Source organism: Pseudomonas sp. GW821-FHT10C09 (genome assembly GCF_059415465.1).
Genome location: NZ_JBWKNG010000036.1, coordinates 1 through 52,552, shown reverse-complemented (window position 1 = coordinate 52,552; position 52,552 = coordinate 1). Strand labels below are relative to the sequence as shown.

Sequence of the window (52,552 nt, the reverse complement as noted above, 5' to 3'; positions counted from 1 at the left end):
ACGGTTACCGGGATAGCGAATTCTTTTTCATGAAGATCAAGAGCGTCTTTCCCGGTAATCCGTGAAGAACCTTTTTTTTGCTCGGCATTTGATAACGCGTTTTTTAGAGTGTAATTGAGCATCTCGCTTATGCCGTAACCGATGTTCTGCGACCTTTCGTGTACTTTCGAATGGTGCTGTTAAGGGGTTTCTCTACATATAAGTGAAGGCCGACACCTGCAGCATGGCAAATGATTAGGAGTAATAGCAGGTAGCCAATTGGCCCAAGCATTAAGTGAAATCCGAATTTGACCATAAAAAAAACGTACAGTGGTGCCAATATGGTGTGCACTAAATATAGGCTATACGATGAGTCGCCCAGCAAGCTTAAGAGTTTATATTCGCGGGTTGAACTCTCGAGGCTGATCGCCGCCCACGCCAGAATAAATGCAGGGAATCCCCACTCTATTGAGCGCTGAAGCTCCAGGCTGGGGGTAGCGACCTTAATGATATCGCTCATTTCGATCAATAAAAACAGGGGGGGGAGGCATACGATAATAGAAAGTGCTATTGATTTCCTAATTAGCAATCCACTGGAGATTATTCTGTACAGAAACATCCCAAACAGGAACTCGATGATTAGGGGGGTGGCGAGGCTTTTAGCGATCGGATTGTCGAATATAGAAACTGACCCAAGGAGGGCTGCGGTAAAGAAGAATGCAAGTATTGAAAATTCTACGGATTCCAGTTTTTTGGAACCTATCAACAATCCGGCAGCGATAGCTGTATAAAAAAAGAACTCGATCTGCAGGGTCCAACCTATGCTTAATAATGGAGGTCTGTTCCAGTGCGTGAACGTTATGGATTCAATCAGCCATTTGAGTTCGAAGCGTGACGAATTAAATGAGTACATAAGTTCTGCATCGGGGTTTTTGAATGCGCCGACGGTCACCAGGTACGAAAGAAGTACTGTCAATAATGTCGCAAGAAAGTACATAGGCCATATACGTACAACACGACGCCAGATAAACCCGGCTGCTCCACTCGTGGTTGCAGCGCCTGGCTTATAAAGTCCCCCGAATAAAATATACGGCATGATGAATCCACTTATCACGAAGAATAAATCGACGCCAAATCCTCCGAGACCGGTAATTTTGCTTGATACACCAAAAATTTGTAGATGAGAATGGGCGAATACGACGAGTAGGGCTGCTACAAATCGCAGGTATTGAATGTTTTTTATCATGCGTCTGAAGCTCGAAGTGAGATGCCAAGAAAGGGGGCGCAGCTTACAGGCTCGTCGTTTTACAGCATGCCAATGCAGGGCACCTCAAAAAATACATTGCCTGTTTTTTGGTTCAAGGCTTATGTATTACCAGCTTAATAAGGTTGGCACTTTTTATTTGGGAAACTAAAGGGCCCGTTAGGGCCCTTTTCGGGAACGCGCGGAAATCAGCGTTCGAGGTCTTTGAGCTTGGGGCCTACAGACTTGTTGATGACACGATCAAACGCTTCAGCGTCAGGCATCGAGTCTTTCTTCTCGGTGATGTTCGGCCAGATTTCGGCCAGATCAACGTTCAGCTGAATGAATTCCTGCATTTCTGCCGGAACTTCATCTTCGGAGAAGATGGCCACAGCAGGGCATTCTGGTTCGCACAGTGCGCAGTCGATGCACTCATCCGGGTGAATCACCAGGAAGTTCGGGCCTTCGTAAAAGCAGTCCACCGGACACACTTCTACGCAGTCGGTGTACTTGCACTTGATGCAGTTGTCGGTGACGACGAAGGTCATTTCTAATTTTCTCCTCAGGCGGCGGCAGCGGAGCCCCTTCACGTTGGGGTCGCCAGGTTCGGGAGCGATAGTCTGCTGGCCAGGCTATTAGCCAGCAGCATCCCAAACCGCGCGAGATTCTAACAGCTTGCAGGCAAGTGCGTTAGATCCGGTTCTTTAGTGTATAGAGCATTTCGAGCGCACGGCGCGGCGTCATGTCATCCAGATTGAGCTTGGTCAATTCATCCAGCACCGGATGCGGCAGGCTGGCGAACATGTCGCTTTGCTGTGGCGCGGCCGGTTTGCCCTTGGCAGGCGCAGGAATTTCATGGGGCAGGGCGGTGGCTTCCAGGCGACCCAAGTGCTCGCGAGCACGCACAATCACTTCGCTCGGCACACCGGCCAGTTGCGCCACGGCCAAGCCGTAACTCTGGCTGGCAGGCCCAGGCAGCACGTGGTGCAGGAACACGATGCGTTCGTTGTGCTCGGTGGCATTGAGGTGAACGTTGGCCACCAGCGGTTGCGCCTCCGGTAGCACCGTCAGCTCAAAGTAGTGGGTGGCAAACAGCGTGTAAGCGCGCAGATACGCCAGTCGCTCAGCCGCCGCCCAGGCCAGGGACAGGCCGTCGAAGGTGCTGGTGCCGCGACCGACTTCGTCCATCAGCACCAGGCTGCGTTCGGTGGCGTTGTGCAAAATGTTTGCGGTTTCGCTCATTTCAACCATGAAGGTCGAACGGCCACCCGCCAGGTCATCGCTGGAACCGATCCGGGTGAAAATCCGGTCCACCAGGGACAGTTCGCAACTGGCTGCCGGCACGAAGCTGCCGATGTGCGCAAGCAACACGATCAACGCCGTCTGACGCATGTAGGTGGATTTACCGCCCATGTTCGGACCGGTGATCACCAGCATGCGCGTGTTGTCGTCCAGGCTCAGGTCGTTGGCCACGAATGGCGTGCTCAGCACTTGCTCGACCACCGGGTGACGACCCTGGGTGATGCGCATGCAGGGCTCGTCGACGAAACGCGGGCAGTTCAGGTCGAGGTTCAGCGCGCGTTCGGCGAGGTTGCTCAGTACGTCCAGTTCGGCCAGCGCAGCGGCGGTGTCCTGCAACGGTGGCAGTTGGGCGATCAGGTCTTCGAGCAGCGCTTCGTAAAGCATCTTCTCGCGGGCCAGGGCACGGCTCTTGGCCGACAGTGCCTTGTCCTCGAACGCCTTGAGTTCCGGGGTAATGAAACGCTCGGCACCTTTCAACGTCTGGCGACGGATGTAGTCGGCAGGTGCCGACTCGGCCTGTTTGCTTGGCAACTCAATGAAGTAGCCGTGAATGCGGTTGTAACCGACCTTCAAGTGCGACAGTCCGGTGCGGGCTTTCTCCCGCGCTTCCAGATCAATCAGGAACTGCCCGGCGTTTTCGCTGAGCGATTGCAGGTCGTCGAGTTCGCTGTCGTAACCGGACTTCAACACGCCGCCATCACGGATCACCGCAGGCGGGTTGTCGATGATGGCTTTTTCCAGCAGTGCCGCCAGTTCCGGGTAGGTGCTGGTGGTCTTGGCCAGTTGAATGATGTGCGGCGCTTCCAGCTCGGTCATCGCCACTTGCAACTCAGGCAGCGCGCCCAGCGCATCGCGCAGACGAGCGAGGTCGCGAGGGCGGGCGTTGCGCAGGCCGATCCGCGCCAGGATCCGCTCGATGTCGCCGATTTCCTTGAGCTGCGGTTGCAGCTTTTCAAAGCGGTAGCCGTCGAGCAGGCACGTGATCGAAGTCTGGCGCGCCAGCAACACGGTCAGGTCCCGCAGCGGACGATTCAACCAACGGGTCAGCAAGCGGCTGCCCATGGCGGTCTGGCAACGATCGACCACCGATTGCAGGGTGTTGTCGCGACCACCGGCCAGGTTGGTGTCCAGTTCCAGGTTGCGACGGCTCGCGCCGTCCAGCACCACGGTGTCATCCAGACGCTCATGACGCAGGCTGCGCAAATGCGGCAGGGCGGTGCGCTGGGTTTCCTTGGCATAGCTGAGCAGGCAACCGGCAGCGCCGATGGCCAGGGTCAGGTTCTCGCAGCCAAAGCCTTTAAGGTCCTGGGTCGAAAACTGCTGGCACAGACTTTTCAGCGCCGAGTCGCGCTCGAAATCCCACGGCGCGCGACGACGAACGCCACGACGTTTTTCCGCCGGCAGGTCTTTTGGCCAATCGTCCGGGATCATCAACTCGACCGGATTGACCCGCTCCAGCTCCGCCAGCAGGTTTTCCCAGCCCTTGATTTCCAGCACGGTGAAATTGCCGCTGGTGATGTCCAGCACGGCCAGGCCGAACAGGCGTTCGTCACCCAGTACCGCAGCGATCAGGTTGTCCCGACGCTCATCCAGCAGCGCTTCATCACTGACCGTGCCCGGCGTGATGATCCGCACCACCTGACGATCCACCGGCCCTTTACTGGTCGCCGGATCACCGACCTGCTCACAAATCACCACCGACTCGCCGAGCTTGACCAGTTTCGCCAGGTAACCTTCCGCCGCGTGGTAAGGAATCCCACACATCGGAATCGCTTGCCCTGCCGACTGCCCACGGGCGGTCAGGGTGATGTCCAGCAATTTGGCGGCCTTCTTCGCGTCTTCGTAGAAGATCTCGTAGAAGTCACCCATGCGGTAGAACATCAACTGGTCAGGGTGCTGGTTCTTCAGGCGCCAGTACTGCTGCATCATTGGCGTGTGGCTGGATAAATCTGAAATTGCTTTATTCATCAGTGGCTTGGCGAGGTTCGATAAAAAGTGTGGGGCAAATTTGGGGCATTCACAGCTGCTGAATTGGCTCAAAGAAAGCCGCTACGCTGCGACGCTGTTCTGTACGGGCGAGGGTAACATGGGAGATGATCCGGTGGCTCCGTGAGAGCGAGGGTTGACCACACATTGGAAGGTTAAAAATGAAGAAAATGTTTCCCGGGTATTTTTCGAATGATCCCGAGACCCTAAAAAGTATTTGGGGGCGTTGCCTTTTTGTTTTAGACGCCAATGTGCTGTTGAGCCTGTATCGTTACTCAAACGAAACTCGTGCCGAACTGTTTGAAATATTTCAGCTGCTCAATGATAGGTTGTGGGTACCGCATCAGGTTGCCAGTGAATACCTCGTAAATAGGGTTGGTGTGATTGGGCAGCAAGTTAAAGTTTATGATGAGGCTATCAAAAGTGTAGAGGATCTGCGGCGATCATTTGAAAATCCCAAGCAGCATCCTTTCGTTGAGGGGGATACTTTAAAGGAGGCGATAGTTTCTTTTGAGAAAATAGTTGGGGATTTGGGGGTAAATAAAAAGACATATCTGCGGAAAATAGAATCCGATGATGTAAAAACGAAACTAGAAAAGTTGTTGGATGGTCGTGTAGGAGAGGGTTTGACAGAGGAAGACGTTGCTAACGTCCTTTTGGTTGGGGCGCAGAGGTATTTGCAGAAGGTCCCTCCTGGTTATAAAGACGTTAAGAAGGGAGGCGATTCAGAAGTCGTTGCAGATAAGCTAAAACCATTCGGAGACTACATCGTTTGGAGACAAACTCTAGCAAAAGCAAAAGCCGACAGTCTGCCGGTTGTCTTTGTGACTGGTGACAGTAAGGAGGATTGGTGGACTATTTATAGCGGCAAGCCGTTGGAGCCTCATCCTCAGCTTGTAGATGAGTTTGTTAAGGAGGTTGGGCAAGATTTCTTTATGTATCTGCCTGAGAAATTTATGGAGCGCGCCAACGAGTATCTTGATAGGGCAACATCTCAAAGTGCCATTGATGAGATTGTCGATGTGCGTGCGGAGGAGTTGGCGGATGCGGTGCCTGATAAGTATTCACTCAAGAAGAATTTTTTAATGAGTACGGCTTTTCCTGTGGGAGATAAGCAGGCTCTTATGGTAAAGATCGAAGCTTTGGAAAGGCAAGTTCAAACCCAGCAAATACAGATGCAGGTGTTGGAGTTAACGGCAGATCGTATAACCCATGAGCGGCAAGAAGTGTTAACAAGGTATACTAATTCATTGTCCAATACAGACGGTGTGGAATCACCGCACTCCATTAGACTATCCAGCACAATAAACGAACTGGGGTCTGAGATAGAGCACGTGTTGTCAGAGCGTGATTTAATGAAGCGGGATTTGCAGGAGCTTACCCTTCATATTGCAACGGCTAGGTATCAGTTAAAGGCGATCGATTTTTATTCTGAGGGTGGTGAGTTTAAGTCTAAGTAGTCTTTGATTTGTTAATTCCTTCCCATATGTTTTGGAGTTCTCGGGGGGATTCGTCATCCATCCAGCGAGCATAGACCTCCACTAGCATGGTGAAGTCTTTATGACCCATTTGTTTTGCAATGAAAGCAAGGTTTCCACGTGCTGTCAGACACCAGCAGGCATAGGTATGTCGGGTCTGGTATGGCCTGCGCGGACGAATCCCCGAGCGCTTCTGAATGGCCGCCCACTTGGTGTTCCAGGACGTAGGGACAAACCAATGGTTGATGATTTTTTTCCGGGCTTGCGTTGTTGGGGACAGCAGCGGGGTGACCGTTTCGCCCCGGCTTTCGTGACGATTCATGTATACCTCGATCTCACGCGGGGCATGATCGGCCACCAACCCCATCAGAATTTTGCAGGCCTCGATCGCCGGCGGCATTAGCAGGACTGCTCGTGGCTTCCCAGTCTTCGGGACTTTGAAGGTGCCGTCCGCTGTGATGGCTCGCGTGACGTTGATCTGTCCCGCGATCAGGTCTACGTCTTCGACGGCTAACGCGCACATCTCACCTGGTCGAAGTCCGGTGTAAACCGCGAGCGTGATCGCGGCCGAGTCCTGTGGGTGGAGGCAACCTTTGCTGAGCAGTTGTTCGAATTCGCCCTTGGTCAGAGGGTCCGGTTCGCGCCCGATCATTGCGAATCGAATGCAGGCAGCGGATAACCCTTTGCGGCAGTAGCTGTTGTTTTCGCACCAAGCTAGGAATCCGGCGAACGTGGCCAGGTAATGGTTCGCTGTGGAGGGCGCCCGGGTTGAGATCAGTTGTGTCCTGAGCATTTGTATATCTTCAGGCAAAAGGATGCCGGCTAATCGGTCCGGCCCCAATAGTTCGGTGCAGATATCCAAAGCGTAGCCATACTTTTCTTCAGTCATCGGGGTGATGTCGACGGCCTTCAGTGGTTTGTAGCGGGCCATCAGCGCTGCCAGCCGCTGGTCCTTTACGTTGCTGTAGTTGGTCGCGTTTTTCGAATTTGGAAAGTGTCGGGTGTAATCGAAGTGTCCTGTTTTAATCTCATGAATAATCGCCGCCCTGAGAAGGGCGGCATGTTTGATGTTGGCTTTGGTTACCGGAAGGCCGAGGGACTCGCGGCATCGGACTCGCCGCCACATGAATACGACACGGATGTTACCGCCGTGTAATTCAATCCCTTTGTGTTTGGCCAGCTCGGCTTCTAGGCCGCTTCCTGCGGTGCGCTCTCGGCCCACTTGTCGTACTCCGTCATGTTGATTGCGATGCGGCCGTCTGGCGTTTTGCGCCAGATCCGACCCTGTGCCCAAGTGCCGTTCTTCACTTTGTGTCGTATGGCGTCTTCGCTGTAGCCAGTGAGTTCGGATGCGCGGTTGATCATTACCCAGCGTGGAAGGCTCATTGCTCTTGCTCCCGTGCACGGCGCGCGATGCCTTCGGCCTGGCGCAGCTTGCTGCATTGTTCGTGATTACCGTGTGCCCGCGACTTGTCGCATTTGTCGCAGATGGTTTGTAGATCAAGGGGCGGCATCTGCCCGTGGCGTATGCGAACGGTTCGGCGAAGGGCTGTCATGCGGCCTCCCTTAGCACTTCCGCTTGCCGCCATGGATCATTCGCCCGGGCAAGCGCTGCCATCGGTGGTGGGCTTACGCTGTTACCACACATGTGGACTTGTTGGGTTTTCGTGAATGGCTTGCCGTCGGCACCGTGGCTGATGATGTAGTCGGCGGGGAAGCCCTGAGCCTTATATAGCTCTGCCGGTTGCAGCATTCTCAGGCAGATGTCGACGATCACGTACGGCGTGCCTTTTATAGTCACTGTTACCAGTGCCAGCCGGTCCTTGGTGGTGATGGTTGGTGCGGGTTCGTCGGCGGCGCTTACGTTCTCGGTGCCGTAGTAGCTGATGAGGAATGCCGCAACGCGCAGCGCACCGGCTTCAATCTCCGGAGAAAGCTGAAACTCAACCAGCGAGGTTTTGCCACCGCCACCTGCCGTGATTGTTGGTGCGGGCTCATCAACGGCTTGGCCAACGCTGGCGCCAAACTGCCGCTCCATGAAGGCGGTGACCAGCCCGTGGTGTGTTCCGCCGGCGCTGATGGTATGCAGCGGATCGGCAGCATCCCGCGCATCGCAGTTGCCGCGCAGGTGCACCAGGTTGGCGGTCACCAGCTGCTGTTGGCTGCCAGTGTTGGTCACCGTGGTCATCGGGTCCCCGATGCTCTTGGCGTCGGTGGTGTTGAAACCTCCGTTCATCTGGGCCATAAACACAGTCGAGGTGCCCATCGCGTGGGCCGCGCCTGCCGGGCGCTGGTAGTTGCCACCGCTGGTGATGGTAGGCAGCGGCTCGTTTCCAGGCTTGTCGCCGTTGCCCAGTTGCACGAGCGTGGCCGCTGACAGTGTCAGTTCGCCGCGGTTGGCGCATGTCACCGTAGGCAAAGGCGAGTGCGGGTCGTTGATCCGATCGCTGCCCTGGTGCGTGGCTGGCGCAATGATCGGGCTGGCCATGGCGAACGATCCGCCGCGCGGCCAAGAGGTGACGGTGCGCAGCGGGTCGTGCGCTGACTGCACGCTATCGCCGGACCAGTTCGCGATCGGCACAATGAAAGGGTCGGCGGCATCGATGACGAATTTCTTCATGCCCTTGGCAATTCGGCGCAGGGTGGCCGGTGCCAGTGGCTTCGCTCGGTCGAAGATGCTTTTGCTCGGGATGGTCCAATCGATGCACTCGGCGGCGGTTCGCCACTTCTGCTGGCCCTTCACTGGGTGCTTGGCGTGTGTCGGTTCTGGCCATACGACCGGCTCGCCGTCGCAGCGGGCGATCATGAACAGTCGTTCGCGGCTCGTCGGTGCACCGAAGTCGCAGGCTTTGAGCACGCGCCATTCGACGACGTATCCCAGGTGCTGAAGCTCGGCGACAAAGGTTGCCCAAGTCTGACCGCGCCGCTTGGGGTCAGGCACGAGGAACTGTTGGTGGACAGGTACGACTTCACCTGGCTCTGCAATGGCGCCATCCAGCTTCATTACTCGGCCAGTCGACTTGCAACGCTTGGCGATCAGCGGCCCCCACTGAAGAATCTGTTTCACGTTCTCCAGGCTAATGACGCGAGGCTTCTTCTTTCCGGCCCACTTCAGGCCGATCCACGACAAGTTCCGAATCTCACGCTTACGCGGCTGACCGCCGGCGGCCTGGCTATGGTGCGTGCAGTCCGGCGACATGTGGAACCAACCAACTGCCTTGCCGCCGCACTCGGTGTCCGGATCACCATCGAACACGTCGGTGGTGTAGTGCACGGCGCCCGGGTGGTTGATGGTGTGCATGCTGATTGCCTGAGGGCTGTGGTTCTTCGCGACATTCACCGCACGGCCAAGGCCCATCTCCAGCCCGGTACCGGCGCCGCCACCACCGCAGAAGAAGTCGACAACAATTTCTTCATCCTGAGCGTTGAAGCCCAACCCGTATTGGGTTTTAAAGTCGAAGGGATGCTTTTTGAATGCGGTCATGCACTCATCCTCCGGCGGTGATCACCTTGCATCAGGTCCATCAGACGACTGAAGAACTGCATGCTTGCTTCTGGGGCTGGTAGCGGGGTGATGCGCTCGGGCATTGGTGGAATGCCGCGCAGGCATTCCCATTCGCCAGAATGGTGGGGCATTAGGTCGCGGCGCTCTGTGGCCAGAGCCACCATGTCGGCGCGCACCACACACTCGGGCAGGATCGGGTCGAGATTAAATCGAGCGCAGATAGCCTGCCATATGGTTTCTTCGGCCTCGCGATATTGCGGCAGCAAGGCTTTCAGCGGGCGGGTCATGTCGCCGATGTACGCTTCGGTTGCGTCGTGTAGCAGCGCCACCAGATGGTGCTGCGCAGGGACCAGGCTCGATACCAGAAGGCTGTGCTGTGCCACGCTGTAATGCGTCCGGGTGTGGCCGTTGAATCGGCACAGATGGGCCAGTGCGTGGGCGATATCGTTAGGGCTTATCATCGCGGCGGTGGGTTTCACCAGGTCGAACTGACGGCCGCTGTGCGTGATGATCCAGTTCATGCAGCACCTCCTGTTACGGATTGGTGCGGCGCTGCGTAATTTTTCTTAAGGTCGCTAGCCTGCTCGAAGGCGGTTAGCGCTCGGTCCACTAACTTTATGATCTGGCTCTGTTGAGCGCTCGCTTTTATCCGAACCGGCTCAGTGCCTGGGAATACTCTCCACGTATCCTGTGCCAGTTGCAGGCTACTTGCTGCGCCGAGGAGTAACTGGGCGTCTTCGGGCTTGAGTAAGGTGCCGAACGTCAGTGTCTGCTCGTACAGCTCAAGGTAACGGCGCTTGGCTTCGCGAAGGGATGCGTCGTGGCGGGTCTGTTCTGTCTCGCGAAGACGATTCAGGTGGACGACGTCGCGATCGAGAGCGGCCAGTCGCTGGTTGTGTAGGTCATTGCGTTCAACCAGTCCAACAGAAACACCGCGGTTGTAGGCGCGTTTCATTGCTTGAAAGAAATAGAAGGTTGTCGCTACCCAGCCAGCCAGGAGGCCGAAGAGAATGATGTAGGTTTCAGTTTGCATGTGCTGTGATCCTCGGTAGAGCCCGCCGCCGGGATTCTTGGTGAGAGGCCGGCGGCGGGGTGTTGCCACGGGTTAAAGGCTTATGCGCTGAACGTACCCAAGATCAGAGTGGCCGCGCCGCCTACTTCTTTGGCGAGGGTTGTCTTGAACTCTTGGGCGATTTCCTCAACCTGTTGCTCTTCACCCGCCCAGCGCAGCTTCAGGGCTGGCTTGTCGTTGCCGGTAAAGATGCTGAGCTTCAGCGTGAATACGCGGATGGCCAGACCGTCATACGGGATCAGTGAGAATTGCAGAGCTTCCACGCGGGAATCAGCATTCGCTGCCTCGATGCTGTCCATCGCGCTACGGGCGGCGCCGAAGTTGTGTTCGCTGGTCGTTGCCGTGCTCTTCGCCTCGATGGTGATGTTGCGAACGCTGGCAACTGCGGCGCTGATTGGCATCGTTCCGCCGCCTTCTTTCACTGCGACGAGGTTGGTGTTCCAGTCTTCGATCCATTCGGCCAGATCCCGCTGAGTGAGTAGCCGGCCGACGATCTTCTGAAGTGCCAGATAAGCAGCGGTCGGTTTGAGTGTCAGCCTGGCGGTGTCATCTGCATGGCCGGGGGCTTCGTCAGTACCGAGATTGAAAAACACCTGGCAGCTCATGTTGTCCTGATCAATGAAGCCTTTCGCAGCTGGGCCGTTGCGGGAGATCGTGTATTCGGCGAAGTCGCGCAGGCTGGTGGTATTCAGGGCGCCACGAAAACGAGAGCGGAGCGCCTGATACTGTTCCAGGTTGTGGATTTTCACGCCGACGGGCAGGGCGGTAACGGGCAAAAGCGTGGTCGGCAATTTGGCCGCTGCGGAGGCTTGGTCAATGATCAGTTCAAGCGTGTCTTTATTAAGCGACATTGGTGTTTCCCTTTTGGTGAGAGGATTTGGTGCTGCGTGTTGGTGCTGGATTTATCGAGCTTTCACCGGCGCGTCTTCGGGCTTGAAGAGCTGCGCCGTCGGGTCGTTCTGAAAGAGCGTCAGACCTTGCGGGGTCAGGTACAGCGGCGTGTCGAGGGTTGAGTCCTCGCGCAACTTTCCGCGCTTGGTAGGTTGCGCGAAGTCGAGGGTGTGGCTGATCGCAACCTGGTTGCTTTGGCCGATCTGCTTCATCTTCAGTTTGATGGTCACTTCGCCGGCCTTGCCAAAGTCGATAACGCCGGCAGCAACGTTGGATAGGGCTTGGCCGATCTGCTGTGAGAAGACGCCGGCATTGAGTGAGCTGAAGAAGTCATTCGTGTCTGTGGCTTTCATGTGCTGTGCCTCGTTGAGTGCATGTTGATTGCCCCTGGACGGCAGGGGCTACCGTTCAATCAGGCCGCTGCCTTCGTCGCTTGAGCATCGAGGTAGTCAGCCAGGTTGTGCAGGTACACCACCGGTTTTGCTCGCACCGAGCAGTGCAGGCGCGTCACGACCAAAGCAATGCGGCCGGCTTTGATCTCGCTCAGTAGGTGTCGGTCGGTTCGGATATGCGCAAAGTAATGCTCACGCACGGCGGTTAGGGACGGGCAGGGCGTGGCGAACTGTTTACGGAGCTGGTCGAGGGTGTTGCTCATGCGGCAACCTCCCCAAACCCCTCCGATGGGGGCACCAGTTTGAGCCGGATCATTTCGGCGAGGCCTTCTTTGCTTTTGCCCATGGCTGCGGCGCAGATTTGGCCGTTCGCATCAGCCACTACGGCACCGAATGGATACTCCGGAGAGTTGGTCGGGGTGACGTAGGCCACCTGGCCTTCTTTAATCACCCCGTTTACGCAGCGAAAAACTTCGGCCAGTTCCAGCGTGCGGCAGGGAATATTGCCCAGTAGGTCGATAGCTTCGCTCGCTGCGCCGATGAGGGTGGCGCGGCTGACGACTCCCGGACTGTCCAGATAAATCGGGATCAGCCGCAGGGCGCCGAGGGCTTGCGTGTACGCATTGAAGTAGTTGGTTTTCATGCTGCGGCGTCCTTGTTCTGGGCGTTGATGCCGATGCCAAGCTGCTTCGCCAGCCACTCGATGCCGCGTTCAGTGACCAGAACGACGGCATAGTGGCTGTAGCCTCTGATGTTGTCGTTCCAGCGGCTGCGCGGGTCGCTGAACAGGTAGCCACGATCGCGGTGCTGACTGGCGAGTTCGCCGCTTTGGGTCAAAACACGGAGTTCGCGTAGCTGGCTGCGAAATTTGCGGGGTTTGAGGCCGAGTACGGCGGCGGTTTCGTCCAGGGTGCGGTTCATGGCGCTGTCCTCAGGCTGCAATCAATTTGCGGACGTGAACCAGCAAGGCTTCCGAGTCGGCCAGCGCTTGATCAATTTGCGCCAAACGGCCGGTCTGTTCTGGAGGAGCTGGTCGTGCCGACTCAATCCGGCCGTTCGCAATGTCCTGAATGAAGTCCCGTAGGTGCAGATGGTTGGCCCGGTCCGAGCGCTTGAGGGTGAGTTCACCCGTGTGACCAGCCATGTCGACGTTGATGACTGCGCTGGTGTCGGTGAGCTCGACTTCAAAGCTTGCATGGATCGTTTGTTCTGGACGTTGAAGCGGGCACACGGCTGAGCCGCCGACCTGTAGCATGTGGTGCAGCAACTCTTGTTTTGCGAGGGGGATCAGGTAGCTATTCATGCTGCGTCGCCCCCGAAAGGCCACGAGCTATCGCTGGCGGTGCTGGTGGGTTCGACAGCCGCGGTGCGGCCTTTGGGGGTGGTGATCACCAGCAGGCCGGTTTGGCGCTGGATGGCTTCGACGGCGGCGCGGCTACTGCATGCTGAAGGATGCAGGTAGACCGGGCAGCGGCTGTTGCTGTGCTGTGTGGTTTGCATGGCTCGTACTCTTGGTGAGAGGTAGATACGAGTGCAAAATTAGCAACAGCTAAATAAACATGCAATAGCAGATGCTAATTTAGTTTGCCGAGGACACAAAAAAACCCGCTCATGGCGGGTTCTATTGTCGGAGTGGGGCTACAGCAGTACGGAATACCAGAAGACTTTGCCGATCACTATGATCTCTTTTTCGATCAGTTCGGTTGGGCTGTATTCTTCATCTGGATGCTCGTCGCGATTGTAGCTGCGCATCCTGAGGCCTCCACCTGGTAGGCGATACAGTGTTTTCACGCGCAGTTGACCGCCGTGATTGATTGCGTACATCTTCCCCTCGGTGATGGTTGTACAGCCCTGGTCAACTCCTACGGTGCTCCCGTGAGGTAACACTGGCTCCATGCTGTTGCCATTCACAGTGACGCAGACGGCTTCATTCGCCTGAACGTTTTGGCGCCTCAGCGTCATCTTGCCAAATCGAAGTTTTTGCTTGTGTGATTGGTGAACTGCGGTCCGGCCGCTTCCCGCGGACAATTCAACTTCCTTTAGGAATGGCACGTAAACCTCATCATCATCAAGGGGGGTATCGTCATCCCATACATCAATGGGGCCGAGGTACTCGGCGTTGCTATCGACGATCCGATTTTCCGAGGGTAGCGACGTTTCGGTTATCGCGTTGCGCTGCGAGGCAAGCGGCACGGTGAGTGTGCCTTCAGCAAGGCCGATTTTTGCCTCAAGATTCGCGGCCGCTTTCTCGCCGAGGGATCTATGCCCATTGAGCAGCTGCGAAAGATATGAGGCATCTAGATTGTGTAGTTCGGCGAACTCTTTCTGAGATTTTTCACCCATCAAGTCACGCAGAACTTGAACTCGCATTTTCTTTATATCCATTCCCCAATCATCGCTTTCCGTTAGCAAACAGTAAATTACGTTTTGCTATTGCTCTTGGCATTAGCAATTGCTAATCTCGACATTCAGAAGGAGGTGCTTATGACCTTGCACGAGTATTTGAAAAGTCTTGATAAGGCGGCGCTGGATAAATTCGCGGGCCGGTGCGGCACGTCCGTAGGACAGCTGAAGCAGGTCGCTTACGGAAACCGACGTGCCGGCGCTGCCTTAGCAGTTGGTATCGAGCGAGAGTCGGCAGGTTCAGTCACTTGCGAGCAGCTTCGTGCAGACATTGACTGGGCTTATCTCCGCGGTTCCAAAGCAGCTTAAAAGGTGCCGAGCTGGGGCCTCTCACCAAAGATCCCCCAGCTCAGCTACGACGACACACAGCACATGCACATCGGTCGTGGTCGTAGGATAGGGTTTACCCTGGACTATGGCTACACCGTAAACAGGGGATTTACGGTTATGAGTCGAACAGATCTTTTGCCGGACGCTGGTCCGGTCCTTCCTTTGCGTCAGGCGATCTATCGCGCTGGTCGTGACTACAAGGGCGGAATCACCGCCCTTGCCTTTGACATGGTGTTGGAGAACGACACCCTCCAGAAGAAACTCAAGCTTGATGAGGAACGCCGTTGGCTGAATCCTGATGAGCTGGAAGAGCTGATCAGGCTTACTGGAGATGCCCGCCTGCTCGATGCGCTGATGCGTCCGGCGGGTGCGGTCTGGTATCGCCCTGTGCCGGTACCGGCAACACGTGATGCCTTGAAAGCGGTTGGAAAGTTGCTCGGCGAGACCGGTGAGTTCGTTGCCGCGATGCACGATGGCGCTGCCGACAACGTTTGGGAACTTCACGAAGTCCTCGACCTGGAAAAGCAGGGCATGGATGTGATCCGCGAAATCCTCGGCATCATGGCGGGTGCGCGTCAGGCGATGGAGGATCGCGACAATGGCTGACGATATCGACCGCGCTAATGATCAGGCGCAATACCTGCTCGACGTCGCCCTCCATCGCAATCGCCGTGTGCCTACAAGCCGTGTCAGCTCGCAGTTCTGCGAAGACTGCGATGATCCCATCCCGTTGCTTCGACAGCAGACGATTGAAGGTTGCGAGACCTGCGTCCACTGTCAGGGGTTTCGGGAGGCTCGGCGATGAGTGACGACAAAATCCCTTTGCAGCTCGCCAACCTGCCTTACCTTCTGCAATACATATCGCCTGACTCACGAGATACGTGGGTCGAGGTCGGTATGGGCCTTAAGGCTGAATTCGGCCAGGACGGTTACGGCCCTTGGAATATCTGGAGCCAGAGCAGCAAAAGCTACGACGGCAAAGCGGCCTTGTCTGTATGGAAGTCATTCAAAAAGGGCGGTACCGGCATGGGTACCGTGATCAAGCTGGCGCACGATGCTGGCTGGCGTCCTGAAAAAACGGAAATGACTGCTGAAGAAAAGAAGCGGTTCGCGGCGGAAGCCGAAGCCCGACGTAAACAGCGTCAGGCAGAGGTCGAGGCGGATGAGGCGTTACTCGAGGAGATGCGTTCACTGGTCGCGGATAGCTGCCAGCGAATCTGGAACGAACATTGTCAATCAGATGGCCAGAGCGCCTACCTCGATCGAAAACAAGTCGGTGCTTTCGGGATCGGCTTTTTCAACACGACAGTGATTCTCTCCATCGATGACCACAACAAGCGGTGCCAGGTGTGGTCGGGCAGCAACGCCATGCAGTTTTTCAACAACTTGCCTAAGCCGCGCCCAGCATCGCTGAGCTTCCTGATGTTCAAGCCCGGCAGCATTGCAATCCCGCTGCGGGATCTGTCGGGCAAGCTCTGGAGTCTGCAATCGATCAACGGGCAGGGCACCAAGCTGTTTCCAAAGTACGGCCGCAAATCGGGCTGCTTTCATGTGTTGGGTATCGTCGATTCCCCGGTTGTTGTTGCGGCGGCCGAGGGTTACGCAACGGCTGCAAGCGTGCACATGGCAAGTGGTTGGCCGGTCGCGATGGCTGTTGACTCGGGCAACCTGGTCAACGTCGTTCGGTCAATACGTTCGCTGCACCCAGAGGCGGCAATTGTCGTCGCGGGTGACGATGATCCGGATGCACCAGGCAATCCCGGTCGAACTAAAGCAGAAGCTGCTGCCCTTGAGGTTGGTGGCTTTGCTGCATTTCCTTTTTTTGGGGAGGCTGCCTGATGGCCAAGGATTGGAACGATTTGCACATCGAGCAGGGTCTCGATGTTGTCCGTGCCCAGCTCGATGCCGCGGCGGTATCGGCAGCGTCTGTTCAGCTGGATGATCTTCCCCGTGCCCCAACTGTGGAAGCGCCCGCCGAAAACGGCGCTGCTACTCCAGAGGGGGGCGGGGGGAATCGGTGGACGGCTGAACGGATCTTCACGCGGTTTGCACTGGTTGAGGGTAAGACAGCGATTTTCGACACATTCAAGCGAGTGATCATCAAGAAGTCCGCTTTTGAAATGCTGGTGACCAAGCCGCTTGCGAAAGACTGGCTGGAGTTGCCGGTGAAGAAGGTTATTGCCGACGACATGGCTGAACGCCTGGCCAACAAGGCGAAGGCCGAGGCCAAGTTCAAACAGGTCAGTGGCAATGGAATGGCGCCGGTCGAACGTTACGTTTACATCGACGGCACCAAGGACGCGTGGGATATCCAAAAGCGTCGTCGCATCCCCGAAGGGTCGCTGAAAATGTCTTTGGGCGATGCGTACGGGATGTGGTTGAACAGCCCGGATCGCCGCACGGTGGACATGGAGCACATTGTGTTTGATCCGTGCATGACGAAAGACCCTGAGGTGTACATCAATACCTTCGAGGGGTTGCCTTTGGTGCCAGACAATGACCTGGAGAAATGTCGGACCCTGAAGTCGCTGATTCCATTTTTGTGCAACGGCGACAAGGCGGCTACTGACTGGCTGACGAAATGGTTGGCTTACCCGCTGCAAAAGGTCGGGGCCAAGATGGATACCGCCGTGCTGTTGCATTCCACAATGGAAGGCAGCGGCAAAAGCCTGCTGTTCAGCGACATCATGGGTCAGATCTACGGTGACTGTGGTGCCACAGTTGGTCAGGCGCAGCTTGAGTCGAATTGGACCGTCTGGCAGTCGAACAAGCTATACGGCGTATTTGAAGAGGTTGTCAGCCGGGACCAGCGTTACAACCAGGTCGGCAAGATCAAACACATGGTCACTGGCAAAACAGTTCGCATGGAGTCGAAGTTCGTGAACGGTTGGGAGGAAGCCAACCATATGAACGCAGTGTTTCTTTCGAACGAGATCATGCCTTGGCCGATTGGCGAGAATGATCGCCGTATGTTGGTGGTGTGGCCCAAGGGCACGCTGCCTGCCAATGCTCAGAAGAAGGTCGCGTACGAACTGGCCAATGGCGGGGTCGAGGCGCTTTACGATTACCTGCTCAGTTACCCGCTGGGCGACTTCGATGAGCGTACGCGTCCGCCCAACACTGATGCCCGTCAACGGCTGGTGGAGTTGAGCATGGCCAGCTGGCAAACGTTCCTCCGTGAATGGCGGCATGGCTTGCTGGGTGCGCCGTTCGATATCTGCGTGAGTAGCGATCTTTACGCGCTCTTTCTGGAGTGGTGTCACCGGAACAAAGAGCACTCGTTAAGTCACACGAAGTTCAGCGGGTTCATTTCGACTGAAGTGGACAAGGTACCGCGCGTGCCTTGGATGGAAGGGGCGCGGCGTGCATTCGGGACCTTCTTCTTTCCCTGGTCTGGCATCGACCCGGCGCCTTCCCCGGCCCCATCCATGACCGCTGGCGCGCTCGGAACGGCCGTGGCCAAGTGGAGAGATCAGGCTCGGGCTGGCGGATGGAGTGTGGATAGCTGGGATCATGTGAAGTTTGCTGACAAGGGGAGTGCGGCAGCATGACGACCATTTGTGTGTCAGGTGTGTTTCCTCTGTTTCAGGCTGATACCGGCAACCTGACACAGCCACAGCCCACGTTGTTACGGGCTTTGCGTCGGTCCGTGTCAGGTGTGTCAGGTTTAATGCGTGCGCAGGCGTACGCACCTCAACAACAGCTGATATCAAAACATGAATCTTTTTGTTTTTTTATGCGTGAAGAACTACCCAACACACCTAACACACCTGACACAGATAATTTAAAGCATTGTTTTATAAGGTTTTTAGGTGTGTCAGGTTTGTGTCGGGTTATCGGTTTTTTGTGTCAGGTTCGGTTTGTTCGGGGGAGCTGGTGATGATCGACGAAATTGAAGTGCTGTTAATCCACTGGGGAGAGCAGTGCCGTATGAACGGCGAGGCTGGCGGCATGGGCAGCCCAATGGCGACGATCATGGAATGGGGTGGCTGCGCGCCTCGCGGTACGCCGGGCTCGCGGATCATTCTCGGTGCTGGTGCAGGGCCAGATGGTGTTTCCCAAGAGATCACAGCGGCCCTGGCAGAGATTGCACGGCAGGATGATCGAGGGCTGATGTTGCAGCGGCTGGCAGCGGTGCGCTACGGCGATGACCCTGCGCCGACCTGGCTAATGCAGATGCACCTGGCGGGGATGTCATCCAGCGCGAAGCAGACTTACTATGACCAGGTACATGTCCTGCATCAGCGGCTGTTGCAGGTACTGACTGATCGTGCCGATGCTCGCAAGTGGCTTGCCACTGGTCGGGGCGGTTTGCCTCAAAGTCTCCTCAAAGCTGCGTCAAAGTTGCGTCAAGCTGGATAACCGAAAATGCCCTCTTTTCGGTTCCGTACTGAGGGGGTAAAAAGTCCCCACGATATGGAATTTGCGCCTCGGCGCTGACCTCGCACGTGCTGTGCAGCTTCACCCGGCTTCCCTGAGCCGGTCACCTAACCCCGCTTCGGCGGGGTTTTTATTTTCGGCCCGATGGGTTTCTGCGATCGCAGATCATTTTATTCATGGAGCAGCGATGGACCCTACTGACCTCGGCCCGGGCACGGCCACATGGCTGGGCGGTAGTGCCACTGTGATTTTTGGTGGGTTGCTTTGGCTTCGCCGCTTCCTGTCGAAGGACGCTGCGGATCGGGCGATGGACAACGCTGACATCGGTACTGTCCGTCGCTTGAATGAACTGCTCGACTCCGAACGTACCGCCCGCAAAGAGGCAGAGGCTCGTGCAGATCAGTTCGCTAAAGAGCGCAACGATCTCGCTGCTTCAGTTGGCCGGATGGAAGGACGCATTGATGCGCTGACCAGCCAAGTCTCCCAGCTCACGGAAAAGGTCATGTCGCAAAGCCAAGAGATTGCCCGTCTGCGGCAGCAACTTGGAGGTGCCAACTGATGGACAGATGCGCAATGGAATTTATCGCTCGCCGCTGGTGGCGCCGGACTGAAGTCTGGGCCATTGCGGTCTTGCTGGTCGGCGGTGGTGCGGTGCTGGGGTATCAGGCCAGCTACTGGTCACTTGCTGAGAAACAGGCCAACCAGGTCGAAGAGATCCGCCGCGCCTATGACACCGCGATGGCTGAACGGGATATGCGACTGGATGAGCTGACCCGAAAGACCGGCTCTGCTGCTGACAAGGCATCGAAAGCCGCGACTACGGCAACTCAAGCTGCTGACAAAGCGATTGAGGCAGTGGATCGGGTTAGCCAGTGATCAGGTCAGGCGATCGACTGGTGGCAAATGAGCCTCGGGTTTATGACAGTCGCTGGGAGAAGGCGCGTGCCGCGTACCTGCTGAAGCATCCGTTGTGTGTGATGTGTCAGCAGCAGGGGTTGATCGCTGCCTCTCGGGTGGTAGACCACAAGATCCGGCATGGGCTGAAGGACGCAATTAAATCAGGCAACAAGGCTGCCATTGCGCGGGCTCAAAAGTTGTTCTGGGATCAGGGCAACTGGCAGGCGCTCTGCAAGGTGCATCACGACTCAACCAAACAACGTGTCGAGAAGCGTGGGCACGAGATCGGATGCAGCGAGCAAGGGATACCGCTAGACCCTGGCCACCACTGGGCTCAGGGCTGACGGCCATGCGGCTGGCTGTGCCCTCTGATCTCGATGCACCGAGACGGTGCGGCACGTCAACGCCCCTAGGGGGGTGGGCAAAAAAGTCTGCACCTTTTTGCTCGCTGACCCCTCGCCATGGTCTTTACACAAAAGCGGGAAAAATGGGGGGATACCCCTTCGGTAAGTTAGGTGTTCGTGTGTGAAATTCGAGGTTTGAAATGGCCGGAAACGAGAACTCCGGGCGACCAGCCCTGCCGGCCGTCGTCCATTTGATCAATGGAAATCGCAGCAAGAAGAACCGCGGCGACCTGCTGCGTGAGCAAAGCCAGCCGGTGATGCCGGTTGAAGCGCCACCGATGCCCGACTGGCTCGACGAAGATGCGCGGCGCGAGTGGGAGCGGGTGGTACCTGACCTGGTGACGCTCGGGCTGATTTCCAAGATGGACATGCAGGTCATGGCTCAGTACTGCGAAGCCGTGTCGGACTACCGACGCTGGACCCTGAAAATTCAGGAGCTCAACGAAAGCCTGTCCAGCTCAACCAAGGGAGACGTGCAGACTTATCGCACCGGCGCCCAAGACCTTTCGATCTGGCGAAAGCTGCGCAACGACGCTGAGCGCCGCGCCAATGACGCCGGCGGTAAGTTCGGATTTTCGCCCATGGCCCGCCGATCACTGAAGCCCGCGGCGCCTCAGGGAGAGCTGTTCCCCAATGAACAAAAACGAATCGTCGACACTTACTTCTGATCGCGTCGCCGCCTTCGCGAATGATGTGCTGGCCGGTCGCGTCATCGCCGGTCCCGATGTACGCAACGCCTGCCAGCGGCACCTCAACGACCTGAAACTCGGTCCATCTCGTGGGTTGCGTTGGGATTTGGCCGCTGCGCAGCGTGCCATCGGTTATTACGAAAACGTGCTGTGCCTTAACGGTGGTGAATATGAGGGGCTGCCGTTCATCTTGAACCCCTGGCAGGCCTTCGTTATCGGCTCGTTGTACGGCTGGAAAGCGGCTGATGGATATCGCCGGTTCCGGACTGCCTACGTCGAAACCGGCAAGGGGTCGGGGAAATCGCCGCTGGCGGCCGGTATCGGCTTGTTGGGCATGACCTCCGATGGCGAAGCCCGGGCCGAGGTCTATGCCGCTGCGACGAAGAAAGACCAGGCCATGATCCTGTTCCGCGATGCGGTGGCGATGGTCGATCAGTCGCAGTTGTTGGCTGACCGGATCGAGCAGTCTGGGCGCGGTGAGAAAGTCTGGAACCTGGCGCACCCGGCATCAGGCAGCTTCTTTCGCCCCATCAGTGCTGACGACGGCCAATCGGGGCCGCGGCCTCACATCGCTTTACTCGACGAGATCCACGAACACAAAACGCGGACCGTCGTGGACATGATGCGGGCCGGCACCAAAAGCCGGCGCCAAGCCATGATCGTGATGATCACCAACAGCGGTCACGACCGTACGACCATCTGCTACGAGTACCACGAATACGGCATCGCGCTGTGTAAGGGTGACAAGCAGGACGACAGTTTCTTCGCCTTCATCTGCTCACTCGATCCGGGTGATGACCCGATCAAGGACGAAGGCTGCTGGTACAAGTCGAACCCTAGCCTGGCCTTCGGCAAGCCCGGTGATGCAAACGGCGGGGTGCCGGGGCTCAAGTACTTGCGCGAGCAGGTCACTGAAGCCCGCGGCATGCCCTCGAAAGAGTCGAGCGTGCGTCGCCTCAACTTCTGTGAATGGGTGGATGCCGCTAACCCTTGGTTGGCCGCAAACATCTGGATGGCCTGTGAAGACGATTACGATCTCGAGCAGATTCCCGAGGGTGAACCTTGTTATGGCGGCCTCGACCTATCCGGTTCGCGAGATCTCACGGCCCTGGTGCTGTATTTCCCCCGGTTGAAACTGGCAGTCGCTGAACTGTGGACGCCCAAAGACAGCATGCTCGACAGGGCTCGCGTTGACCGTGTGCCCTACGACGCTTGGGTGCGCGGCGGTTTCCTGCATGCGCCACCAGGTATGGCCGTCGACTATGCGGCAGTCGCTGCGCGCGTGGGCGAGCTGGCGGTGCGATACAGCATCCAAGGCATCGCCTTCGACCCATACCGCATCAAGTACTTCACGCCTGAACTGGAAGCTCAAGGCATCGACGTACCGTTGCTGCCGCATGGTCAGGGCTACACCGTCTCGAAAGAAACCGGGCTGTGGATGCCTCGCTCTATTGAGCTGACAGAAACACTGCTCACCGAAAAGAGCATCAAGATAAAAACCAACCCTGTGCTGCGTTGGAACGCAGCCAGCGCGGTGCTGGATGCGGACCAGAAAGACAATCGAATATTTGCCAAGCGTAGGAGCACCGGTCGAATCGATGGCGTTGTTGCGCTGGCGATGAGTATTGGTGCGGCAGATTCTCAGCCTGTTGTTTCTGGCGACCGCGACGGCTTCTACAACAATCCGATCATGGTGGGAATCTAATGGCGCGGGAACAGAAAACCGGGCGAGTTCGTGCCGCCCTCCAGCAATGGCTGGGCGTGCCGATCGGCTTGAACAACACCGCGTTCTGGCAGGAATGGATCGGTACATCCAGCAGCGGAAAGGCGGTAACCGTCGACAGCTCGCTGCGTCTATCTACCGTCTGGGCCTGTGTTCGCCTGCTGTCTGAATCGGTATCGACCTTACCGTTGAAGCTGTACCGACGGATGCCGGACGGGTCACGAGAAGTCGCCACAGACCATCCGTTGTACCGGGTTCTCTGTCGCTCACCCAACATCGAGATGACCCCGCAACGCTTCATGCTGATGGTCGTGGCTAGCATCTGTTTGCGTGGTAATGCCTTCATTGAAAAGAAAATGATCGGCACCCGCATTACCGCGTTGATTCCGCTGTTGCCTCAGTGCATGAAGGTCGAGCGCCTGGCCAATGGGCGACTGGAATACAGCTACACCGAAAACGGTAACAGGCGGGTGATTCCCGAAAAGATGTTGGTGCACATCCGTGGCTTCGGCCTTGATGGCGTGTGCGGCATGCTGCCGATCACCACGGGGCGCGACATCATCGGCGCGGCCATGTCGGCGGAAGAAGCCGCGGCGAAGGTCTTTGCCAACGGCTTGCAAGCCTCCGGCTTTCTGACGGTCGAGGGTGGCAGCGCTCAAGGCGCTGGCACGCTCACTGACAAGCAGCGTGAGCTGTTACGGGCCAGCTTGGCCGCGTTCAGCAGCTCGACCAACGCTGGCAAAACCATGGTGCTGGAAGCGGGCCTGAAGTATCAGGGCATCACCATGAATCCCGAAGCGGCTCAGATGTTGGAGACGCGTTCCTTCAACGTCGAAGAAATCTGCCGTTGGTTCCAGGTGCCCCCGTTCATGGTCGGTCACATGGACAAGCAGAGCAGCTGGGCGGCGAGCACCGAATCGCAAAACCTGCATTTCCTCACCAACTGCCTGCGGCCGTTGCTGGTCAACATCGAGCAGGAAATCACTCGTTGCCTGATCGGTGATCAGGACTCCGATGAGTTCTTTGCGGAGTTCTCGGTTGAGGGCCTTCTGCGTGCAGACAGCGCGGGCCGTTCTGCGTACTACAACGGCGCGCTGACAAATGGCTGGATGAACCGCAATGAAGTCCGGCGCAAAGAAAACCTGCCGCCGATCCCGGGTGGCGAGGTCTATACCGTGCAAGGCGCCATGGTTTCGCTGGAATGGTTGGGTCAAAACGGCGGGCTATCGGCGAAGGCCGCGAAGTTCATGCAGGACCTGATGGTGGCCAACGACGCGGGCGACAAGGCTTCGATTCAACTGGCTTACAGCGAAGCGGCCAAGGCCCTTCAGGCTGGTGACCCTGACGGTACCGTCATGGCCCATGCGCTGATCTCTATCGACCGGCTAAAAAAGGCCGCCTGACACTCTCGGAGTTTTCATGACAATCAAAACGCTTCCGGCGGCACCGGCGGCCCGGCCGCGCGCGGATGTTTCCTGCGACATGTTGCCCTTGGCGCTTGAGCGCTGGAACCCCGAGATCCGGGCGGCGGCAGACGAAGAGAACACCATCTCGATTTATGACCCGATCGGTTATGACTTTTGGACCGGAGAGGGGGTGACGGCCAAACGTATCAGCGCCGCACTACGGTCGATGAATGGCGCTGACGTGACCGTCAATATCAATTCACCAGGTGGGGACGTGTTCGAGGGGTTGGCGATTTACAACCTGCTGCGCGAGCACAAAGGCAAGGTGACCGTGAAGGTACTGGGCCTCGCTGCTTCCGCGGCGTCCTTTATCGCGATGGCTGGCGATGATGTCCAGATCGCCCGCGCTGGCTTCCTGATGATTCATAACGCGTGGACGATTGTCGGTGGCAACCGCAACGACATCCGTGAAGTCGCGGACTTCCTGGAACAGATCGATATCGCCCTGGCCGACATCTATGCCGCACGTACCGGTGATCCCACCGAGGCCATGCAGAAGCTGATGGATGCTGAAACTTGGATGGCCGGATCCGTCGCGATCGAGGAAGGGTTTGCCGACCAGCTGCTGCCCTCCGATGCAACCAAACATGACGCCAAGGCCGGTAGCCCGCAACAGATCGCGGCTCGCCGACTGGACGTCATCCTCGCAAAACAGGGAATGCCGCGCAGCGAGCGCCGTTCCCTGATTCAAGACATCAAGACCGGCACGCCCAGCGCTACCGGTCCGGGTACGCCGAGCGCTACCGAACCCCCGGCCATTCCGGCCGAAGCCATTGCTGACTTAGAACGAGCCCTTGCTCAGTTCAAATCCGCAGCCTCTCTCGTACCAGGAGCTTGAAGAATGTCCGATAAAACCGCTGAGCTGCTCGCAAGCGTTTCCGCTGAGCTGAAAAAAGCTACCGAAGATTTCACCCGCCAAGCTGATAACGCGCTAACTGAGGCAAAGAAAGCTGGCAGCCTGTCTAACGAAACGAAAGCCGCCGTCGACGAATTGGCAACCAAATTCAACTCGTTGTCCGAGGCTGAGAAGCAGCTCAAAGCGCAACTGGGTGAGATCGAACAGGAGTTCGCCCGACTTCCGGCCCAAGCCTCTGGTCAGTCCCGGGAAACGTTGGGCGGCACCATCATTAAAAGCGAAGCGTTGAAGGCCTTTGCGGCGAGTGTCGAGGGTAATAAGCGGCTGAGCATTCCTGTCAGCGCGGCCCTGTTGTCGGGCGATGTCCCGGCGGGTGTTGTCGAACCACAGCGTATCCCGGGCATTGATGTCTCGCCGAAACAACGTTTGTTCATCCGTGACCTGATCGCACCTGGTAAGACGGGCTCGCCGGCCATCTTCTGGGTGCAACAAACTGGTTTTACCAATGCGGCTAAGGCTGTGGCGGAAGGAACGGCCAAGCCGTACTCCAGCATCACGTTCACCCCAAAGATCACCGGTGTGTCCACCATCGCTCACCTGTTCAAAGCGTCGAAACAGATTCTGGACGACTTCGCACAACTCGGTTCGACCATCGATATCGAAATGCGTTATGGGCTGAAGTACGTCGAAGAGCAGGAAATTCTGTTCGCCGACGGTACCGGGGTTCACTTGCACGGCATCGTGCCGCAAGCCTCCGTCTACGATCCTGCGTTCGAGGTCGATCACCAGTCGGGCATCGATGACCTCCGCCTGGCGATGCTGCAATGCCAGCTGGCTCGTCTGCCTTCGAGCGGCCACGTCCTGCACTTCATGGACTGGGCAAAAATCGAACTGACGAAAGACACGCTCGGTCGTTACATCCTGGCCAACCCATTGGGCCTGGCTGGCCCTGTGCTTTGGGGCTTGCCGGTGGTGGCCACCGAAGCGGTGGGTTTCGAAGGGAAGTTTCTCACCGGCGCCTTCCAGACTGGCGCGCAACTCTTCGATCGCGAGGACGCGAACGTGGTGATCAGCACTGAAAACGCCGATGACTTCGAGAAGAACATGATCACGATCCGCTGCGAAGAGCGGCTGGCTCTGGTGGTCAAGCGTCCCGAAGCCTTCGTCTATGGCCCGTTCACTGCCCCTGAACCTGCGGGCGGTTGATCCTCACAAGGCCGCCACCGGGCGGCCAACTGGAGAGCACCATGAAACTGATTACGCTGAAGCCGTTGTACCTCGGCGGAAAGACGGTGGTTGAGGGACGGTCATTCGAAACACACGATCAGCACGGCCGCGAGCTGATCGCCAAGGGCTATGCCGCGCTCGATGAATCGGACGCTGAGCCGGTTGTCACCCTGGAAGAGGAGCCCGTCGTTAACTCGATGGCGCTGACCAGTGGGCAGTTGAGTTTGACCCCGCCGGATGCAGCGGTGGGCGATGGCGATCCGGTCCCGGGCAAGACCGCCGCGGCGAAGAAAAAGAAGGCGACCTGATCATGGGGGCAATATCGGTTGATCTGGCGATGCAGCATTTGCGCGCAGAGACTGAAGACCGGGGCTATGTCGAGGTGTTGCTTGCTGCCGCCGAGGACAGTGCTGCGCAGTACATGCAGCGTTGTTTCTACGTCGATACAGCCGCCTTGGCAGCTGCGGTCATCGACGGTGTGGCAGGTGATGATCCAATAGTGATTGCTCCATCGATCACGGCGGCGTGCCTGCTCATCCTCGGCCACTTGTACGCCAATCGTGAGGACAGCGTGACTGGCGTTAACGTCGCATCGGTCATCGAATTGCCAATGGGCTCGAAGTCGTTGCTGCATCCTTACCGGGTGAAGATGGGGGTTTAAATGGCCTATCGAGAACCAGGTGCAGGCGAGCTGGATAAACATGTGACCCTGCGTCGACGTGATGATGAGCCCGCTGACGACATGGGGTTGGATTCGGTTTTCTCAGACCTCAATCCTCGGTGGGCGAAGATTGAACCGGTGGGCTCTGCCGTGTACACGGGCAGTGTTCAAACCGAATCGAAAATAACCCACCGAGTAATCCTGCGTTATCGCAAGGGGATCACGACCGCGTTTGAGGTTGTTCACGGCGATACGCTGTACCGCGTAAGGCGTGGTTTCAACATGAACGGAAAAACGCGATTCACTGTTCTCGAAGTTGAAGAGCTGGGTCTTACGCAGGTGGGCGGAGGTATCTATGTCTAACTCGGCGTCGCTTGATAGTTACCTGCACATTGAAGGTTTCGACAATTTTGAGCGTGACGCATTCGACAAACGCAAGATTCGCGCGGGGATGCGGAAGGTTGGACTGCTTGTAACTCAGAAAGCGCAAATGAATCTGGCTTTGGGTAAAGGGCAAGATGGATACCCGGTCAATCGCACAGGGGCAACGGTCCAGTCGATTAGCTTCAAGGTGTCTCGTGCGGGTTTTCTCGTTCGAATCGCGCCGTCCAAAACATCTGCGATGGAAGAGTTTTATCCCGCCTTCCTCCACTACGGCGTAAAAAAGGGAAGGAAACCGGCAAAGCTCGCGCCCGGGATGGGCAAGGGGCGGAAAAATCGAAGGGCAGCTGGCGCGCGGGCCAGGCTTGTCGCCGAGCGCGCGGCTGGCGAATGGCGGATCAAGCCACGTGATAACTACATGGCTGATGCCCTGCAGGATTCGTCTTCGCAGGTCGAATCAATTCTGAAATCCGCGTTCGCCGCTGCGTTGTCGTGACTTGCGAAACGCCTATGGGATAGGCTTGCTCTTCTATTTACAGGGAGTTGTCATGAAACTATTGAACCTGTTTGCTCCTATCGCCGTGGTGGCGATTGTCATGAACGTGAATGCAGCCGTGGCTGCTGACAAAGCACCAAGTGCTGCAATCGACCGTATCACGCTCATTTACATGAACCACAAGGTTTACCCGAAAGGCTCTGTCGAGTGTGAGTCGAAGGTGGTAGGCAGTCGATCTATGATCGGCTGTTGGAACTACACGCTCAATGGAAACAGCCCGCCGCAAGTCTGGCTTTACGAGGCAGACAAGTTCAAGCCGGTAAATGGAAGCGCTCGCCAATTGGCCGAGACTAAGTTTTCCAGTGAGTCAGATATCACAGTTATGAAGCTCCCGCTGCCATCCGACATTGATGTTGGTTCTGTAGTGGAAAGTTTTAAAAAGGGCTGAATAGCTTCTTCAAAAAAACCTCGCTGATGCGGGGTTTTTTTATACCTGGGATTTAATCAATGAAATTGAACCCTATCGTTGCTCACATTCGAGCGACATGTCCCACCTTTGCCGGTCGAGTCACTGGCGGCATCGACTGGGATGCTGTTGTCGAAAGCGCAAAGCTCACATTTCCCGCGGCGTATGTCATTGCGTCGGCAGATGTTGGCGGCCCGAACAAAGCCCAAACCGCCGTCATTCAAGACATCACTGATCAGTTCGCTGTGGTGATTGTTCTGGAGGCTGGCGATGAGCGTGGCCAGGAGGCCAACGATTTGTTGCACGACCTGCGCGCTGAACTCTGGCGATCCTTAATCGGTTGGTGCCCGGCCCCGGAATACGAGCCCGTCGAATATGGCAAAGGTGCGTTGCTTCACACCAGCAGGGCACGGGTGGTGTACCAGTTTCTATTCACCGCCGAGTTCCAGCTCGGACGCAGCAAGCCAAATGAACCGGCTGAGACGTGGCATGAGCTTGAGCTTGATGGGCTGGCGCCATTCACCGGCGCGACCTTCAACATGGACTGCATCGACCCGGCAGATCCGAACCTGCAACGACCTGGCCCGGATGGGCGCATTGAAGCGAAATTCTCAGGAGACGTAACACCATGACCAAACGCATCACTGTGGTGCCGGCCTCTGGCCGCTCTGTGCCCGATCCGGAGGCTGGCGACCTGTTGCCTGTTGAAGGCCGGGAAGTCCCAGATAACGCGTGGTGGCGCCGCCGCCAGTCGGATGGGGACGTAATCCTCAAGGCTGATAAAGCTCAATACACCAAGGGCGTCACTGCGCCGAAACCCGAGGAAGCGCAATAATGGCTATCGGATTCAGCAACATCCCCGCCGATGTGCGTGTGCCGCTGTTCTATGCGGAGATGGATAACTCGGCGGCCAACAGTGCATCGTCGGCCATGCGCCGGCTGATCGTTGCACAGGTCAACGGTAACGCCACTAGCGAAAGCATCGGCCAACTGGTGCTTGTGTCGAGCCTTGGTCTGGCCAAGGATATCGGCGGGCAAGGTTCGATGCTGGCGGCAATGTACGAAACCTGGCGCAAGACTGATCCGATTGGCGAGATCTGGTGCCTACCGTTACAAAGCGAAACTGGTACCGCAGCCACAGCGACCGTCACCGTCACGGGTACGGCGACCGAGCCGGGCTTGTTGAATCTTTACGTCGGCGGTGTTCGCGTGCAGTCGGTCGTCGTTGCGGCGGCCACGCCGGCTATCGCGGCATCGGCCTTGGCCGTGAAGATCAACGCCACTCCAGACCTGCCGATCACCGCTGTAGCCGCGGCGGGCGTGGTCACGCTCACTTGCAAGTGGAAAGGTGAGAGCGGCAACGATATCGGTCTGGTCCTGAACCGATTGGGCAAGTCCAGCGGCGAGGCCACCCCCGCGGGCCTGACCGTCGTTACGACCCAGCTGACGGGTGGCGTCGGTGCGCCGGACCAGATCGACGCGGTAGCAGCTCTGGGCGATGAGCCGTTCGAATTCATCTGCGTGCCCTGGTCGGACACCACCACGCTGAATGCGTGGAAAGATGCGATGGATGACAACACTGGCCGCTGGAGCTGGGCCAAGCAACTGTTCGGCCACGTCTACACAGCGAAGCGCGGCACCTTGGGTACGCTGGTGGCGGCAGGCCAGGCCCGCAACGATCAGCACATGACCATCCAGGCGGTGGAGCCGGGCGTGCCCCAGCCGGTCTGGGTGCAGGCAGCGGCACTGGCGGCGCGCACTTCGGTATTCATCTCGGCAGATGCCAGCCGGCCAACACAAAGCGGCTCGCTGCCCGGGCTGGATCCGGCGCCGGCCAGCGAGCGGTTCACGCTCACGGAGCGTCAGTCGCTTCTGACCTACGGCCTTGCAACGGCCTACTACGAAGGTGGCTACGTGCGCATCCAGCGCTCGATCACCACCTACCAAAAGAACGCGTATGGCCAGGCGGATAATTCGTACCTGGACAGCGAGACGATGCACCAGTCGGCGTTCATCATCCGGCGCATGCAGAGCGTAATCACCAGCAAGTACGGCCGCCACAAGCTGGCCAGCGACGGTACGCGCTTCGGTGCCGGCCAGCCGATCGTCACGCCGAGCACCATTCGCGGCGAGCTGATTGCGCAGTACGCCAAGCTCGAGCAGGAAGGCCATGTGGAAAACGCCGACCTGTTCGCGGAGCACCTGGTGGTAGAGCGCGACAGCAATGATCCGAGCCGGGTGAACGTGTTGTTCCCGCCGGATTACATCAACGGCCTGCGCATTTTTGCGCTGCTCAACCAGTTCCGCCTCCAGTACGACGCCGCCGCGTAACGCTGACCACGATCACCAAGCCCGCCCTGAGCGGGCTTTTTCTTTCTGGAGATACAACCCATGGGCAAAAAAGTAGCGGGCACGGCCTACATCAAGGTGGACGGCATGCAGCTGACCGTCACCGGTGGCGCCGAAGCGCCGCTGATGGATAAAAAACGAGAGACGGTTTATCCGGGTTTCTACAAGGAAGAAGAGCTGGCGCCTTATCTGAAGATGACCGCCATCCATGATCCGGCGCTTTCGATCAAGACGTTGACCGAAGGCACCGACATGACGGTCACCTGTGAATTCAACAACGGCAAGGTATACGTCCTTTCGGGTGCGTACCTGGTCGATGAGCCGACGTCGAAAGGTGATGACGGCACCATTGAACTGCAATTCGACGGCATCAAAGGGGTATGGCAATGACGGGCGCAGTAAAACTTCAGGTGGCCATTGAGGCCCATGGCGAGCCTCTGACTGAGCTGACACTGCGTCGACCGACTGTGCAGGAAGTGCGCGCCATCAAGGCGCTGCCGTATCGGATCGACAAAAACGAAGAGGTCGGGCTCGACATGGATGTGGCAGCGAAATACATCGCGGTCTGTGCGGGCATCCCGCCGTCATCGGTCAACCAACTGGATCTGGCTGACCTCAACGCGCTGAGCTGGGCGGTCGCCGGTTTTTTCATGAGTGCGGCGTCGGCTCCATCAACGACCTGATTTCAGTCGCCTACGACCTGGCCTGGTTCTGGAAGGTTGACCCCGAACAGATGATGGCCAGGCCACTGGATGCGCTCACGGAATGTCTTGAGCACGCCCAACGTATTAACGAACTTCAGCAGGTGTAGTGATGGCGGACAAGTTCCAGCTCAAGGCGTTGATCACCGGCGTCGACAAGCTGTCGCCGACACTGACCGGGATCCGCAAAAACGTTGCGGGCTTCCGCAAACAGATGAACAGCAGCGGTCTTGGCAACATCGGATTCAAGGATATGTTGCAGGGCGGCGCCTTTGCGGCGCCGTTCATCGCTGGTGCCCGTGCAGCCATGGAATTTGAAACGTCCATGGCCGATGTGAAGAAGGTCGTCACCTTCGACACGCCCGAACAGTTCAAGCAGATGGGGCAGGACGTGCTTGATATGTCGGAGAAAATGCCGATGGCGGCGAGCGGCATCGCGGCCATCGTTGCCGCCGGTGGCCAAGCCGGTTTCGCCCGTGGTGAGCTGAAGCAATTCGCCGAGGACGCGGTGAAAATGGGCATCGCTTTCGATCAGACAGCGGACCAGTCCGGCGACATGATGGCGAAGTGGCGGACCTCATTCAAAATGACGCAGCCGGAAGTCGTTACCTTGGCTGACAAGATCAACTACCTGAGCAACATCGGCCCTTCGTCGGCTGCGCAGATCTCCGACATCGTGACCCGTATCGGTTCATTGGGTGGCATCGCCGGCCTGTCGGCAGGGCAAGTTGCCGCGATGGGCGCAACGCTCGCCGGCGTGGGCGTGCCAAGTGAAGTGGCTGCGACGGGCATGAAGAACTTCATGCTGTCGCTGACAAAAGGCAGTGCGGCCACCAAACAGCAATCGGATGCTTTCAAGTCGCTGCGGCTGGACGTGAAGCAAGTTTCGAAGAGCATGCAAAAGGATGCCCAGGGCACCATCGAAGACGTGCTGGAGCGCATAGCTAAGGTTGATCCGGCGAAGCAGGCCGGGTTACTGACGCAGCTGTTCGGCACTGAGTCGGTGTCCGCGATCGCGCCACTTTTGACCAACCTCGATCTGTTGAAGTCCAGCTTCGGCGCCGTAGGCACGGAGGGAAAATTTGCGGGTTCGATGGAGGCGGAATACACGGCGCGGTCTGCGACCACTGCCAACTCCATGCAGCTTCTGACCAATAAGGTCACCCGCTTGGGTGTTGCTGTAGGTTCTGGCCTCCTGCCGCCGTTCAATGACTTCATGGACCAGATCGGCCCAGCTATTTCCCAAATGTCTTCGCTTGCCGCTGAGCACCCTGGTGTTATCCGTGGGGTATTGGGTGCCGGCGTTGCCTTCGGTGTGCTGCGTTTAGCGGTGATGGGGGCCGTGGTAGCAACTAAGATCCTGAGCGCTGTTACGACGATGTCTCCGGTCGGATTGATCGTTCGTGGAATTGCGATCGCAGCGGGCTTGTTGATTGCCAACTGGGCGACGGTTGCGCCGTACTTCGAAGCGATCTGGGAAAAGATCAAAGGTCCGGCCATGGTCCTGTGGGGCTGGTTTAAGCAGGCGTTTGCATTCTCCCCGATCGGGTTGGTGATCGAAAACTGGGGGCCGCTGACCGAGCTGTTCTCGTCGTTGTGGAATGTATTGGTCGCCGTTTCCACGCCGGTGATGGACTTCCTCGGGCGAATGTTCGAATGGACCCCGCTGGGAATGATCGTCAAGAACTGGGAGCCGATTGCAGCCTGGTTTGGAAAGCTTTGGGAAAAGTTGAAACCGATCATTGAGCCGATGATGAAGTACTTCGGCGGCGGTGAGGGTGGTGAAGGCATCATCAAAACCGCGACCAATAAAGCCAACGAGTTTGCCGAAGAGCAACGCGTACGCAACGCAGGACCGGGCGGCGGTGATGGCGCGTTCGTTGAAGCCGGCGCAGTCGAGGGTGCTCAGCGTTACCAGCGGATGATGAACAACGCGGCAGGCATCCCGAGTACTGACAAGTTGTTGAGTCGGCCGAATCTGGCCAATCAGTCCAGCGGGTTGCTTCAGCAGGCATCGGCCAATCAGGCACCGAAACTCAATGGTGAGCTCAACATCAATCTCAACGGCGCACCGCCGGGCACCACTGTTGACCAAGCCAAAACCAACCAGCCAGGCCTGAACATCAAGCCCAGTGTCGGTACTCGATCTATAGGTATTATGAGGCCCAACCAATGACGGCAACGTGGCGTGATCAGTTGTTGCCGGCTTCGTTCCGAGGGATTAGCTTCTTGATCCCTCAGACCTCGGTGCCGGTCGGCATGAAGGGACAGCTGCACGAATTTCCGCAGCGGGATACACCATTCTTCGAGCAACTGGGCAAGCAGTCCCAGGTGCACAAGATGACGGGGTGGGTCATCGGCGCTGATTGCTTTGACCGTCGAGACAAGTTGATTGAAGCGTTGAACACGCCGGGTGGTGGGGAACTGGTCCACCCGTGGCTTGGAAAAATGCAGGTCAAGGCCGGCGAGTGTGAGATGTCTCACGACCTCATGGGCGGCGGCATGATCAGCTTTGATCTGACGTTCTATCCGGACATGCCGTTGAAGACACCAGCGGCTAAGGTCAACACGCAAGCACAGGTGGTAGATTCGTCTGAAAGCCTGTTGACGTCGTCGCTCAATCGTTATCAGACCGCCATGGGCACCGTGAACCAGGCGCGATTGGGGCTGATGCAAATGCGCAACAGCCTGACGAACGTCTTTTCTGTAATTCAGCAGCAGTTCGCGCCGTTCGTGAGTGTCTTCACGGATGTCACAGGTTTTGCGCAGTCGCTGATGAACTCCCCTGGTTCGCTGTCCTCACTCTTTTCCAGCTACTTCAGCAGCTTTTCAGGCTTCAATTTTTTTGGCTCAAGTTCGAGCGGTCGGTCAAGCTCGGGCGGTAATGCTGGCGGCGGTTATCGAGCGGCAGTTGCCGAAGCCACCCAGCAAACGGAAGCGGTCGGCAGCATCAACACAGTCAGCACGGTTGGTGGTACCGATGCGATCACTGCTTCGCAGGCGGCGGCAAACCTGGTGCAGGATTCAACACTGGTGCAGATCGGCCTGATCGTTAGCGAATTGCCTGTGGCCACGCAGCCAGAATCAATAGAGTCGATGCCGTCGGTTGATCAGCAGGCGGTGCAGCCGATTGTGCGGCCGGACGTGCCGGTTGCGGATGACGTGATCGAGTTGCGTGACACTCTCAATGAAGCCATACACGAAGCTTCGCTGAAGGCCGACCCGGCGCATTACCTGGTGCTGAACACTTTCCGCCAAACCGTGGTGAAACACCTGACGGCCGTCGCGCAGTCGGGCGTGAAGCTGGTCGAGGTCACACCACCGGAAAGCCTTTCAGCGTTGGTGCTGGCCTATCGACGTTTTGGCGATGCCACACGGGCGCCCGAAGTCGTGCAGCGCAACCGCATTCAGCACCCGGGCTTCGTGCCCTCAGTGCCCATCAAAATCGCCCAGAGGTAACCATGCCTGACGATCAAAACGCGGTCAGCCTCACGGTTGGCGGCATGGATTACTTCGGCTGGAAATCGGTGGAAATCACTGCCGGGCTTGAAGATCAGGCCCGCTCCTTCAACGTGTCGTTGACCTGGAAGTGGCCGGGACAAATTCAGAACATCCCAATCCGCCAAGGGGACAAGTGCCAAGTGCGGATCGGTGATGACCTGGTGCTGACCGCTTGGGTGTTCGCAACGCCGGTCAGCCATGACGATAAGCAAATCACCAAATCTATCAGTGGCCGATCATTGACCGCGGACCTGGTCGACTGCGCGGCAGTTAACAAACCGGGTCAATGGAACAACCAGTCGGTGCTGTCCATCGTCAAGGCGCTGGCGGGGCCGTACGGCATCACGGTCACCAGTGAGATTCCCGAGGGTGGCAAACTTTCCGACCACACCATCGAGCCGGGAGAGACGGCGTTCGCCTCCATCGACAGGCTGCTGACGTTGTTTCGGGTGTTCTCCACTGACGACGCGCGCGGTGCGGCAGTGCTGGCCAGCCCCGGCAGTGGTGGGCGCACCTTTGATGCAGTGGAGGTCGGTAAGAACGTCAAGACCGGCGAGGCGCCGCTCGATTTCTCCGGCGTATTTTCCGAGTACCAGGTGCTGGGACAAAAGAGCGGAACCGACGTTGAGTTCGGCCCCGACGCCGCGGAAGTATCCGCCGTCCTGACCGATGACCGCACGACCCGCAAGCGCGTCCTGATCATTCAGGAGTCCGGACAGGTGACCAACGAGCTTGCGAGTGCCCGGGCCAATTGGGAGCGAAGCAGCCGTATGGGAAAGGCGATGACCGTCACCTATGTGGTGCAAGGCTGGCGTCAATCCAATGGTCAGCTCTGGCGGCACAACATGATCACCCGCGTGATCGACCCTGTCATTGGCATGGATCGCGACATGTTGATCTCGCGCATCACCTACACGTTGAGCGAGCAGGGGACTCTCACCAAGCTGGAACTGGGGCCGCCTGAGAGTTTTGAGCCTGAGCCCAAGGATCCGCACGGCAAACGAAAAGTGAAGAAGGGCGGCAAGGGCGACAACTTCGAATACCTCATTCCCGCTGACTACGAGCCCAAAAAATGAACCTCAAAACTATGCTGGCTCGCGGCACGGTTGTGCTGGTCGATGCAGCCAAGAAGCTTCAGAGCCTACAAGTTCGCCTCACCGCCGGCGAGCTCAAAGATGGCGCCGAACATTTCGAACCTTACGGATTCACCAGCAACCCGCTGGCCGGGGCCGAAGTACTCACTGCGTTCATCGGCGGTGACCGATCCCATGCGGTGGTTTTGGTGGCGACTGATCGCCGGTACCGCATACAGGAGCTTGAGCCGGGTGAGGTGGCAATCTTCACCGACGAAGGTGATCGGATTCATTTCAAGCGTGGCCGGATCATCGACATAGAGACAGGCACGCTCAACATCAAGGCGACGACGGCTGTGAACATTGACACCCCCGTAATCAACCAGACCGGGCAAATCGTCTCGCAAGGTGATCAGGTTGCGGCTGGTGTCAGCCAGATTCATCACCCTCACGGTGGCGTTCAAGCCGGTAGTGGCCAGAGCGGCGCACCAGTCGCGGGAGGTTGATCATGGTCATCAGTTCTGATCTAGAGGCTTCGCTGATTCGTGCCGTGACCATCAGTCTGTACACCTGGCGCCGCGCCGAAACAGATGATCGTGTTGATGACGACGAGCGTTTCGGCTGGTGGGGAGACAGTTACCCAGCCATTGCCGATGACCGTATCGGTTCGCGCTTGTGGCTGTTACGGCGGGTGAAGCTAACACCACAAACACAAAGTGATGCAGAGGCCTACGCGCGCGAAGCCCTTCAATGGTTGTTGGATGATGGCCACGTGACCGACGTCGTCCTTGCCAGCGAAAAGGTCGATATCAACCGGTTGAATCTGATTCCCACGCTGACTGTTTCCAGCGGTGCTCGGCTTGAAATCAAACAACCCTCTTCTTGGCAGGTGATCTATGCCGTTTGAAACGCCTTCGTTACCTGTCTTGATTGGGCGCACCCAGGGCGATCTGGCAAGCGACTCGCTGCGCCGCTCCGATGCGCAGGTGTTAGCCAGAACCTTGGGTGGCACGGCTTATGGCTTGTACGGCTATCTCGACTGGATCGCTGAACAAATATTGCCGGATCGGGCTGATGAAGAAACGTTGGAGCGAGTCGCGCTGCTGCGACTGAACCAGCCCCGCAAGCCTGCTCAACCCGCTGAGGGACCGGTGAACTTTACTGCGGCAGCAGGTGCCGTGCTCGACGTTGATGTGGTGTTGCAGGCGGGGGACGGGCGTACCTACAAAGTGACAACAAGTGTCACCACCGTGGCCGGGCTGAACACCACCACGGTCGAGGCTGTTGACGCAGGTGTCTTGGGCAACGCTGATGCGGGACTGACCTTAACCCTAGTGCAGCCGGTTGCTGGCGTGACAAACCAGTTCACAGTTCTGGCGCCTGGTGTGGTGGGAGGCATCGCCAAGGAAAGCGTTGAGTCACTCCGCGCAAGGGTGGTGCGATCTTATCGGGTAATACCACATGGCGGCTCGGCGGACGACTATGAAACTTGGGCTCTAGAGGTGCCGGGCATCACCCGCGCTTGGTGTCGGCGCAATTATCTAGGGCCTGGCACGGTGGGCTTGTTCGTAATGCGCGATGGGGATGTCGAGCCAATCCCGAATCCAACACAGCTGGCCGAGGTGAAGGCTTACATCGAAGCTCCTTTCAGGCGCCCCGTGACGGCAGAGCTTTACGTCTTGCCACCAGTCAAGGTGCCGGTGCTGTACAGCATCCATGCAGTACCGGACACCTCCGTGGTGAGGGCAGCAATTCAGGCGCAGCTGATCGATCTGCATGAACGTGAAGCCGGGTTAGGCGAAACGCTTCTGCTGACCCACATTGCTGAAGCCATCAGTGGATCGTCCGGCGAGACCGATCATCATCTGAGCGTGCCGGCGGCTGATGTCGTCGCAGCCGCCAATCAACTGCTGACGTTCGGAGGTATCACATGGCTGTAGCCAGAACCGCTGACCAATACCGACTTCAGCTTCGTGGCTTATTGCCTGCGGGTCCTGCATGGGATCCGGACCTGGTACCGGAAATTGATCTGGTGCTGACCGGAGTCGCCCTTGAGTTTTCCCGCGTGGATGCCCGGGCGGTGGACCTGTTGAACGAGATGGATCCTGCGAGCGTGAGTGAGCTTGTTCCTGACTGGGAAGCGGTAATGGGGCTGCCTGATGAGTGCCTCGGCCCTAACCCCGCTTTTGAGGATCGCCGCCTAGCTGTTCGGCGGCGGCTCGTTGAGGTCGGGGGGCAGAGCCCGGCGTACTTCATCGAGATCGCCGTGAGCCAGGGCTACCCCGACGCGACCATCACTGAACACCGAGCGCCCCGTATGGGGCGTTCTCGTTTTGGCTCGGCGCATTTCGGCACGTGGCGTGCGCAATTCATATGGACGCTCAACACCGGTGGGCGCCAGAAGCAGGGCCGCCGCTTCGGCGTGAGCTATTGGGGAGAGCGCTTCGGGGCCAACCCGGGCAATCCGTTGGAATGCTCGATCCGTCGACCAGCGCCGGCGCATACCGTTGTGCATATCAATTATGACTGAGGGGTAAGAACGTGGATTTTCCTATTAGTGTGCCGAGCATTGGCCTGGTAGATGGCAAGTTTATTGATGAGAACCCAACAGCCGGCACGCCGGGATCGTTGATTCCATCGGCATGGGGTAATGCGGTCACTGAAGAAATACTGGCTGTCATTAGGGCAGCGGGACTGGCACCTGATGAAAACAACCATGCGCAACTTCTATTGGCCGTCAGAAAGATAATTCAGTCTGGGCAGCTTCTATATGCGCTAGACACGGGGGCTGCAAACCTATACGTAGCGGCGTTTTCGCCGGCGGTTACTGCCTTGGCTGACGGGCTGTTACTGATGATCAAAGCGAAAACAGCAAACACCGGGGCCAGTACATTTGACGTTAATGGGCTTGGCGCGAAACCGATTGTAGGGCTCTCGCATGTCGCGCTTCAGGCTGGGGACATTGCGGCGAACGGTGATGTCTGGTTGCAGTACAACACTTCAATTGGTGGCGGGTCTTGGGTGCTGCTTCAAAGCTCCAGTGGCGGCACCATGGCCACTACTTCTGCGCGCGGATTGGCCAAGCTTGCAACGTCGGCGCAAATGGCTACAGGGACGGATACTTCATTAGTGCCTTCCGTAGCCGCGGTCATGAGTTTGTTTTCCAAGAGATCTTTTGGGGCAAGTGATTACATCCGAATTCCCGACGTTCCCGGCGGCCTCATTATCAACTGGGGCACGGCGACGGTTAACGCATCCGGTGATATCAACGTCAACTATCCACTTGCCTACTCGACCTTGCAGGCAATCACCATTGCGGTGTCAGGGCAAAACACTGATGCGGCGTACCTTTCGACCGGGGCAATCCTCGGTGGCTTCACAATGCCGTTTTACAAAACCACCACCGGGGCTAAATCCTCGGGCGGCTTCAGTGCGCAATGGATTTCTATAGGACGATAAGTTATGCCCACAGAACAGATTTTTTTCTCACCTGCCTCGCTCGGGTTCTATAAGGGTGAGGACGCCGAATATTACGAAGCACAGGGTAGTTGGCCGGCGGATCTTGTTGAGTTGACCGAGGCCGAACTGATTGGTTTTTGGAAGCAGTCGGCGCCATTCAACAAGATCTTGGGTGTCAAGGATGGGCGCCTTGCATGGATCGATGCGCCACCACCCCCGCCATTGAGTGACGAGGAAGCATCGGATCAGGCACTTGGCAAGCGAGATGACTTGCTGCGCACGGCGGCCATTCGTATTGACCCGTTGCAGGATGCGGTCGACGTGGACGACGCCACTCCCGAGGACGTGGCATTACTCACGAAATGGAAGAAGTACCGGGTTGCGTTGAACCGCATCGAGAACCAGGCCAGTTTTCCACAAGCCATAGAATGGCCAGTAGTGCCCGAGTAAGTCCTGAATGAAGTAGGCCACACCCGCCAATGAGCGGGTATTTTTTTGCCTGGAGAAACGTGATGTCTATTACCGAAAGAGACCGTGACATCCTCGCCCGCACGCTGTGGGGGGAAGCCCGCGGCGAGGAACTTGTCGGGCAGATCGCTGTGGCTTGGACCATCCGCAACCGTGTGGACGATGGCAAGGACAAGTCATGGTGGGGGGAGGGCTACGCCGGCGTGTGCCAGAAGCCGTATCAGTTCAGCTGCTGGAACAAGAACGACCCGAACTTCCCCTACCTGAGTGGAGCAAAGGCTATCCCGTTCCGCGAGCTCGCCCAGGCGCGGATTGCTGCTGACCAGGTGATTGATGGAAAAGTGCCCGATCCTACCGGTGGCGCGACGCACTACTACGCGACAACGATGCCGAAGGCTCCGACTTGGACCAAGAGCGCCAAGCAGACACTGCATCGCGGTCATCACCTTTTCTTCAAGGATGTGCCGTGATGACGCCGGTGCAAAAGCTCATTGGTTTGCTAGCGTTGATCACGGTGCTCATGGTGGGTAGCGCCGTGGCCACCTGGCAGGTCCAGAACTGGCGCTTCGGCAAACAGCTTGCCGAGCAGTCCGCGCTTTACAACAACGATCTCGCCGCCATCAGCAACGCTGCTGTCGCCCAGGTGCGCACAGAACAGGACAAGCGTTTCGCCCTTGAGCAGCGGCTTGCCGATAGCGACCAAACCCACCATGAGGCTTTGACCAGTGCACAAAATAAACAAGCTCGCCTACGCGATCGCCTTGCCACTTCTGATCTACGGTTGTCAGTCATCCTCGCTGAAGCTCCAGCCGGTAGTGACTCAATGCCTACCGCCGCCGGCGCCGGCTGCATGGATCATGGAGCCTTACGAGCCCAACTTAACCCAACGCATGCTCAACGAATTGTCGCCATCACCGGTGACGGTGATCGAGGACTGATCGCCCTGGCGGCATGCCAGTCATATATACGAAAAGTCACTACTCAGGAGAGTCCGTAGCTAGCCCGTCCAAACATGTTTATTATTAGCGGCAGCCTTTTAGTGGATTAATTTACAAGGTTGACGTGGAGGCGCGACTAATTGGATGTCCACTTTATAACGCAGCTTTTGGTATCTTGTGCTTGATTTTGGAAAATGCCCCAGGCAAGTCCTCCATTCTGATGTCTGTCGCAAATTGTCATAATTCCATTTATAAAATTGATCTTAAATTGTTCGTGCAACTTGTTCGAGCGATCTAATTTCCAGATTGTTGATCTATTGCTGCAAATATAGAATTCATTTTCGGATGTCCTGAATATGCCGCTCGTGTTAGATAGTGGGGTTGAACTGTGGTCGTACAAGAGTTCTCGCTTGTTCTCACCTAGTAATAAAACGCCGCCATGACCGAGTAGCAATAAGTCACCATTAGATGAATAGCATGTCGCATAAAACTGATGGGGTTCTTCCTTTGTGTAGTTGGATGATTGGTCGCCGAGCTCATTGCTGAATGTTGTAATGAGCGTTTTGTTGTTGTTTGCTGGCATGGCCGAGTTTCGCGTCATTGAGAAAACTCTTAGGGATCCGTCAGGGTGCGTCATCAGATTTGAGTGGCAAATCAAACCTCCTCCAATACAAATGAGTTTTCCATTATGCAACTTTGCTATGCCTGCATTTCTGCGGATGTAAATTCCACCATCAATGTCAATTATGACGTTGCCGACGCAGTCTGGAAAGTTGAGTAGGGGTGTGGATGTTCCTTTCTTGATGTTGGCTAAGTAGATGCCTTCATTTACGGTCAGTATTAATTCGTCTGGGGATTTAGTGGCTATTCCGCATTGTCCAAAAGGCAGGTTTGTTATTATAGATTGCAGATCAATATCCTCTGAGGAACTGCTAATCGCATCTGCTATCACTCCGTTGTCTGTAAAGTTCGGCTCCATATTGGTTAAATAAGGTTGTCGGTATAGGTCAATCAAGGGGGACCAGCCTATTCCCTCATGGGCAGCTTTTTTCACCAGTTGATCAATCATTTCTATAGGCGATACAAATCCACTAAGCATGGCTTCTAAGTGGTCCTTGCCCAAGAATATGACGTTTAATGCATCACCGTCGGTGGCGTCCTTTAGCGCGTCCGGGGTGTAGCCGGCGATTGAAATGAAAAGGCCGGTAGTACCAACAACACGTTGGCGCACTCTCTTTTGAAGTTTAGCGATAGGGCCTGTGTCAGTTTTTGTTTCTTCCCACTTTGCTTCTATGACAAAATGCTTGGAGTTTATTATAACAGCAACGTCAATTTCTCCTTTGCTGTCGGGGGTTCTAATATTGGCATCTACGTCAAGGCCCCAGTAGGAGAACATCTTTGCGATCAGTCCGTTGAGCTCTTGTCCTCGTGACTGAGGTGTGAAACCTTCAAGTCTCTTCATTCGCCCATATTCAGCGATAAGATCTAAAACTTTTTCTGCGTTTTGTAATTGCATGTTGTCGAGTCCTTTCACTTAGCACGTTGAGATTGTTTTAAATTTGATGTCTTATTCTTTCCGGTCATCATTGCTTAGTCCGTTTCCAGATGGAATAGGGCGAGCTGGGTTGAGGGCGCGGCGTTATAGTGTTCGAATGGCTGATCACCGGCGGTGTTGGCCAGGGCGTTGGGCATGCTCAGGGCTGCAACGAAGTCGTGGATACCCCGGTACTGAGATAGTCGTCCGCACATAGCTAAACCCTCACGCCGAATACTGAGCTTAGATGATCGTTTTTGAGTTAGGCGTGAGGCCGTCCAGAATTCCACGGAGCCGGTCTACCTCGCGCTTGTGACCTCTTGAGACCATGTCGAGGTCGTACAACTGCTTGCGCACGATCGCGAGCTGCCCAGACCGCTCCCGAAGATTTCTCATCGCCTCATCCCGCTGCGCGGAGGCATCGTCATACATCTTCACCAGGCCAAAAATAGTTTCTCTAGACGTACGCAATTGCAGGTTCAGTTCCTGGACTTCGTTTTCCAGAAGGCGCAAGTAGTGGCGACAGGTTTCAAGCTCGGTTGGGCAGCCAAGCCAGTCGCTGGTGTCTTCGATTTCGTAGGGATCCACAGTGATGCCTTGAATATGCTGTTTGCATATACAGTATTCTAGCTTGTCTGTTTCTGGCTACAGTGACGCGACGACCTGTAATCGCATTCGGTCCGGAGTGGTGGCGATGGGGAAGCATTCTGCGTACCGAGAATCAAAGCTTAGGAATCGAGCCCAAGTACTTGCCGATGAGCAGGGCATTTCCTTCGCGGATGCGTTGATCCTTGTTAAGGAGAGAAGGGCTGTAACCATGAAGGCGCTCAAGCGATCAGGGAAAAGCGACGAAGTTTTGCCTGATGAGGATTCAGCGACCCCGTTCACCAAGCTGAAAGAGAATTGTCATGGTAATAGCAGACCGTTACAGGGAGGTTCGCCAGGTCAAGGCAAGCGATCTTGATGGGGCAAAAATGGGGCAAACCATATGCCAACCCATGCCTTTTAATGCCAATGTACCGATATTCCTGATCTGTCAAACTAGCCCTACACCCCTCGTAAATCGCGGGTGTAGGGCTTTTTTGCGTTAATACTCCAGCACAATTGGCGTGTGGGAAGACAGATCGGAGATGGCTTTATTCATCGGAAATTCAGGAAAACTCGTTGAAAGGTGTAGGGCAAAAGGAGGGGCATTGGCCCGGCTTTTCCGCGATGGGCGCAAGATTACCATGGGCAGTCTGCCCGACGCAGGCATGAAAGCCCCACGGCACCTTCCCGGCGGATATGCACGAACTATGCAAAACAGCATTTGTCTTCGACGAAAAGAACAAGCACTATGCGCGTTATGCAAAAACGCAACGTTTCTACCGTCCTAAGAGCACTGCTCGATCAGCACGGGATCTCCCCTACGGAGCTTCACCGTCGCACCGGCGTGCCTCAATCCACACTCTCGCGGATCCTCAGCGGGAAGATCGTCGATCCTTCGGATAAACACATCTCGAAAATCGCCGAGTACTTCGCCGTGAGCACCGATCAATTGCGTGGCCGCGCTGATGTCGCGCCGGCCGGCCATGCCGCACGCGATGCAGTGCATTCCGAACTCAAGGACATAAGTCTGTGGGACGACGATACCCCCGTCGATGACGACGAGGTGTCGGTCCCCTTTCTTCGTGAGGTTGAATTGGCTGCTGGATCAGGAAGATTCGTCATCGAAGAGAGCGAGCGCTCTAGCCTGCGCTTCGGCAAGCGGAGCTTGCGCCATAACGGCGTGCAGTTCGACCAGGCCAAATGCGTGACGGTGCGCGGCAACAGCATGTTGCCGGTGCTGCGCGATGGCGCCACCGTTGGCGTGAACGCCGGCAAGTGCGGGATTGGTGACATCGTTGATGGCGACCTTTATGCAATCAACCATAACGGTCAGTTGCGGGTGAAACAGCTGTATCGCCTGCCGACCGGGATCCGCCTGCGCAGCTTCAATCGCGATGAGCATCCGGACGAGGACTACACCTTCCAGGAAATCCAGGAAGAGCAGATTGTCATCCTTGGTCACGTCTTCTGGTGGGGCATGTACGCCCGTTAACCTCGTCACTGCCAGATAAAACCCGCCATCGCAGGCTGTGTGAAAACCTAGCAATCTGCACAGCGCTCGAAGAAAATGCTCCGTATCGAAAGATACGGAGCATTTTTCGTTATGGCCTACATCCAGGAACAGTCCCGCAGCCAGACCAGCCTGTTTCCGGTATCGCTGGAAGAGTTGATCCCCGAGGATCACCTCGTTCGCGTTATCGACCTTTACGTCGCCAAGCTGGATCTGGTGCGACTAGGCTTTGATAAAGCACTTCCCAAAAGCACCGGCCGGCCTTCTTACGATCCAGCCGATCAGCTAAAACTTTACCTCTACGGTTATTTCCAGCGGATCCGTTCATCACGGCGCCTCGAAGCCGAGTGCCAGCGCAATATCGAAGTGATGTGGCTGATCAATCGACTCAAGCCCGATTTCAAGACCATTGCCGATTTCCGTAAAGACAACAAACCCGCTTTCATCGCGACGTGCCGGGCCTTCGTCCAGTTTTGTCGCACAGCGGGGTTGATAACCGGCGAGTTGGTGGCCATTGATGGCAGCAAGTTCCAGGCTGTTGCTTCCTCGCGGCGCCATACGAGCTTGCAACGGCTCAAACACCAGGAGCAGAAGCTGGATAAACGCATTGCCCAGTACTTGGCCGAGCTGGATGAGGCAGATAAAACCGAAGCCGGCGAGAAGATTGACCGCAGTGCAATCAAGACGACTTTGGCACAACTTGAGGTCAGGCATTCCAATAACCTGACGTGCCAGGCGCTGATGAAATCGATGGAGCTTGAGCAATTCAATACCCACGAAAGCGATGCGCGAATGCTGCGAACGCACAAAGGGCCTCGGGTCGGGTACAACGTGCAGACAGCCGTGGACGCTGAGCACTGCATGATCATGCACCATGAAGTGACTCAGGACAGCGATGATCGCAAGCAACTTGAACCAATGGCCAAGGCCGCCAAGGAACAACTTTCGCAAGATGAACTGACGGTCACCGCGGATGCGGGCTACTCCAATGGGAACAGCGAATGCAGGCGCATCCCGAAATGATGGTCAGCCGAAGATCCATCGTCGAGCATCCCTTCGGCAACCTTAAACAGTGGTTATTTGGCAACGCTCGCTTCTTGCTGCGACAGCTTGAGGGCACGAGGGCTGAAATGGCCCTGGCGGTGAACGCCTATAACCTGAAAAGAGCGATTAACGTGCTGGGCGCACGTCAGTTGATGGCGTTGATGGGCTGAAAAGCCTTTTTTCGTCTGCTGTGAGCACAAAAGCAAACGCCCCGAACAAGTCGGGGCGTTTGCTGGAACCACCATCAGTGTGTTTTCACACAGCCTGATCGAGCGGGTTTTTTTTCGGCTGCTAAAAACCGCCAGAGCCTTTGTTCGCGGGTTTTTATGCGTTAGCGCATCTGTAACAAGTAAATAAATGCGGTAATGCATTGACTGTATATGCATCAATGCATATTCTTTGTCTCAAGCCGCTCAACAAAGCAGCTCGAAACGAAGTTCTTGGTTTCACCACAAAGGCAGCGATGAACCGGCCTCAACGGTTCAGAGGGTTGGCAACTGACCCGGGTGTGCAGCGTAAAGCACCAGAAGCAGTTATCCGGCGGGCAGGGACCGCGGTCGGAAAAACAATCGGAATGGACTCGTACCGCGCCAGTAGCGCCGAAAGGTCAACACAGGACCGCATTATTGAAAAGCCCGGCCATCGCCGTAATGCTGTTCACTTAAGCATTTGAGTCAAAGCCGGGCTTATCCGAAAATCCGATGCCAGACCTCTGGCATCGGATTTTTTATGTCTGTTCAACAGGACCTGGTCGACCTCGGCGACCTTTTCAACTTCTGCGACCTGAGCACCTTTACCCAAAATATTCGCATTGAATGGGTAGCGTCTGCGCTGGATCTTTCCAGTCAGGCCACCATTCGCCGACGTCGCCTGCCCGTTGATCAAGTGCTTTGGCTGGTACTCGGCATGGCGCTGTTTCGTGACGAGCCGGTTCACGAGGTGGCCAGACGTTTGAACATTTGCGCCCAAGGCCTGGCCTCCGACCACCTGTTGCCCGTAGCGGTGTAACCGAAGCTCGCAAGCGGCTTGGCGCTGATCCCGTTGAGTGGTTGTTCCGCAAGACAGGCACCCAATGGGGCGCGAAGCGCTATGGCGATGACGCCTGGAATGACCTGCAGGTGTTCGCGGTGGACGGTGCCCTCTTGCGCACCCCGGATACGCCCGAGCTTCGGCATCACTTTGGGTCGGGAAATACCGCCACCGACCGCCAGACACCGTTTCCCATGATGCGGCTGGTGGCGCTGATGAATGTGCGTTCGCACTTGATCCTGGATGCTCAATTGAACCCTTACCGACGCAGTGAAATGCGCTTGCGCGAACACCCAAAAGAAACGCCAGATAGCAGATTGTGCCTGCAAGCCAGCCAAGGCCCTCACTGCTCGCGCGAGCGGTGCGGTGCGGTGCGGTGCCTAGCAGAAAATCAAACGGACTTGCAGATGTTAAAAGAATGCAGATGTGGGAAATGCAAAAGACTTCTCGCCCGTGTGGGTGAGTTTACCGAGCTCCAGATCAAATGCTCCCGATGCGGGACGTTGAATCATGAGAAGGCCACGAGCCTCGAGCCATCGCCTTTGAGCGACATGAAAGCGGAATTATCCGCACCAAATCATTCGACTCAATAGGTATATGTATGGAACTTCCACCAATTATTATTACGGCTCCTGATCCATTTTATCCTGGTCTCAATCAAGGTGGCGGCGGTACTTTGCAAAACCCTGCTATTGCATTTAATCAAATGCAACTAATTAGGAATAATTATTACGTCCAGGGGATGTGGCGGCAGGTCATCGTTAAACTCTGCTCGGAAGCAGAGTTTTACATGAATAAGAGTGGCGGGCAGTTTGCAGAATGGATGGTCGGAGAGGCACTGGGCCGTGATTTGAAGGTTTTGCCTTTTGCGGACAATTATATGTGCGTTAATGGTGTATCCCCTGAGGCTGCATTGTGGTATGCGTACCAGAATCCTCTACTTGTCACTAAGGTAGATGCTGTACAGCAATCAAATCTACTCTCCGCTACAGATTTAGGTCCTGTTTCTGCTTTGGGTCACTTCATTAATGGCAACGGCAGTGGTGTTCAGATGGATATTACCAAGCTCGGATTGACGCCCTCCGTTACCAATATTCCACTTCTGGAGCAGTATTTCGCCTCTATGCCAGTCGGCACGTCTAGTGTGCTTATTGATAAAGTACCCTATGATACTTTTGCGGACTCGTTTAATACTGGCGTGGTTCTTGGGCATATTACTTTGAAAATTGAAGGTACTGCCTCCAAGTCAGAGAGCGGAGCGATCAAATTCAATGGGGAGGCGCGCGCCTATAATGACAAGTACGATGCTAACCAAGGCTCGTTCAGAAACGCTCTTCCAGAGTCCGCCACGACTATCTTGCGCAAAATTCAAGAGGTGACAAACGCTAAGGAGTTTGAAATTGAAATCAAAGGCTCTCTACCGATCAATATTCAGCGGTAGCTGAGTGTTAGTGGTAGATCAGTCAGCCACATGACATCCCTCTAGACATCGTCATGCCAGCAGTAATCTGGCATGACTGATGTTGTGTGTGTTTTTTGTGTGTTTTTTGTGTGTTTTTTTTAAAGTTTTGGTTGGGTTGTTTGACGGGCTCGTTGTAATGCCTCTAATATTGATCATCTCTTTTGGCTTGATTTGATATGGGTGGGTTCTATATGCAGTCTTGGAAACAGTTCTTCATTCTTTTTGGAATCTCGTTATCAGCTTTTTTGTTGTTTGGGTACTCGATTGCCGGAATGCCTGAAAATTCTAATGATTTGACCGACACAAGTGGAGTCCCCGCAGCCTATATGTTTGCGATATTTATTGCGGCTTTTGGAGTTTTCTCTTGGGGTGTTTCATTAGTCGGATTATTCGTTCGTGGGTTTGTGAGCGATGCGCGAGCTAAGCTTAAAACTTTTATTTTCTGTATTACGAATCTTCCTTTGTTTCTAACATCTGCATTTGGGGTTTTCTCGGTTGCAGCATTCTCATACGACTCAATCGTTGGCATATTGGGTGGGGTTTTGTTTTTTTCGATTATGGCCTACCTCTGCTTGATGTTGCTGCCAGTTTCGAAAGTTAAGCGGAACCTGATGTAGCAGGTGTGCCTCTGGATGTCGATTCGATGCAGCAGCGAATGTTGTTACGGCAGGTTGGTACAACGCCACGAAAACGCATATTTATCCAGAATTTTGGAATTCGACGGGACCTCATCGATGCAACAAAGTCCGATGTGAGGAAGTTTTGGTAGACCGCGTGTAAAGACACGCGCCCCTATTCAGGCCTCAGCATTCGCTGGGGCTTTTTCGTTTTCGGCTCGTGAACCGGCTCGTCACGAAACAGCGCCATGCCGAGTACCAGTCAAAGCACTTGATCAGCGGGCAGGCGACGCCGGCGAATGGTGGCCTGACTGGAAAGATCCAGCGCAGACGCTACCCATTCAATGGGAATATTTTGGGTAAAGGTGCTCAGGTCGCAGAAGTTGAAAAGGTCGCCGATGTCGAGCAGGTCTTGTTGAACAGACATAAAAAATCCGATGCCAGAGGTCTGGCATCGGATTTTCGGATAAGCCCGGCTTTGACTCAAATGCTTAAGTGAACAGCATTACGGCCATCGCCGGGCTTTTTGGAATGCCTACCGACCATCAAGCACCTCAAGAAAAAACCGTTTTAAAGAACCACTCATCAATCACTCCCGGAGGCGTGACATGACAAACGAGCAACTAGCGTTGCTGGACATGCCGATCTGGCTCGTCATCGTCCTTGCCCTGGTGGGCGGGGTGTCCGGCGAAATGTGGCGCGCCGACAAGGACGGCGCTCGCGGCTGGTCACTGCTGCGACGCCTGGCCTTGCGTTCCGGGGCCTGCATGGTCTGCGGGGTCTCGGCCATCATGCTGCTGTACGCCGCCGGCATGTCGATCTGGGCGGCGGGGGCGTTTGGCTGCCTGACAGCGATGGCCGGGGCCGACGTTTCCATCGGGCTTTATGAGCGTTGGGCGGCAAAGCGCATTGATGTATGCGATGTGCCCCCGCGTGACACCCATCAGGATCGCTGAAACTCAAGCCCAATGGATGGCGAACAGTGGTGCCGACCGGCATCCGACCTGCAAGGACGCGGGTCTCCGACGGCCAGTGCCGTTCATTCAAACCGAGGACCTCTTATGCCGCTGACTGATGGGCAACTGCTAAAAATCATGCCCGGCGCCCGCGAGCAAGCGAGCGTTTTCATTTCTGCGCTCAATACCGCCATGGCTCGTTTCAACATCAATACCCCGAAACGTATCGCCGTCTTTCTCGCTCAAGTCGGTCATGAGTCCGGGCAGTTGCAATACATGCGTGAACTCGGCAGTGAACAATATCTGGGCAAATACGATACTGGTGCCTTGGCCGCTCGCTTGGGTAACACTCCTGTGCAGGATGGTGATGGTCAAAAGTACCGCGGCCGAGGCCTGATCCAGATAACGGGACGCGACAACTACCGCCAATGCAGTCTTGGACTGTTCGGCGATGATCGCTTGCTGTTTATTCCGCAACTGTTGGAAAAACCCCAATGGGCCGCCGAGTCAGCCGCCTGGTTCTGGGCGCAGAACGGCCTTAACGAACTCGCCGATCACGACCAGTTCAACAGCATCACCCGGCGCATCAATGGCGGGCTGAATGGCTTGCAGGATCGCCTGCAACTCTGGGCACGGGCGAGGGCTGTGCTGTGCCAGTCTTCGGTCTGATCTCTTGGCGGCTTTGGGCGGGACTTGCCCCGGCGCATGCTCAACGAATTGCCGCCATCACCGACGCAGTGGACCCCCGGCAGGCTTGTCAGGCCTATATCAGAGCCCTTGCGCCCTCACATTTTGATTGATCCTGCGCCTTGCAAGCGCGATACGCTCGTGTACGGTAGTTCTCATTCGCTTCCGCTCGCTCAGGAGATGACCGTGAAAGAAATCACCCAACTGGCCGCTGAACTGGGCCGACGCTTGCAGGTGCTCAACGCCCATGTCACGGCCGCCGAGTCCTGCACGGGCGGGGGGATCAGCGAGGCGATCACGCGTATTCCGGGGAGTTCGGCGTGGTTCGAGGCTGGCTATGTCACCTACTCCAACCGACAGAAAACCCAGCAACTGAACGTGCCGGTCGAGTTGTTTTCGACGGTGGGGGCGGTCAGTCGCGAGGTGGTCGAGGCAATGGTCCGCGGCGCCCAGGAACAGAGCCGGGCGCATTTTGCCGTGGCGGTCAGCGGCGTGGCGGGGCCGGATGGCGGCTCTGCGAGCAAGCCGGTGGGCACGGTCTGGCTGGCCTGGGGCGTCGGTGAGCAGGTGTTCAGCGAGGTGCAGCACTTCCCTGGCAACCGCGATGAAGTCCGCCGACAAACGGTGAAGGCCGCGCTAGAGGGGCTGCTGCGACATGCCGCCACAGAAATCTCAAATCAGGGGTAGGCGATCCTGAATCGCTGTGGAATAATACTGGCTACTTATACAGGTGTTGGCCGTCAGGCCTTATTGATTACGTGAGGACTTTAATGGACGACAACAAGAAGAAAGCCTTGGCTGCGGCCCTGGGTCAGATCGAACGTCAATTCGGCAAGGGTGCCGTAATGCGTATGGGCGATCAGGACCGTCAGGCGATCCCGGCTATTTCCACTGGCTCTCTGGGTCTGGACATCGCGCTCGGCATTGGCGGCCTGCCAAAAGGCCGTATCGTTGAAATCTACGGTCCTGAATCTTCCGGTAAAACCACACTGACACTGTCCGTGATCGCCCAGGCTCAAAAAGCCGGTGCGACCTGCGCATTCGTCGATGCCGAACACGCCCTTGATCCTGAGTATGCCGGCAAACTGGGCGTCAACGTCGACGACCTGCTGGTTTCGCAGCCGGACACCGGTGAGCAAGCCCTGGAAATCACCGACATGCTGGTGCGTTCCAACGCCGTTGACGTGATCATCGTCGACTCCGTGGCCGCTCTGGTGCCAAAGGCAGAAATCGAAGGCGAAATGGGCGACATGCACGTCGGCCTGCAAGCCCGTCTGATGTCCCAGGCACTGCGTAAAATCACCGGTAACATCAAGAACGCCAACTGCCTGGTGATCTTCATCAACCAGATCCGTATGAAAATCGGCGTGATGTTCGGCAGCCCGGAAACCACCACCGGTGGTAACGCGCTGAAGTTCTACGCTTCGGTTCGTCTGGACATCCGTCGTACTGGCGCGGTGAAAGAAGGTGATGAAGTCGTCGGCAGTGAAACCCGCGTCAAAGTCGTGAAGAACAAAGTGGCTTCGCCGTTCCGTCAGGCCGAGTTCCAGATTCTTTACGGCAAAGGCATCTATCTCAATGGCGAGATGATCGACCTGGGCGTGCTGCACGGTTTCGTCGAGAAGTCCGGTGCCTGGTATGCCTATGAAGGCACCAAGATCGGTCAGGGCAAGGCCAACTCGGCCAAGTTTCTGGCAGACAATCCGGAAATCGCCGCCAAGCTTGAGAAGCAGCTGCGTGACAAGTTGCTGACCCCGGCTCCGGACGTCAAAGCATCGCCAGTCAAAGAGACTGCTGATGACCTGGCTGATGCTGATATCTGATTGATCCGATGACCGCCGTACTCGATACACTCGTCGCTGTGCGGCGAACCGCAATGGACCTGCTCGCACGACGCGAGCACGGTCGAGTCGAGCTGACGCGTAAACTGCGTCAGCGCGGCGCCCTCCCAGAGATGATCGACACAGCACTCGACCGTTTGACGGAAGAGGGCTTGCTGTCCGAATCCCGTTACCTCGAAAGCTTTGTTTCCTACCGCGCTCGTTCCGGTTACGGCCCTTTGCGTATTCGCGAGGAGCTGGGTCAGCGCGGCCTGCAACGTGCCGATATCGAACTCGCGTTACGTGAGAGCGGCATCAACTGGCAGGAGCAGTTGGAGGATACCTGGCGGCGTAAATTTTCCGGGCATCTGCCGATAGACGCTCGGGAGCGTGCCAAGCAAGGGCGCTTCCTGAGTTATCGGGGATACTCCATGGAGATGATCAGCCGCTTGTTCAGTGGCCGGGGAATGGATGATTGATAAAAAATGGCCCGCTATTTCGATAGCGGGCCATTTTTTTGGTTCTTCACGGATTACCGGGAAAGACGCTCTTGATCTTCATGAAAAAGAATTCGCTATCCCGGTAACCG

63 protein-coding genes and 6 pseudogenes are annotated in these 52,552 nt (G+C 56.5%); 48 read left to right on the top strand and 21 right to left on the bottom strand.

Annotation, left to right across the window (positions count from 1 at the left end; genetic code table 11):
• Positions 1 to 127: 127 nt before the first annotated feature.
• From AC07N8_RS27750 to mutS, 3 genes are all read right to left on the bottom strand, one after another.
• Positions 128 to 1,225 (bottom strand): acyltransferase family protein, encoded by a 1,098-nt coding sequence (locus AC07N8_RS27750; RefSeq protein WP_493146861.1) that lies wholly within the window; start codon positions 1,223 to 1,225, stop codon positions 128 to 130.
• Between the two features lie 206 nt (positions 1,226 to 1,431).
• Positions 1,432 to 1,770, bottom strand: coding sequence for a ferredoxin FdxA (fdxA, locus tag AC07N8_RS27745; RefSeq protein WP_483840464.1), 339 nt, complete (start codon positions 1,768 to 1,770; stop codon positions 1,432 to 1,434).
• A gap of 142 nt (positions 1,771 to 1,912) precedes the next feature.
• The gene (gene mutS, locus AC07N8_RS27740; protein ID WP_493146868.1) at positions 1,913 to 4,480 is read right to left on the bottom strand and encodes a DNA mismatch repair protein MutS; all 2,568 of its coding nucleotides are present in this window, start codon (positions 4,478 to 4,480) and stop codon (positions 1,913 to 1,915) included.
• Positions 4,481 to 4,671: 191 nt separating this feature from the next.
• On the opposite strand from mutS, the gene AC07N8_RS27735 reads away from it, so the two are divergent.
• On the top strand, positions 4,672 to 5,970 hold the full coding sequence (locus AC07N8_RS27735; protein ID WP_493146859.1) for a PIN-like domain-containing protein: 1,299 nt from the start codon (positions 4,672 to 4,674) through the stop codon (positions 5,968 to 5,970).
• Here AC07N8_RS27735 and AC07N8_RS27730 read toward each other — a convergent pair.
• The 14 genes from AC07N8_RS27730 to AC07N8_RS27665 form a co-directional block, all read right to left on the bottom strand.
• Positions 5,963 to 7,210 (bottom strand): site-specific integrase, encoded by a 1,248-nt coding sequence (locus AC07N8_RS27730; protein ID WP_493146857.1) that lies wholly within the window; start codon positions 7,208 to 7,210, stop codon positions 5,963 to 5,965. The two genes, AC07N8_RS27735 and AC07N8_RS27730, sit on opposite strands and share 8 nt — an antisense overlap.
• Positions 7,177 to 7,374 (bottom strand): excisionase family protein, encoded by a 198-nt coding sequence (xisR, locus tag AC07N8_RS27725; protein WP_056856218.1) that lies wholly within the window; start codon positions 7,372 to 7,374, stop codon positions 7,177 to 7,179. Before xisR ends, AC07N8_RS27730 begins: the two co-directional genes overlap by 34 nt.
• A complete protein-coding gene (locus AC07N8_RS27720) occupies positions 7,371 to 7,544 on the bottom strand; it encodes a hypothetical protein (RefSeq protein WP_493146855.1) in 174 nt (57 codons plus the stop codon). Before AC07N8_RS27720 ends, xisR begins: the two co-directional genes overlap by 4 nt.
• Positions 7,541 to 9,472: a DNA cytosine methyltransferase gene (locus AC07N8_RS27715; RefSeq protein WP_493146853.1), complete on the bottom strand. Its 1,932-nt coding sequence runs from the start codon at positions 9,470 to 9,472 to the stop codon at positions 7,541 to 7,543. The genes AC07N8_RS27720 and AC07N8_RS27715 overlap by 4 nt, the downstream gene beginning before the upstream one ends.
• Positions 9,469 to 10,014, bottom strand: coding sequence for a phosphohydrolase (locus AC07N8_RS27710; RefSeq protein ID WP_493146852.1), 546 nt, complete (start codon positions 10,012 to 10,014; stop codon positions 9,469 to 9,471). The genes AC07N8_RS27715 and AC07N8_RS27710 overlap by 4 nt, the downstream gene beginning before the upstream one ends.
• A complete protein-coding gene (locus AC07N8_RS27705) occupies positions 10,011 to 10,526 on the bottom strand; it encodes a hypothetical protein (protein ID WP_493146851.1) in 516 nt (171 codons plus the stop codon). The genes AC07N8_RS27710 and AC07N8_RS27705 overlap by 4 nt, the downstream gene beginning before the upstream one ends.
• 80 nt (positions 10,527 to 10,606) lie before the next feature.
• Complete coding sequence (locus tag AC07N8_RS27700; RefSeq protein ID WP_493146849.1) at positions 10,607 to 11,416, bottom strand: DUF2303 family protein; 810 nt, start codon at positions 11,414 to 11,416, stop codon at positions 10,607 to 10,609.
• Between the two features lie 51 nt (positions 11,417 to 11,467).
• Positions 11,468 to 11,809 (bottom strand): YfdP family phage-associated protein, encoded by a 342-nt coding sequence (locus tag AC07N8_RS27695; protein ID WP_102595710.1) that lies wholly within the window; start codon positions 11,807 to 11,809, stop codon positions 11,468 to 11,470.
• Positions 11,810 to 11,868: 59 nt separating this feature from the next.
• Complete coding sequence (locus AC07N8_RS27690; protein ID WP_493146846.1) at positions 11,869 to 12,111, bottom strand: pyocin activator PrtN family protein; 243 nt, start codon at positions 12,109 to 12,111, stop codon at positions 11,869 to 11,871.
• Positions 12,108 to 12,491 (bottom strand): hypothetical protein, encoded by a 384-nt coding sequence (locus AC07N8_RS27685; protein WP_493146844.1) that lies wholly within the window; start codon positions 12,489 to 12,491, stop codon positions 12,108 to 12,110. The genes AC07N8_RS27690 and AC07N8_RS27685 overlap by 4 nt, the downstream gene beginning before the upstream one ends.
• Entirely contained in the window at positions 12,488 to 12,769 is a 282-nt protein-coding gene (locus AC07N8_RS27680; protein WP_493146843.1) for a phage antirepressor KilAC domain-containing protein, read from the bottom strand. Before AC07N8_RS27680 ends, AC07N8_RS27685 begins: the two co-directional genes overlap by 4 nt.
• 10 nt (positions 12,770 to 12,779) lie before the next feature.
• Positions 12,780 to 13,151 (bottom strand): hypothetical protein, encoded by a 372-nt coding sequence (locus AC07N8_RS27675; RefSeq protein WP_493146842.1) that lies wholly within the window; start codon positions 13,149 to 13,151, stop codon positions 12,780 to 12,782.
• The gene (locus tag AC07N8_RS27670; RefSeq protein ID WP_493146840.1) at positions 13,148 to 13,348 is read right to left on the bottom strand and encodes a hypothetical protein; all 201 of its coding nucleotides are present in this window, start codon (positions 13,346 to 13,348) and stop codon (positions 13,148 to 13,150) included. Before AC07N8_RS27670 ends, AC07N8_RS27675 begins: the two co-directional genes overlap by 4 nt.
• A 138-nt stretch (positions 13,349 to 13,486) precedes the next feature.
• The gene (locus AC07N8_RS27665; protein ID WP_493146838.1) at positions 13,487 to 14,233 is read right to left on the bottom strand and encodes a S24 family peptidase; all 747 of its coding nucleotides are present in this window, start codon (positions 14,231 to 14,233) and stop codon (positions 13,487 to 13,489) included.
• Between the two features lie 99 nt (positions 14,234 to 14,332).
• Between AC07N8_RS27665 and AC07N8_RS27660 the strand changes: the two genes are divergently transcribed.
• From AC07N8_RS27660 to AC07N8_RS27490, 35 genes and pseudogenes are all read left to right on the top strand, one after another.
• A complete protein-coding gene (locus AC07N8_RS27660) occupies positions 14,333 to 14,560 on the top strand; it encodes a transcriptional regulator (RefSeq protein ID WP_493146836.1) in 228 nt (75 codons plus the stop codon).
• Positions 14,561 to 14,698: 138 nt separating this feature from the next.
• The gene (locus AC07N8_RS27655) at positions 14,699 to 15,187 is read left to right on the top strand and encodes a phage regulatory CII family protein (protein WP_493146834.1); all 489 of its coding nucleotides are present in this window, start codon (positions 14,699 to 14,701) and stop codon (positions 15,185 to 15,187) included.
• Positions 15,180 to 15,386 carry a TraR/DksA C4-type zinc finger protein gene (locus AC07N8_RS27650; RefSeq protein ID WP_493146831.1) on the top strand — a complete coding sequence of 69 codons (207 nt, stop codon included), beginning with the start codon at positions 15,180 to 15,182 and terminating at the stop codon, positions 15,384 to 15,386. Before AC07N8_RS27655 ends, AC07N8_RS27650 begins: the two co-directional genes overlap by 8 nt.
• A complete protein-coding gene (locus AC07N8_RS27645; RefSeq protein WP_493146829.1) occupies positions 15,383 to 16,420 on the top strand; it encodes a PriCT-2 domain-containing protein in 1,038 nt (345 codons plus the stop codon). The genes AC07N8_RS27650 and AC07N8_RS27645 overlap by 4 nt, the downstream gene beginning before the upstream one ends.
• A 26-nt stretch (positions 16,421 to 16,446) precedes the next feature.
• Positions 16,447 to 18,132, top strand: a pseudogene (locus AC07N8_RS27640) (DUF5906 domain-containing protein); the annotation flags it as partial.
• A 328-nt stretch (positions 18,133 to 18,460) separates the two neighbouring features.
• Entirely contained in the window at positions 18,461 to 18,943 is a 483-nt protein-coding gene (locus AC07N8_RS27635) for a hypothetical protein (protein ID WP_493146827.1), read from the top strand.
• A 205-nt stretch (positions 18,944 to 19,148) separates the two neighbouring features.
• Entirely contained in the window at positions 19,149 to 19,520 is a 372-nt protein-coding gene (locus AC07N8_RS27630; protein ID WP_458725662.1) for a DUF3450 domain-containing protein, read from the top strand.
• Positions 19,520 to 19,837, top strand: a complete 318-nt coding sequence (locus AC07N8_RS27625) for a hypothetical protein (protein ID WP_493146826.1) — start codon at positions 19,520 to 19,522, stop codon at positions 19,835 to 19,837. The genes AC07N8_RS27630 and AC07N8_RS27625 overlap by 1 nt, the downstream gene beginning before the upstream one ends.
• Before the next feature lie 20 nt (positions 19,838 to 19,857).
• Positions 19,858 to 20,202 carry an HNH endonuclease gene (locus AC07N8_RS27620; protein ID WP_493146824.1) on the top strand — a complete coding sequence of 115 codons (345 nt, stop codon included), beginning with the start codon at positions 19,858 to 19,860 and terminating at the stop codon, positions 20,200 to 20,202.
• A gap of 200 nt (positions 20,203 to 20,402) precedes the next feature.
• Complete coding sequence (locus tag AC07N8_RS27615; RefSeq protein ID WP_493146823.1) at positions 20,403 to 20,930, top strand: phage terminase small subunit P27 family; 528 nt, start codon at positions 20,403 to 20,405, stop codon at positions 20,928 to 20,930.
• Complete coding sequence (locus tag AC07N8_RS27610) at positions 20,896 to 22,656, top strand: terminase large subunit (RefSeq protein WP_493146821.1); 1,761 nt, start codon at positions 20,896 to 20,898, stop codon at positions 22,654 to 22,656. Before AC07N8_RS27615 ends, AC07N8_RS27610 begins: the two co-directional genes overlap by 35 nt.
• Positions 22,656 to 24,077, top strand: a complete 1,422-nt coding sequence (locus AC07N8_RS27605) for a phage portal protein (RefSeq protein WP_493146819.1) — start codon at positions 22,656 to 22,658, stop codon at positions 24,075 to 24,077. Before AC07N8_RS27610 ends, AC07N8_RS27605 begins: the two co-directional genes overlap by 1 nt.
• Positions 24,078 to 24,093: 16 nt before the next feature.
• Entirely contained in the window at positions 24,094 to 24,978 is an 885-nt protein-coding gene (locus tag AC07N8_RS27600) for a head maturation protease, ClpP-related (RefSeq protein WP_493146818.1), read from the top strand.
• A 3-nt stretch (positions 24,979 to 24,981) separates the two neighbouring features.
• Positions 24,982 to 26,202 carry a phage major capsid protein gene (locus AC07N8_RS27595; RefSeq protein WP_493146817.1) on the top strand — a complete coding sequence of 407 codons (1,221 nt, stop codon included), beginning with the start codon at positions 24,982 to 24,984 and terminating at the stop codon, positions 26,200 to 26,202.
• A gap of 41 nt (positions 26,203 to 26,243) precedes the next feature.
• The gene (locus AC07N8_RS27590) at positions 26,244 to 26,531 is read left to right on the top strand and encodes a DUF7210 family protein (RefSeq protein WP_493146815.1); all 288 of its coding nucleotides are present in this window, start codon (positions 26,244 to 26,246) and stop codon (positions 26,529 to 26,531) included.
• Positions 26,532 to 26,533: 2 nt separating this feature from the next.
• Positions 26,534 to 26,884, top strand: a complete 351-nt coding sequence (locus tag AC07N8_RS27585; RefSeq protein WP_493146814.1) for a head-tail connector protein — start codon at positions 26,534 to 26,536, stop codon at positions 26,882 to 26,884.
• Positions 26,885 to 27,247 carry a phage head closure protein gene (locus AC07N8_RS27580; protein WP_493146812.1) on the top strand — a complete coding sequence of 121 codons (363 nt, stop codon included), beginning with the start codon at positions 26,885 to 26,887 and terminating at the stop codon, positions 27,245 to 27,247.
• Positions 27,240 to 27,761, top strand: coding sequence for a hypothetical protein (locus tag AC07N8_RS27575; protein WP_493146811.1), 522 nt, complete (start codon positions 27,240 to 27,242; stop codon positions 27,759 to 27,761). Before AC07N8_RS27580 ends, AC07N8_RS27575 begins: the two co-directional genes overlap by 8 nt.
• A gap of 52 nt (positions 27,762 to 27,813) precedes the next feature.
• On the top strand, positions 27,814 to 28,209 hold the full coding sequence (locus AC07N8_RS27570) for a hypothetical protein (protein WP_493146809.1): 396 nt from the start codon (positions 27,814 to 27,816) through the stop codon (positions 28,207 to 28,209).
• A 59-nt stretch (positions 28,210 to 28,268) separates the two neighbouring features.
• Positions 28,269 to 28,859 carry a phage tail terminator protein gene (locus AC07N8_RS27565; RefSeq protein WP_493146807.1) on the top strand — a complete coding sequence of 197 codons (591 nt, stop codon included), beginning with the start codon at positions 28,269 to 28,271 and terminating at the stop codon, positions 28,857 to 28,859.
• On the top strand, positions 28,856 to 29,062 hold the full coding sequence (locus AC07N8_RS27560; RefSeq protein WP_493146806.1) for a DUF2635 domain-containing protein: 207 nt from the start codon (positions 28,856 to 28,858) through the stop codon (positions 29,060 to 29,062). The genes AC07N8_RS27565 and AC07N8_RS27560 overlap by 4 nt, the downstream gene beginning before the upstream one ends.
• Positions 29,062 to 30,558 (top strand): phage tail sheath subtilisin-like domain-containing protein, encoded by a 1,497-nt coding sequence (locus tag AC07N8_RS27555; RefSeq protein ID WP_493146804.1) that lies wholly within the window; start codon positions 29,062 to 29,064, stop codon positions 30,556 to 30,558. The genes AC07N8_RS27560 and AC07N8_RS27555 overlap by 1 nt, the downstream gene beginning before the upstream one ends.
• 60 nt (positions 30,559 to 30,618) lie before the next feature.
• Positions 30,619 to 30,966, top strand: a complete 348-nt coding sequence (locus AC07N8_RS27550) for a phage tail tube protein (RefSeq protein WP_493146802.1) — start codon at positions 30,619 to 30,621, stop codon at positions 30,964 to 30,966.
• Entirely contained in the window at positions 30,963 to 31,259 is a 297-nt protein-coding gene (locus AC07N8_RS27545) for a phage tail assembly protein (RefSeq protein ID WP_154912983.1), read from the top strand. The genes AC07N8_RS27550 and AC07N8_RS27545 overlap by 4 nt, the downstream gene beginning before the upstream one ends.
• Before the next feature lie 130 nt (positions 31,260 to 31,389).
• Positions 31,390 to 33,453, top strand: coding sequence for a phage tail tape measure protein (locus AC07N8_RS27540; RefSeq protein WP_493146800.1), 2,064 nt, complete (start codon positions 31,390 to 31,392; stop codon positions 33,451 to 33,453).
• Positions 33,450 to 34,736 carry a DNA circularization protein gene (locus AC07N8_RS27535; protein WP_493146799.1) on the top strand — a complete coding sequence of 429 codons (1,287 nt, stop codon included), beginning with the start codon at positions 33,450 to 33,452 and terminating at the stop codon, positions 34,734 to 34,736. Before AC07N8_RS27540 ends, AC07N8_RS27535 begins: the two co-directional genes overlap by 4 nt.
• A gap of 2 nt (positions 34,737 to 34,738) precedes the next feature.
• Complete coding sequence (locus AC07N8_RS27530; RefSeq protein WP_493146797.1) at positions 34,739 to 35,854, top strand: phage baseplate assembly protein; 1,116 nt, start codon at positions 34,739 to 34,741, stop codon at positions 35,852 to 35,854.
• Positions 35,851 to 36,357, top strand: coding sequence for a phage baseplate assembly protein V (locus tag AC07N8_RS27525; protein ID WP_493146795.1), 507 nt, complete (start codon positions 35,851 to 35,853; stop codon positions 36,355 to 36,357). Before AC07N8_RS27530 ends, AC07N8_RS27525 begins: the two co-directional genes overlap by 4 nt.
• A 2-nt stretch (positions 36,358 to 36,359) precedes the next feature.
• Positions 36,360 to 36,758 (top strand): phage GP46 family protein, encoded by a 399-nt coding sequence (locus AC07N8_RS27520; protein ID WP_493146793.1) that lies wholly within the window; start codon positions 36,360 to 36,362, stop codon positions 36,756 to 36,758.
• On the top strand, positions 36,748 to 37,791 hold the full coding sequence (locus AC07N8_RS27515) for a baseplate J/gp47 family protein (protein WP_493146791.1): 1,044 nt from the start codon (positions 36,748 to 36,750) through the stop codon (positions 37,789 to 37,791). Before AC07N8_RS27520 ends, AC07N8_RS27515 begins: the two co-directional genes overlap by 11 nt.
• Positions 37,782 to 38,381 carry a YmfQ family protein gene (locus tag AC07N8_RS27510; RefSeq protein ID WP_493146789.1) on the top strand — a complete coding sequence of 200 codons (600 nt, stop codon included), beginning with the start codon at positions 37,782 to 37,784 and terminating at the stop codon, positions 38,379 to 38,381. The genes AC07N8_RS27515 and AC07N8_RS27510 overlap by 10 nt, the downstream gene beginning before the upstream one ends.
• 11 nt (positions 38,382 to 38,392) lie before the next feature.
• Positions 38,393 to 39,310: a gp53-like domain-containing protein gene (locus AC07N8_RS27505; RefSeq protein WP_493146787.1), complete on the top strand. Its 918-nt coding sequence runs from the start codon at positions 38,393 to 38,395 to the stop codon at positions 39,308 to 39,310.
• A gap of 3 nt (positions 39,311 to 39,313) precedes the next feature.
• The gene (locus tag AC07N8_RS27500; protein WP_493146785.1) at positions 39,314 to 39,760 is read left to right on the top strand and encodes a tail fiber assembly protein; all 447 of its coding nucleotides are present in this window, start codon (positions 39,314 to 39,316) and stop codon (positions 39,758 to 39,760) included.
• A 62-nt stretch (positions 39,761 to 39,822) separates the two neighbouring features.
• Entirely contained in the window at positions 39,823 to 40,248 is a 426-nt protein-coding gene (locus AC07N8_RS27495; protein WP_493146783.1) for a cell wall hydrolase, read from the top strand.
• On the top strand, positions 40,248 to 40,775 hold the full coding sequence (locus tag AC07N8_RS27490) for a lysis system spanin subunit (protein ID WP_493146781.1): 528 nt from the start codon (positions 40,248 to 40,250) through the stop codon (positions 40,773 to 40,775). Before AC07N8_RS27495 ends, AC07N8_RS27490 begins: the two co-directional genes overlap by 1 nt.
• Before the next feature lie 77 nt (positions 40,776 to 40,852).
• Here the strand turns inward: AC07N8_RS27490 and AC07N8_RS27485 are convergent, their stop codons facing one another.
• From AC07N8_RS27485 to AC07N8_RS27475, 3 genes and pseudogenes are all read right to left on the bottom strand, one after another.
• The gene (locus AC07N8_RS27485; protein WP_493146779.1) at positions 40,853 to 42,232 is read right to left on the bottom strand and encodes a restriction endonuclease; all 1,380 of its coding nucleotides are present in this window, start codon (positions 42,230 to 42,232) and stop codon (positions 40,853 to 40,855) included.
• Between the two features lie 77 nt (positions 42,233 to 42,309).
• Positions 42,310 to 42,465 (bottom strand): annotated as a pseudogene (locus AC07N8_RS27480) (DUF159 family protein); the annotation flags it as partial.
• Positions 42,466 to 42,493: 28 nt separating this feature from the next.
• A complete protein-coding gene (locus tag AC07N8_RS27475; protein WP_493146777.1) occupies positions 42,494 to 42,838 on the bottom strand; it encodes a hypothetical protein in 345 nt (114 codons plus the stop codon).
• Between the two features lie 757 nt (positions 42,839 to 43,595).
• Here AC07N8_RS27475 and AC07N8_RS27470 point away from each other — a divergent pair.
• From AC07N8_RS27470 to AC07N8_RS27445, 6 genes and pseudogenes are all read left to right on the top strand, one after another.
• Positions 43,596 to 44,330, top strand: coding sequence for a LexA family transcriptional regulator (locus AC07N8_RS27470; protein ID WP_493146865.1), 735 nt, complete (start codon positions 43,596 to 43,598; stop codon positions 44,328 to 44,330).
• Between the two features lie 111 nt (positions 44,331 to 44,441).
• Positions 44,442 to 45,562: pseudogene (locus AC07N8_RS27465) on the top strand (transposase).
• Positions 45,563 to 46,121: 559 nt separating this feature from the next.
• Positions 46,122 to 46,747 (top strand): annotated as a pseudogene (locus AC07N8_RS27460) (IS4 family transposase); the annotation flags it as partial.
• Positions 46,748 to 46,828: 81 nt separating this feature from the next.
• Positions 46,829 to 47,014: a Com family DNA-binding transcriptional regulator gene (locus tag AC07N8_RS27455; protein WP_493147234.1), complete on the top strand. Its 186-nt coding sequence runs from the start codon at positions 46,829 to 46,831 to the stop codon at positions 47,012 to 47,014.
• 8 nt (positions 47,015 to 47,022) lie between these two features.
• The gene (locus AC07N8_RS27450) at positions 47,023 to 47,862 is read left to right on the top strand and encodes a lipid II-degrading bacteriocin (RefSeq protein WP_493147232.1); all 840 of its coding nucleotides are present in this window, start codon (positions 47,023 to 47,025) and stop codon (positions 47,860 to 47,862) included.
• Between the two features lie 212 nt (positions 47,863 to 48,074).
• Positions 48,075 to 48,500, top strand: coding sequence for a hypothetical protein (locus tag AC07N8_RS27445; protein ID WP_493147230.1), 426 nt, complete (start codon positions 48,075 to 48,077; stop codon positions 48,498 to 48,500).
• 265 nt (positions 48,501 to 48,765) lie between these two features.
• Here the strand turns inward: AC07N8_RS27445 and AC07N8_RS27440 are convergent.
• A pseudogene (locus AC07N8_RS27440) lies at positions 48,766 to 48,927 on the bottom strand (transposase domain-containing protein); the annotation flags it as partial.
• 181 nt (positions 48,928 to 49,108) lie between these two features.
• Between AC07N8_RS27440 and AC07N8_RS27435 the strand changes: the two are divergent.
• From AC07N8_RS27435 to recX, 6 genes and pseudogenes are all read left to right on the top strand, one after another.
• Positions 49,109 to 49,456: a phage holin family protein gene (locus AC07N8_RS27435; protein WP_493147229.1), complete on the top strand. Its 348-nt coding sequence runs from the start codon at positions 49,109 to 49,111 to the stop codon at positions 49,454 to 49,456.
• A 105-nt stretch (positions 49,457 to 49,561) separates the two neighbouring features.
• Positions 49,562 to 50,125 carry a glycoside hydrolase family 19 protein gene (locus tag AC07N8_RS27430; protein WP_493147227.1) on the top strand — a complete coding sequence of 188 codons (564 nt, stop codon included), beginning with the start codon at positions 49,562 to 49,564 and terminating at the stop codon, positions 50,123 to 50,125.
• Positions 50,098 to 50,256 (top strand): annotated as a pseudogene (locus tag AC07N8_RS27425) (lysis protein); the annotation flags it as partial. The gene AC07N8_RS27430 and the pseudogene AC07N8_RS27425, both read left to right, overlap by 28 nt.
• Before the next feature lie 73 nt (positions 50,257 to 50,329).
• Complete coding sequence (locus AC07N8_RS27420; protein WP_483840483.1) at positions 50,330 to 50,830, top strand: CinA family protein; 501 nt, start codon at positions 50,330 to 50,332, stop codon at positions 50,828 to 50,830.
• Positions 50,831 to 50,913: 83 nt separating this feature from the next.
• Positions 50,914 to 51,966, top strand: coding sequence for a recombinase RecA (gene recA, locus AC07N8_RS27415; protein ID WP_007907270.1), 1,053 nt, complete (start codon positions 50,914 to 50,916; stop codon positions 51,964 to 51,966).
• An 8-nt stretch (positions 51,967 to 51,974) separates the two neighbouring features.
• Positions 51,975 to 52,442 carry a recombination regulator RecX gene (gene recX / locus AC07N8_RS27410; protein WP_027925005.1) on the top strand — a complete coding sequence of 156 codons (468 nt, stop codon included), beginning with the start codon at positions 51,975 to 51,977 and terminating at the stop codon, positions 52,440 to 52,442.
• Positions 52,443 to 52,552 lie beyond the last annotated feature (110 nt).

Bases quoted from the DNA above. Each gene is read 5' to 3' on its own strand.
- AC07N8_RS27750 (WP_493146861.1), bottom strand. From the start codon at position 1,225: ATGATAAAAAACATTCAATACCTGCGATTTGTAGCAGCCCTACTCGTC.
- fdxA (WP_483840464.1), bottom strand. From the start codon at position 1,770: ATGACCTTCGTCGTCACCGACAACTGCATCAAGTGCAAGTACACCGAC.
- AC07N8_RS27735 (WP_493146859.1), top strand. From the start codon at position 4,672: ATGAAGAAAATGTTTCCCGGGTATTTTTCGAATGATCCCGAGACCCTA.
- xisR (WP_056856218.1), bottom strand. From the start codon at position 7,374: ATGAGCCTTCCACGCTGGGTAATGATCAACCGCGCATCCGAACTCACT.
- AC07N8_RS27720 (WP_493146855.1), bottom strand. From the start codon at position 7,544: ATGACAGCCCTTCGCCGAACCGTTCGCATACGCCACGGGCAGATGCCG.
- AC07N8_RS27715 (WP_493146853.1), bottom strand. From the start codon at position 9,472: ATGACCGCATTCAAAAAGCATCCCTTCGACTTTAAAACCCAATACGGG.
- AC07N8_RS27710 (WP_493146852.1), bottom strand. From the start codon at position 10,014: ATGAACTGGATCATCACGCACAGCGGCCGTCAGTTCGACCTGGTGAAA.
- AC07N8_RS27705 (WP_493146851.1), bottom strand. From the start codon at position 10,526: ATGCAAACTGAAACCTACATCATTCTCTTCGGCCTCCTGGCTGGCTGG.
- AC07N8_RS27700 (WP_493146849.1), bottom strand. From the start codon at position 11,416: ATGTCGCTTAATAAAGACACGCTTGAACTGATCATTGACCAAGCCTCC.
- AC07N8_RS27695 (WP_102595710.1), bottom strand. From the start codon at position 11,809: ATGAAAGCCACAGACACGAATGACTTCTTCAGCTCACTCAATGCCGGC.
- AC07N8_RS27690 (WP_493146846.1), bottom strand. From the start codon at position 12,111: ATGAGCAACACCCTCGACCAGCTCCGTAAACAGTTCGCCACGCCCTGC.
- AC07N8_RS27685 (WP_493146844.1), bottom strand. From the start codon at position 12,491: ATGAAAACCAACTACTTCAATGCGTACACGCAAGCCCTCGGCGCCCTG.
- AC07N8_RS27680 (WP_493146843.1), bottom strand. From the start codon at position 12,769: ATGAACCGCACCCTGGACGAAACCGCCGCCGTACTCGGCCTCAAACCC.
- AC07N8_RS27675 (WP_493146842.1), bottom strand. From the start codon at position 13,151: ATGAATAGCTACCTGATCCCCCTCGCAAAACAAGAGTTGCTGCACCAC.
- AC07N8_RS27670 (WP_493146840.1), bottom strand. From the start codon at position 13,348: ATGCAAACCACACAGCACAGCAACAGCCGCTGCCCGGTCTACCTGCAT.
- AC07N8_RS27665 (WP_493146838.1), bottom strand. From the start codon at position 14,233: ATGGATATAAAGAAAATGCGAGTTCAAGTTCTGCGTGACTTGATGGGT.
- AC07N8_RS27660 (WP_493146836.1), top strand. From the start codon at position 14,333: ATGACCTTGCACGAGTATTTGAAAAGTCTTGATAAGGCGGCGCTGGAT.
- AC07N8_RS27655 (WP_493146834.1), top strand. From the start codon at position 14,699: ATGAGTCGAACAGATCTTTTGCCGGACGCTGGTCCGGTCCTTCCTTTG.
- AC07N8_RS27650 (WP_493146831.1), top strand. From the start codon at position 15,180: ATGGCTGACGATATCGACCGCGCTAATGATCAGGCGCAATACCTGCTC.
- AC07N8_RS27645 (WP_493146829.1), top strand. From the start codon at position 15,383: ATGAGTGACGACAAAATCCCTTTGCAGCTCGCCAACCTGCCTTACCTT.
- AC07N8_RS27635 (WP_493146827.1), top strand. From the start codon at position 18,461: ATGATCGACGAAATTGAAGTGCTGTTAATCCACTGGGGAGAGCAGTGC.
- AC07N8_RS27630 (WP_458725662.1), top strand. From the start codon at position 19,149: ATGGACCCTACTGACCTCGGCCCGGGCACGGCCACATGGCTGGGCGGT.
- AC07N8_RS27625 (WP_493146826.1), top strand. From the start codon at position 19,520: ATGGACAGATGCGCAATGGAATTTATCGCTCGCCGCTGGTGGCGCCGG.
- AC07N8_RS27615 (WP_493146823.1), top strand. From the start codon at position 20,403: ATGGCCGGAAACGAGAACTCCGGGCGACCAGCCCTGCCGGCCGTCGTC.
- AC07N8_RS27610 (WP_493146821.1), top strand. From the start codon at position 20,896: ATGAACAAAAACGAATCGTCGACACTTACTTCTGATCGCGTCGCCGCC.
- AC07N8_RS27605 (WP_493146819.1), top strand. From the start codon at position 22,656: ATGGCGCGGGAACAGAAAACCGGGCGAGTTCGTGCCGCCCTCCAGCAA.
- AC07N8_RS27600 (WP_493146818.1), top strand. From the start codon at position 24,094: ATGACAATCAAAACGCTTCCGGCGGCACCGGCGGCCCGGCCGCGCGCG.
- AC07N8_RS27595 (WP_493146817.1), top strand. From the start codon at position 24,982: ATGTCCGATAAAACCGCTGAGCTGCTCGCAAGCGTTTCCGCTGAGCTG.
- AC07N8_RS27590 (WP_493146815.1), top strand. From the start codon at position 26,244: ATGAAACTGATTACGCTGAAGCCGTTGTACCTCGGCGGAAAGACGGTG.
- AC07N8_RS27585 (WP_493146814.1), top strand. From the start codon at position 26,534: ATGGGGGCAATATCGGTTGATCTGGCGATGCAGCATTTGCGCGCAGAG.
- AC07N8_RS27580 (WP_493146812.1), top strand. From the start codon at position 26,885: ATGGCCTATCGAGAACCAGGTGCAGGCGAGCTGGATAAACATGTGACC.
- AC07N8_RS27575 (WP_493146811.1), top strand. From the start codon at position 27,240: ATGTCTAACTCGGCGTCGCTTGATAGTTACCTGCACATTGAAGGTTTC.
- AC07N8_RS27570 (WP_493146809.1), top strand. From the start codon at position 27,814: ATGAAACTATTGAACCTGTTTGCTCCTATCGCCGTGGTGGCGATTGTC.
- AC07N8_RS27565 (WP_493146807.1), top strand. From the start codon at position 28,269: ATGAAATTGAACCCTATCGTTGCTCACATTCGAGCGACATGTCCCACC.
- AC07N8_RS27560 (WP_493146806.1), top strand. From the start codon at position 28,856: ATGACCAAACGCATCACTGTGGTGCCGGCCTCTGGCCGCTCTGTGCCC.
- AC07N8_RS27555 (WP_493146804.1), top strand. From the start codon at position 29,062: ATGGCTATCGGATTCAGCAACATCCCCGCCGATGTGCGTGTGCCGCTG.
- AC07N8_RS27550 (WP_493146802.1), top strand. From the start codon at position 30,619: ATGGGCAAAAAAGTAGCGGGCACGGCCTACATCAAGGTGGACGGCATG.
- AC07N8_RS27545 (WP_154912983.1), top strand. From the start codon at position 30,963: ATGACGGGCGCAGTAAAACTTCAGGTGGCCATTGAGGCCCATGGCGAG.
- AC07N8_RS27540 (WP_493146800.1), top strand. From the start codon at position 31,390: ATGGCGGACAAGTTCCAGCTCAAGGCGTTGATCACCGGCGTCGACAAG.
- AC07N8_RS27535 (WP_493146799.1), top strand. From the start codon at position 33,450: ATGACGGCAACGTGGCGTGATCAGTTGTTGCCGGCTTCGTTCCGAGGG.
- AC07N8_RS27530 (WP_493146797.1), top strand. From the start codon at position 34,739: ATGCCTGACGATCAAAACGCGGTCAGCCTCACGGTTGGCGGCATGGAT.
- AC07N8_RS27525 (WP_493146795.1), top strand. From the start codon at position 35,851: ATGAACCTCAAAACTATGCTGGCTCGCGGCACGGTTGTGCTGGTCGAT.
- AC07N8_RS27520 (WP_493146793.1), top strand. From the start codon at position 36,360: ATGGTCATCAGTTCTGATCTAGAGGCTTCGCTGATTCGTGCCGTGACC.
- AC07N8_RS27515 (WP_493146791.1), top strand. From the start codon at position 36,748: ATGCCGTTTGAAACGCCTTCGTTACCTGTCTTGATTGGGCGCACCCAG.
- AC07N8_RS27510 (WP_493146789.1), top strand. From the start codon at position 37,782: ATGGCTGTAGCCAGAACCGCTGACCAATACCGACTTCAGCTTCGTGGC.
- AC07N8_RS27500 (WP_493146785.1), top strand. From the start codon at position 39,314: ATGCCCACAGAACAGATTTTTTTCTCACCTGCCTCGCTCGGGTTCTAT.
- AC07N8_RS27495 (WP_493146783.1), top strand. From the start codon at position 39,823: ATGTCTATTACCGAAAGAGACCGTGACATCCTCGCCCGCACGCTGTGG.
- AC07N8_RS27490 (WP_493146781.1), top strand. From the start codon at position 40,248: ATGACGCCGGTGCAAAAGCTCATTGGTTTGCTAGCGTTGATCACGGTG.
- AC07N8_RS27485 (WP_493146779.1), bottom strand. From the start codon at position 42,232: ATGCAATTACAAAACGCAGAAAAAGTTTTAGATCTTATCGCTGAATAT.
- AC07N8_RS27470 (WP_493146865.1), top strand. From the start codon at position 43,596: ATGCAAAAACGCAACGTTTCTACCGTCCTAAGAGCACTGCTCGATCAG.
- AC07N8_RS27455 (WP_493147234.1), top strand. From the start codon at position 46,829: ATGTTAAAAGAATGCAGATGTGGGAAATGCAAAAGACTTCTCGCCCGT.
- AC07N8_RS27450 (WP_493147232.1), top strand. From the start codon at position 47,023: ATGGAACTTCCACCAATTATTATTACGGCTCCTGATCCATTTTATCCT.
- AC07N8_RS27445 (WP_493147230.1), top strand. From the start codon at position 48,075: ATGCAGTCTTGGAAACAGTTCTTCATTCTTTTTGGAATCTCGTTATCA.
- AC07N8_RS27435 (WP_493147229.1), top strand. From the start codon at position 49,109: ATGACAAACGAGCAACTAGCGTTGCTGGACATGCCGATCTGGCTCGTC.
- AC07N8_RS27430 (WP_493147227.1), top strand. From the start codon at position 49,562: ATGCCGCTGACTGATGGGCAACTGCTAAAAATCATGCCCGGCGCCCGC.
- recA (WP_007907270.1), top strand. From the start codon at position 50,914: ATGGACGACAACAAGAAGAAAGCCTTGGCTGCGGCCCTGGGTCAGATC.
- recX (WP_027925005.1), top strand. From the start codon at position 51,975: ATGACCGCCGTACTCGATACACTCGTCGCTGTGCGGCGAACCGCAATG.